The 57671-nt window shown below is 60.8% G+C and carries 55 protein-coding genes and 3 pseudogenes (1 of these 58 running past the window's edge); 33 read left to right on the top strand and 25 right to left on the bottom strand.

Features of this window, described 5'->3' with window-relative positions:
* From AC1D1Z_RS10270 to sdhC, 10 genes are all read right to left on the bottom strand, one after another.
* On the bottom strand, positions 1-228 hold the beginning of the coding sequence (locus AC1D1Z_RS10270) for a DUF1579 family protein (protein WP_131646885.1). 264 nt of this gene lie to the left of the window's left edge; the window shows 228 of its 492 coding nt (coding positions 1-228); the start codon lies at positions 226-228; its stop codon lies beyond the left edge, outside the window.
* Positions 229-236: 8 nt separating this feature from the next.
* A complete protein-coding gene (gene sucC / locus AC1D1Z_RS10265) occupies positions 237-1430 on the bottom strand; it encodes an ADP-forming succinate--CoA ligase subunit beta (protein WP_131646886.1) in 1194 nt (397 codons plus the stop codon).
* A 36-nt stretch (positions 1431-1466) separates the two neighbouring features.
* Positions 1467-2429, bottom strand: a complete 963-nt coding sequence (gene mdh, locus AC1D1Z_RS10260) for a malate dehydrogenase (RefSeq protein WP_018482680.1) — start codon at positions 2427-2429, stop codon at positions 1467-1469.
* Positions 2430-2606: 177 nt separating this feature from the next.
* Entirely contained in the window at positions 2607-3770 is a 1164-nt protein-coding gene (zapE, locus tag AC1D1Z_RS10255) for a cell division protein ZapE (RefSeq protein ID WP_130653210.1), read from the bottom strand.
* A gap of 47 nt (positions 3771-3817) precedes the next feature.
* Complete coding sequence (locus tag AC1D1Z_RS10250; RefSeq protein ID WP_003543526.1) at positions 3818-4333, bottom strand: protease inhibitor Inh/omp19 family protein; 516 nt, start codon at positions 4331-4333, stop codon at positions 3818-3820.
* A gap of 206 nt (positions 4334-4539) precedes the next feature.
* Positions 4540-5289 carry a nucleotidyltransferase domain-containing protein gene (locus AC1D1Z_RS10245; RefSeq protein WP_245515876.1) on the bottom strand — a complete coding sequence of 250 codons (750 nt, stop codon included), beginning with the start codon at positions 5287-5289 and terminating at the stop codon, positions 4540-4542.
* Positions 5290-5294: 5 nt separating this feature from the next.
* Entirely contained in the window at positions 5295-6074 is a 780-nt protein-coding gene (locus AC1D1Z_RS10240) for a succinate dehydrogenase iron-sulfur subunit (protein WP_003567268.1), read from the bottom strand.
* A gap of 18 nt (positions 6075-6092) precedes the next feature.
* The gene (sdhA, locus tag AC1D1Z_RS10235) at positions 6093-7934 is read right to left on the bottom strand and encodes a succinate dehydrogenase flavoprotein subunit (protein WP_447011022.1); all 1842 of its coding nucleotides are present in this window, start codon (positions 7932-7934) and stop codon (positions 6093-6095) included.
* A 6-nt stretch (positions 7935-7940) separates the two neighbouring features.
* Positions 7941-8321, bottom strand: a complete 381-nt coding sequence (gene sdhD / locus AC1D1Z_RS10230) for a succinate dehydrogenase, hydrophobic membrane anchor protein (RefSeq protein ID WP_018448193.1) — start codon at positions 8319-8321, stop codon at positions 7941-7943.
* 10 nt (positions 8322-8331) lie between these two features.
* Entirely contained in the window at positions 8332-8727 is a 396-nt protein-coding gene (sdhC, locus tag AC1D1Z_RS10225) for a succinate dehydrogenase, cytochrome b556 subunit (protein WP_018243894.1), read from the bottom strand.
* A gap of 315 nt (positions 8728-9042) precedes the next feature.
* Between sdhC and AC1D1Z_RS10220 the strand changes: the two genes are divergently transcribed.
* Positions 9043-9537: a hypothetical protein gene (locus AC1D1Z_RS10220; RefSeq protein WP_131646887.1), complete on the top strand. Its 495-nt coding sequence runs from the start codon at positions 9043-9045 to the stop codon at positions 9535-9537.
* Between the two features lie 292 nt (positions 9538-9829).
* On the opposite strand, the gene AC1D1Z_RS10215 is transcribed toward AC1D1Z_RS10220, so the two are convergent.
* From AC1D1Z_RS10215 to AC1D1Z_RS10190, 6 genes are all read right to left on the bottom strand, one after another.
* The gene (locus AC1D1Z_RS10215; protein ID WP_113542464.1) at positions 9830-10183 is read right to left on the bottom strand and encodes a RidA family protein; all 354 of its coding nucleotides are present in this window, start codon (positions 10181-10183) and stop codon (positions 9830-9832) included.
* 175 nt (positions 10184-10358) lie between these two features.
* Positions 10359-11216: a LysR family transcriptional regulator gene (locus tag AC1D1Z_RS10210; RefSeq protein ID WP_032994791.1), complete on the bottom strand. Its 858-nt coding sequence runs from the start codon at positions 11214-11216 to the stop codon at positions 10359-10361.
* Between the two features lie 118 nt (positions 11217-11334).
* Positions 11335-12399, bottom strand: coding sequence for an ABC transporter ATP-binding protein (locus AC1D1Z_RS10205; RefSeq protein WP_131646888.1), 1065 nt, complete (start codon positions 12397-12399; stop codon positions 11335-11337).
* Positions 12400-12409: 10 nt separating this feature from the next.
* Complete coding sequence (locus AC1D1Z_RS10200; RefSeq protein ID WP_112905445.1) at positions 12410-13249, bottom strand: ABC transporter permease; 840 nt, start codon at positions 13247-13249, stop codon at positions 12410-12412.
* The gene (locus AC1D1Z_RS10195) at positions 13246-14130 is read right to left on the bottom strand and encodes an ABC transporter permease (protein WP_131646889.1); all 885 of its coding nucleotides are present in this window, start codon (positions 14128-14130) and stop codon (positions 13246-13248) included. The genes AC1D1Z_RS10200 and AC1D1Z_RS10195 overlap by 4 nt, the downstream gene beginning before the upstream one ends.
* A gap of 91 nt (positions 14131-14221) precedes the next feature.
* Complete coding sequence (locus AC1D1Z_RS10190; RefSeq protein WP_131646890.1) at positions 14222-15298, bottom strand: extracellular solute-binding protein; 1077 nt, start codon at positions 15296-15298, stop codon at positions 14222-14224.
* A gap of 261 nt (positions 15299-15559) precedes the next feature.
* Between AC1D1Z_RS10190 and speB the strand changes: the two genes are divergently transcribed.
* From speB to AC1D1Z_RS10105, 17 genes are all read left to right on the top strand, one after another.
* The gene (gene speB / locus AC1D1Z_RS10185) at positions 15560-16621 is read left to right on the top strand and encodes an agmatinase (protein WP_477850390.1); all 1062 of its coding nucleotides are present in this window, start codon (positions 15560-15562) and stop codon (positions 16619-16621) included.
* Positions 16622-16705: 84 nt separating this feature from the next.
* The gene (locus AC1D1Z_RS10180) at positions 16706-17503 is read left to right on the top strand and encodes a transporter substrate-binding domain-containing protein (RefSeq protein ID WP_131646892.1); all 798 of its coding nucleotides are present in this window, start codon (positions 16706-16708) and stop codon (positions 17501-17503) included.
* 144 nt (positions 17504-17647) lie between these two features.
* The gene (locus tag AC1D1Z_RS10175; RefSeq protein ID WP_026230954.1) at positions 17648-18316 is read left to right on the top strand and encodes an amino acid ABC transporter permease; all 669 of its coding nucleotides are present in this window, start codon (positions 17648-17650) and stop codon (positions 18314-18316) included.
* Positions 18313-18960 carry an amino acid ABC transporter permease gene (locus AC1D1Z_RS10170; RefSeq protein WP_018243905.1) on the top strand — a complete coding sequence of 216 codons (648 nt, stop codon included), beginning with the start codon at positions 18313-18315 and terminating at the stop codon, positions 18958-18960. Before AC1D1Z_RS10175 ends, AC1D1Z_RS10170 begins: the two co-directional genes overlap by 4 nt.
* Before the next feature lie 168 nt (positions 18961-19128).
* Positions 19129-20100: a bifunctional Delta(1)-pyrroline-2-carboxylate/Delta(1)-piperideine-2-carboxylate reductase gene (gene lhpI, locus AC1D1Z_RS10165; protein WP_131646893.1), complete on the top strand. Its 972-nt coding sequence runs from the start codon at positions 19129-19131 to the stop codon at positions 20098-20100.
* A gap of 273 nt (positions 20101-20373) precedes the next feature.
* Entirely contained in the window at positions 20374-22224 is a 1851-nt protein-coding gene (locus tag AC1D1Z_RS10160) for a LysR family transcriptional regulator (protein WP_131646894.1), read from the top strand.
* Positions 22225-22381: 157 nt separating this feature from the next.
* A complete protein-coding gene (locus AC1D1Z_RS10155; RefSeq protein ID WP_131646895.1) occupies positions 22382-23821 on the top strand; it encodes a UbiD family decarboxylase in 1440 nt (479 codons plus the stop codon).
* A complete protein-coding gene (locus AC1D1Z_RS10150) occupies positions 23818-24393 on the top strand; it encodes a UbiX family flavin prenyltransferase (protein ID WP_012759297.1) in 576 nt (191 codons plus the stop codon). Before AC1D1Z_RS10155 ends, AC1D1Z_RS10150 begins: the two co-directional genes overlap by 4 nt.
* Positions 24394-24500: 107 nt before the next feature.
* Positions 24501-26111 carry an ABC transporter substrate-binding protein gene (locus AC1D1Z_RS10145; protein WP_131646896.1) on the top strand — a complete coding sequence of 537 codons (1611 nt, stop codon included), beginning with the start codon at positions 24501-24503 and terminating at the stop codon, positions 26109-26111.
* A gap of 146 nt (positions 26112-26257) precedes the next feature.
* Positions 26258-27196 carry an isocitrate lyase/PEP mutase family protein gene (locus AC1D1Z_RS10140; protein ID WP_131646897.1) on the top strand — a complete coding sequence of 313 codons (939 nt, stop codon included), beginning with the start codon at positions 26258-26260 and terminating at the stop codon, positions 27194-27196.
* Between the two features lie 67 nt (positions 27197-27263).
* Positions 27264-28259, top strand: coding sequence for an ABC transporter permease (locus tag AC1D1Z_RS10135; protein WP_042941350.1), 996 nt, complete (start codon positions 27264-27266; stop codon positions 28257-28259).
* A complete protein-coding gene (locus AC1D1Z_RS10130; RefSeq protein ID WP_112905453.1) occupies positions 28256-29179 on the top strand; it encodes an ABC transporter permease in 924 nt (307 codons plus the stop codon). The genes AC1D1Z_RS10135 and AC1D1Z_RS10130 overlap by 4 nt, the downstream gene beginning before the upstream one ends.
* Before the next feature lies 1 nt (position 29180).
* Positions 29181-30212: an ABC transporter ATP-binding protein gene (locus tag AC1D1Z_RS10125; RefSeq protein WP_047620309.1), complete on the top strand. Its 1032-nt coding sequence runs from the start codon at positions 29181-29183 to the stop codon at positions 30210-30212.
* Positions 30209-31276 (top strand): ABC transporter ATP-binding protein, encoded by a 1068-nt coding sequence (locus AC1D1Z_RS10120; RefSeq protein ID WP_131646898.1) that lies wholly within the window; start codon positions 30209-30211, stop codon positions 31274-31276. Before AC1D1Z_RS10125 ends, AC1D1Z_RS10120 begins: the two co-directional genes overlap by 4 nt.
* Positions 31276-31854 carry a TIGR02444 family protein gene (locus AC1D1Z_RS10115; RefSeq protein WP_131646899.1) on the top strand — a complete coding sequence of 193 codons (579 nt, stop codon included), beginning with the start codon at positions 31276-31278 and terminating at the stop codon, positions 31852-31854. The genes AC1D1Z_RS10120 and AC1D1Z_RS10115 overlap by 1 nt, the downstream gene beginning before the upstream one ends.
* A gap of 197 nt (positions 31855-32051) precedes the next feature.
* Entirely contained in the window at positions 32052-33665 is a 1614-nt protein-coding gene (hutH, locus tag AC1D1Z_RS10110; protein ID WP_130653223.1) for a histidine ammonia-lyase, read from the top strand.
* Between the two features lie 85 nt (positions 33666-33750).
* Positions 33751-34941, top strand: a complete 1191-nt coding sequence (locus AC1D1Z_RS10105; protein ID WP_131646900.1) for an amino acid aminotransferase — start codon at positions 33751-33753, stop codon at positions 34939-34941.
* 180 nt (positions 34942-35121) lie between these two features.
* Here the strand turns inward: AC1D1Z_RS10105 and AC1D1Z_RS10100 are convergent.
* A pseudogene (locus tag AC1D1Z_RS10100) lies at positions 35122-35277 on the bottom strand (IS701 family transposase); the annotation flags it as partial.
* Positions 35278-35396: 119 nt separating this feature from the next.
* Positions 35397-36080 carry a GntR family transcriptional regulator gene (locus AC1D1Z_RS10095; protein ID WP_131646901.1) on the bottom strand — a complete coding sequence of 228 codons (684 nt, stop codon included), beginning with the start codon at positions 36078-36080 and terminating at the stop codon, positions 35397-35399.
* 112 nt (positions 36081-36192) lie between these two features.
* On the opposite strand from AC1D1Z_RS10095, the gene AC1D1Z_RS10090 reads away from it, so the two are divergent.
* The 9 genes and pseudogenes from AC1D1Z_RS10090 to AC1D1Z_RS10050 form a co-directional block, all read left to right on the top strand.
* Positions 36193-36846 carry a GntR family transcriptional regulator gene (locus AC1D1Z_RS10090; RefSeq protein WP_027666894.1) on the top strand — a complete coding sequence of 218 codons (654 nt, stop codon included), beginning with the start codon at positions 36193-36195 and terminating at the stop codon, positions 36844-36846.
* Positions 36847-36960: 114 nt separating this feature from the next.
* Positions 36961-37797, top strand: coding sequence for an ABC transporter substrate-binding protein (locus AC1D1Z_RS10085; protein WP_131646902.1), 837 nt, complete (start codon positions 36961-36963; stop codon positions 37795-37797).
* Between the two features lie 77 nt (positions 37798-37874).
* Positions 37875-38567: an amino acid ABC transporter permease gene (locus AC1D1Z_RS10080; protein ID WP_131646903.1), complete on the top strand. Its 693-nt coding sequence runs from the start codon at positions 37875-37877 to the stop codon at positions 38565-38567.
* A gap of 15 nt (positions 38568-38582) precedes the next feature.
* Entirely contained in the window at positions 38583-39473 is an 891-nt protein-coding gene (gene dapA, locus AC1D1Z_RS10075; RefSeq protein ID WP_130653226.1) for a 4-hydroxy-tetrahydrodipicolinate synthase, read from the top strand.
* A gap of 11 nt (positions 39474-39484) precedes the next feature.
* Positions 39485-42418: an FAD-dependent oxidoreductase gene (locus AC1D1Z_RS10070; RefSeq protein ID WP_425376359.1), complete on the top strand. Its 2934-nt coding sequence runs from the start codon at positions 39485-39487 to the stop codon at positions 42416-42418.
* A complete protein-coding gene (locus AC1D1Z_RS10065) occupies positions 42415-43143 on the top strand; it encodes an amino acid ABC transporter ATP-binding protein (RefSeq protein WP_112905459.1) in 729 nt (242 codons plus the stop codon). Before AC1D1Z_RS10070 ends, AC1D1Z_RS10065 begins: the two co-directional genes overlap by 4 nt.
* A gap of 11 nt (positions 43144-43154) precedes the next feature.
* Complete coding sequence (gene hydA, locus AC1D1Z_RS10060) at positions 43155-44588, top strand: dihydropyrimidinase (protein ID WP_028733534.1); 1434 nt, start codon at positions 43155-43157, stop codon at positions 44586-44588.
* Positions 44585-44998 carry a DUF3830 family protein gene (locus tag AC1D1Z_RS10055; RefSeq protein WP_477850376.1) on the top strand — a complete coding sequence of 138 codons (414 nt, stop codon included), beginning with the start codon at positions 44585-44587 and terminating at the stop codon, positions 44996-44998. The genes hydA and AC1D1Z_RS10055 overlap by 4 nt, the downstream gene beginning before the upstream one ends.
* A gap of 472 nt (positions 44999-45470) precedes the next feature.
* Positions 45471-45677, top strand: a pseudogene (locus AC1D1Z_RS10050) (hypothetical protein); the annotation flags it as partial.
* A 57-nt stretch (positions 45678-45734) separates the two neighbouring features.
* Here AC1D1Z_RS10050 and AC1D1Z_RS10045 read toward each other — a convergent pair.
* From AC1D1Z_RS10045 to tsaD, 6 genes and pseudogenes are all read right to left on the bottom strand, one after another.
* Positions 45735-47413: pseudogene (locus AC1D1Z_RS10045) on the bottom strand (glycoside hydrolase family 3 protein).
* A gap of 81 nt (positions 47414-47494) precedes the next feature.
* Positions 47495-48178, bottom strand: coding sequence for a class I SAM-dependent methyltransferase (locus tag AC1D1Z_RS10040; RefSeq protein ID WP_131646905.1), 684 nt, complete (start codon positions 48176-48178; stop codon positions 47495-47497).
* The gene (locus AC1D1Z_RS10035; protein WP_130653230.1) at positions 48175-48606 is read right to left on the bottom strand and encodes an EVE domain-containing protein; all 432 of its coding nucleotides are present in this window, start codon (positions 48604-48606) and stop codon (positions 48175-48177) included. The genes AC1D1Z_RS10040 and AC1D1Z_RS10035 overlap by 4 nt, the downstream gene beginning before the upstream one ends.
* A gap of 2 nt (positions 48607-48608) precedes the next feature.
* The gene (locus AC1D1Z_RS10030; protein WP_003543605.1) at positions 48609-48902 is read right to left on the bottom strand and encodes a YciI-like protein; all 294 of its coding nucleotides are present in this window, start codon (positions 48900-48902) and stop codon (positions 48609-48611) included.
* Between the two features lie 9 nt (positions 48903-48911).
* Positions 48912-49895: an NAD(P)H-dependent glycerol-3-phosphate dehydrogenase gene (locus AC1D1Z_RS10025; RefSeq protein WP_131646906.1), complete on the bottom strand. Its 984-nt coding sequence runs from the start codon at positions 49893-49895 to the stop codon at positions 48912-48914.
* Positions 49892-51001 carry a tRNA (adenosine(37)-N6)-threonylcarbamoyltransferase complex transferase subunit TsaD gene (tsaD, locus tag AC1D1Z_RS10020; RefSeq protein ID WP_131646907.1) on the bottom strand — a complete coding sequence of 370 codons (1110 nt, stop codon included), beginning with the start codon at positions 50999-51001 and terminating at the stop codon, positions 49892-49894. Before tsaD ends, AC1D1Z_RS10025 begins: the two co-directional genes overlap by 4 nt.
* Positions 51002-51073: 72 nt before the next feature.
* Here tsaD and hemC point away from each other — a divergent pair, with 72 nt between their 5' ends.
* The 6 genes from hemC to AC1D1Z_RS09990 are packed head-to-tail and all read left to right on the top strand — an operon-like array spanning position 51074 to position 56930.
* Complete coding sequence (gene hemC / locus AC1D1Z_RS10015; RefSeq protein ID WP_018448223.1) at positions 51074-52003, top strand: hydroxymethylbilane synthase; 930 nt, start codon at positions 51074-51076, stop codon at positions 52001-52003.
* A 7-nt stretch (positions 52004-52010) separates the two neighbouring features.
* A complete protein-coding gene (locus AC1D1Z_RS10010) occupies positions 52011-52727 on the top strand; it encodes a uroporphyrinogen-III synthase (protein WP_131646908.1) in 717 nt (238 codons plus the stop codon).
* 59 nt (positions 52728-52786) lie between these two features.
* On the top strand, positions 52787-54058 hold the full coding sequence (locus tag AC1D1Z_RS10005; RefSeq protein WP_205929466.1) for a COG4223 family protein: 1272 nt from the start codon (positions 52787-52789) through the stop codon (positions 54056-54058).
* A 4-nt stretch (positions 54059-54062) separates the two neighbouring features.
* Positions 54063-55685, top strand: a complete 1623-nt coding sequence (locus tag AC1D1Z_RS10000; protein WP_131646910.1) for a heme biosynthesis protein HemY — start codon at positions 54063-54065, stop codon at positions 55683-55685.
* Positions 55686-55702: 17 nt separating this feature from the next.
* Complete coding sequence (locus AC1D1Z_RS09995; RefSeq protein ID WP_012759325.1) at positions 55703-56188, top strand: tellurite resistance TerB family protein; 486 nt, start codon at positions 55703-55705, stop codon at positions 56186-56188.
* Positions 56157-56930, top strand: coding sequence for a glutamine amidotransferase (locus AC1D1Z_RS09990; protein ID WP_032980581.1), 774 nt, complete (start codon positions 56157-56159; stop codon positions 56928-56930). The genes AC1D1Z_RS09995 and AC1D1Z_RS09990 overlap by 32 nt, the downstream gene beginning before the upstream one ends.
* Positions 56931-56940: 10 nt before the next feature.
* Here AC1D1Z_RS09990 and AC1D1Z_RS09985 read toward each other — a convergent pair.
* Positions 56941-57671 (bottom strand): MFS transporter (locus AC1D1Z_RS09985; protein ID WP_477850370.1); only part of this gene is annotated, 731 nt, incomplete at its 5' end.

Here is a 57671-nt window from a genome sequence, read left to right as displayed (position 1 = left end):
ATCGAAGCCGAAAACATTTCGCGCCTCGAACGAAACAGCACCATCGCGCGTCTGGCGATAGCGCTGATCGAGGAAGAACCCGCCGAACAATACCTCGCCGGAAAACTCAGCACTGGCCCTGCCTTCACTCGCCCACGCCGACGCCGCGACACGCTCGTCCCCTTCCCACACGCCGGCGAAGGCGTTGAGGCGGAAATGAGCAGCGGAGGGCGTGGACTGGAAGGCCATGATCGTTCTCAGCCGTTGATCGCCGCGACGATCTTCTTGGCAGCATCGTCCAAGTCGTCGGCCGCCGTGATCGCCAGACCCGACTCGTTCAGGATCTTCTTGCCGAGCTCGACATTGGTGCCTTCAAGGCGCACGACGAGCGGAACCTTGAGGCCGACTTCCTTGACCGCGGCAATCACGCCCTCGGCAATGACATCGCACTTCATGATGCCGCCGAAGATGTTGACGAGAATGCCTTCGACCTTGGGGTCTGCGGTAATGATCTTGAAAGCCGCAGCAACCTTCTCCTTGCCGGCGCCGCCGCCGACGTCGCAGAAGTTGGCCGGCTCCTTGCCGTAGAGCTTGATGATGTCCATCGTCGCCATGGCAAGACCAGCACCGTTGACCATGCAGCCAATATTGCCGTCGAGCGCAACATAGGCGAGATCCCACTTCGAGGCCTCGATTTCCTTGGCGTCTTCTTCGGTTTCGTCGCGCAACGTCTTGACATCATCGTGACGGAAAAGGGCGTTGCCGTCGAAAGACATCTTGGCATCGAGGACGCGCAGGTGGCCATCCTTCATGACGATCAGCGGATTGACTTCCAGGAGAGCCATGTCCTTTTCGCCAAAGGCCTTGTAAAGCGCCGGGAAAAGCGACCTGGCATCCTCGGCGGCAGCGCCGTCGAGCTGCAGAGCCTTGGAGATCGCAGCAACGTCGGCAGCCGTCACGCCGGCTTCCGGATCGATGGCGATCGTCTGGATCTTCTCGGGCGTGTCGTGGGCGACGGCCTCGATGTCCATGCCGCCTTCGGTCGATACGACGAAGGCAACGCGGCCAACCGAGCGGTCGACAAGGATCGAGCAATAGAGTTCGCGGGCGATGTCGGCGCCGTCTTCGATGTAAAGGCGGTTGACCTGCTTGCCGGCTTCGCCGGTCTGGGCGGTCACCAGCGTGTTTCCGAGCATTTCCTTGGCGTGGGAAACGACTTCCTCGATCGACTTGGCGAGGCGAACGCCGCCCTTGGCATCAGGCCCGAGCTCCTTGAACTTGCCCTTGCCGCGGCCCCCGGCATGGATCTGGCTCTTGACCACGTAAAGCGGACCGGGAAGCGACTTGGCGGCAGCCTCGGCTTCTTCAACCTTGAGAATAGCCACACCTTCGGCAACCGGCGCGCCATAGCCCTTCAGCAGAGCCTTGGCCTGATATTCATGAATGTTCATGGGTGTATCCCTGTTTCGATTACTTCAGCCCGTCGACTACTTGAGGGCCGGCGCGATGTTGATGCAGGCTTCGCAGAGACCGGCGACGGCGCCGACGGACTTGTCGAAGGCTTCCTTCTCGGTCTTGTTGAGATCGATCTCGATGATGCGCTCAACGCCGCCGGCGCCGATGACGGTGGGAACGCCGACATACATGTCCTTGACGCCGTACTGACCGGTGAGGTGGGCAGCGCAGGGCAGAACACGCTTCTTGTCCTTGAGGTAGGATTCGGCCATCTCGATCGCCGAAGCAGCCGGCGCGTAATAGGCCGAGCCGGTCTTCAACAGGCCGACGATTTCAGCGCCGCCGTCACGGGTGCGCTGAATGATCTCTTCGAGGCGCTCCTTGGTGACCCAGCCCATGGTGACGAGGTCGGTGAGCGGAATGCCGCCGACCGTCGAGTAGCGGGCGAGCGGTACCATCGTGTCGCCGTGGCCGCCGAGAACGAAAGCCGTGACGTCCTGGACGGACACGTTGAATTCCTTGGCGAGGAAGAGGCGGAAGCGCGAGGAGTCGAGAACGCCGGCCATGCCGACGACCTTGTTGGCGGGAAGGCCGGAAAACTTCTGCAGCGCCCAGACCATGGCGTCGAGCGGATTGGTGATGCAGATCACGAAGGCGTTCGGCGCATACTTCTTGATGCCGGCGCCAACCTGCTCCATGACCTTGAGGTTGATCCCGAGAAGATCATCGCGGCTCATGCCGGGCTTGCGGGCGACGCCTGCGGTGACGATGCACACGTCAGCGCCTTCGATCGCGGAATAGTCGCTGGCACCGGTCAGATTGACGTCGAAGCCTTCGACGGGCGACGACTGGGAGATATCGAGTCCTTTGCCCTGGGGAATGCCGTCCGCGATGTCGAAGAGAACGATGTCGCCCAGTTCCTTCAGGCCGGCGAGGTGCGCCAGCGTGCCACCAATCATGCCAGAACCAATGAGTGCGATCTTGTTACGCGCCATTTTCGCTGTTTCCTTTGCGATCAAATTCGTCGAACGGACGCGCAAGGCACCGCCCAATGACGCAATCGCATAGACCCAAAGCCAAAAAATGGCAATTCATTATTTTTGATGCAGCGTTTTCAATCGTTTAGATACAAAAATTCTTACGTAAACGTAAGACATTCTGTCACTGAATTGTTACTCTGCGGCGCGTTTCTCATGGTGCAGCGCAAGATATTCCGCACTGCGCATCTCGAACAGGCGCGATGCCGTGCGGTCGAATTCGAAGCCCTCGGTGCCCCGGCGCTGCAATAGCAGTTCCTCCGGCATGGCCGCCGCGGAAATGTAAAGCCGCACGGCATGATCGTAAAACGTATCGACCAGAATGATGAACCGTTTGATCTGGTTCCGCTTTTCCGGCCCGAGCAACGGAATGTGATCGAGGAAGACCGTATCGAAGCGTTCGGCGATGGCCAGGAAGTCGACCGCCCCGAGCGGTTTGTCGCAAAGATCGGCGAAAGAGAACCGCGCCATGCGGTCGACGGCGAGCGGCACATGGATGTGGCGCCCCTTCATCGGAATATCCTGCGGCTGCGCCTTGCGCCCATGCAGCGCCTGTGTCCAGGACGCGTCCATCGCCATGTCGTTATGCTCGTTGATCGGCACCAGATAGACCGGCTGACTGCTCAGCTTCTCCATCCGGTAGTCGGTCGGCGAATCCAGGGTGACGACATCGACATGCTGCTTGAGCAAGGCGACGAACGGCAGGAAGAGGCCGCGATTGAGGCCATCCGTGTAGAGATTGTCGGGCTCGACGTTCGAGGTCGCGACCAGCACGCATCCGCGCGCGAAGAGCTCGGAAAACAGCCGCGACAGGATCATCGCATCGGCGATGTCGGTGACCGTGAACTCGTCGAAGCAGAGCAGCTCTGCCTCCGCGTAGAGCGCTGCGGCGACCGGCGGCATCGGATCGGCCTGCTTCGTCTCGCCGTTCTTGAGCTTCAGCCGGTGTGCCGCGATGCGGTTGTGCACATCCGCCATGAATTCGTGGAAATGCGCCCGCCGTTTCTTCCTGCACGGCGCCATTGCGAAGAACATGTCCATCAGCATGGTCTTGCCGCGCCCGACGCTGCCGTGGATGTAAAGCCCCTTGATGCCGTCGGCGGACTTCTTCTTGGCGGCAAACAGCCATCCAAGCGCACTCGATTTTGCCGCCGGCCGCCGCTGCTTCAGCCCGGCAAGCACCCGATCGAGGCTCTTTGCCACGTCCAACTGGGCGGAATCAACCTGGAGCGCGCCCGATGCGGTCAGCGCTTTAAGCTGTTCGCAGACGCTGAGCGCATAATCCGGCATTGGTTGCATGAGGGCATATCCGCCTGTCAGTCATCGCAGGAGACCTGCTGGAACATTTAGCGGCTGAGACTAATCGACTGGCCCGTGCTCGTCTGCCCCTCAAAGCGGTTGTCGGCCGTCTTGTAGACGCTGCCGAGCTGGTTGCCGGAGCGGTCCTTGAGCAGCACTTGCTTGCCGGCGACCTCCCAGGAGCCCATCGCCGTCAGCTCGCCGACGCAGCCACGCGTTCCGCCGCGCGAACCGCTGCCGAGATTGGTGAGCGTCAGGAACATGTCGCAACTGCCGTTGACACGCCAGCTTCCGACCATCGATTCCTTGGTAATATCGAGCGCATTTGCTGCCATTGCGCCAGGCTGAGCGCCCGGCATCGGCGCCGTCGTCGTCGGCGCGGCCGGAAACTGCGAGCTGCCGGTCGGCGGAGGAAGCTGCCCACCCTGCACCGAGGGAACCGGCTGCGCCGTCAACGGCGCCGGGCCGGCACTGGCGTTGGAGCTGTAATCATATGCCGTACGCTGACAACCGGCTAGCGACAGAACCACCACCAGACCTGTCATCGCATATCGCAACTGCATCATCATACTCCTGAATTCGGCTATCGCCGTAGAGAAACGGGCGTGAGACAAGTCCGATTATCGTAATTCGATTTGGTTAATCAAGTCGTGCTGCATAAATTGCCCGTGACAACAACTAACCGAAAAACGATACAGTTCAACTGTCCCGCTGCAAAACTTCCTGCACATAGAATTTGTCAGCAAGGTGTTGCGCGCGTTCATCTCTGTCAGGATCCCTGTCGAACTCGCGCAATGTCTCGGAATAGCGCTCCAGTGCACCCTGCAGGAACACTTGCACCAGTGCCGGCGGCAGGCCCACACCCATTTTCGCGCGTCTGCTTCTTGACATGCACGAGATCGAGTATCGCTGCCCGAAGTTCCGGCGCGACGGAGATCGTCTCAAGGCATTCCAGCATATTCATCGGCGGTAGCACGCGATATGAACGCTGTCGCATCCATTCGAGCGCGATGGCCGGACGCAGAGCATAGAGCAGCGTCTTCAGCTTGATCACGTCTTCGCCATGGCTTTGAAAATGCCGCCGCATAAGTCCGACATAATGCGCAGCGACCTTCTCCGGCACCATGACGCGATCAAGAAACGCGCCGAGACGGGAGCGAAAACCAGCTTCCTCTTCGTAGGCGATCGGCGATTTCAGCCATTCTACCACCACGGCGTTTCCCTTGAGCGCAAGCCGCAACGCCTTTCTGAGATCCCAACCGCCGGTATCGATATCGCCAATGATCGGGAACTCGATGACATCGCGCGCCGAAACAAGAGCAAGATGATGCTCGACGGGACGGATGTAGACAAAGCGACAATCATAATCGCTGTCGGGAGATGGAAAGCCCCAGGCGCGGCTACCACTTTCGATCGCAAAACCGATGCGGATGCCCTGTTCGCGCACAGAGGCAAGCCGCGACCTGATCTCTGTGACGGCTTCGGGATCGAAGCCGTCGATTCCGCCATCGGCATGCACGCTGATCAAACCCGGCGCTCGACCATCATCTTCTTGATTTCGGCGATCGCCTTGGCCGGGTTGAGGCCCTTCGGGCAGGTCTGCGCACAGTTCATGATCGTGTGGCAGCGATAGAGGCGGAATGGATCCTCGAGATTGTCGAGGCGCTCGCCGGTCGCCTCGTCTCTGGAATCGATCAGCCAGCGATAGGCCTGCAGCAGAACGGCCGGACCGAGATAGCGGTCGCCGTTCCACCAGTAGCTCGGACAGGAGGTCGAGCAGCAGGCGCAGAGGATGCATTCATAGAGGCCGTCCAGCTTCTGCCGGTCCTCATGGCTCTGCTTCCATTCCTTGGCCGGCGCCGGCGACACTGTCTTCAGCCATGGCTCGATCGAACGATGCTGGGCATAGAAGTTGGTGAGGTCCGGAACCAGATCCTTGACGACGGGCAGATGCGGCAGCGGATAGATCTTCACCGCGCCCTTGATATCGTCGAGGCCCTTGGTGCAAGCGAGCGTATTCGTGCCGTCGATATTCATCGCGCAGGAGCCGCAGATGCCCTCGCGACAGGAACGGCGCAGCGTCAGCGTCGGGTCGATCTTGTTCTTGATGTAGAGAAGACCGTCGAGCACCATCGGCCCGCAATCGTCGACATCGATGTAGAAGGTGTCGATCGACGGGTTCTGACCGTCATCCGGGCTCCAGCGGTAGACGCGGAATTCGCGGGTGTTCTTGGCACCCGCCGGCTTCGGCCAGACCTTGCCTTCGCGCATCTGAGAATTCTTGGGGAGAGCGAGTTCAACCATGTCCGGTTCCTCTTGAGATCAGTACACGCGAGCCTTCGGCTCGATCTTGTGCGGATCGATGCCTTCGGCGATCAGCTCGGTGTGGACCGGCCGGTAGTCGAGTTTCACGTCGCCTGCTTCGTTCACCCAGGCGAGTGTGTGCTTGCGCCAGTTGACGTCGTCGCGGCCCGCGAATGCACCCTCGGCATAGTCTTCCCGAGCATGCGAACCGCGGCTCTCCTTGCGGGCCTCGGCGCCATAGATCGTCGTGATGGCGTTAGCCATCAGGTTCTGCAACTCCAACGTCTCGACCAGATCCGAGTTCCAGATCATCGAGCGGTCGGTGACCTTGATGTCCTTCATCTCGCCCCAGATTGCCGAGATGCGCTGGCAACCGGATTCCAGCGATTCCTGCGTGCGGAAGACGGCAGCGTCTTCCTGCATGGCGCGCTGCATCTTCTCGCGCAGTTCCGCCGTCGGCGTGCCGCCGCTGGCATGACGCAGACCGTCGAAGCGGTCCATGATCTTGTCGCAGGCTGCGACGTTGAGATGCGGGATCGGCGCTGCGCGGTCGATGACCTCGCCGGCACGGATCGCAGCGGCGCGGCCGAAGACCACCAGGTCGATCAGCGAGTTGGAGCCGAGACGGTTGGCGCCGTGCACCGAGGCACAGCCGGCTTCACCCACAGCCATCAGGCCGGGGATGATCCGTTCCGGATTGGCACTGTCGGCGTTCAGCACTTCGCCCCAATAATTCGTCGGTATGCCGCCCATATTATAGTGAACGGTCGGCAGAACCGGGATTGGCTCGCGCGTGACGTCGACGCCCGCGAAGATCTTGGCGCTCTCGGAAATCCCCGGCAGGCGCTCATGCAGAACGGCCGGATCGAGGTGGTCGAGATGCAGGAAGATGTGGTCCTTGTTCTTGCCGACACCGCGGCCTTCACGGATCTCCAGCGTCATGCAGCGCGAAACGACGTCGCGCGAGGCAAGGTCCTTGGCCGAAGGCGCGTAACGCTCCATGAAGCGCTCGCCCTCGGAGTTGACCAGGTAACCGCCTTCGCCGCGCGCGCCTTCGGTGATCAGACAGCCCGAACCGTAGATGCCGGTCGGGTGAAACTGGACGAATTCCATGTCCTGCAGCGGCAGGCCGGCACGCGCCACCATGCCGCCGCCGTCACCGGTGCAGGTATGGGCCGACGTTGCCGAGAAATAGGCGCGGCCGTAGCCGCCAGTCGCCAGCACCACCATCTTGGCGGCGAAGCGATGGATGGTGCCGTCATCGAGGCACCAGGCGACGACGCCGGTGCAGCGGCTGCCGTCTTCCGACATGATCAGGTCGAGCGCGAAGTACTCGATGAAGAATTCGGCATTGTTGCGCAGCGACTGGCCGTAGAGCGTATGCAGAATGGCGTGGCCGGTACGGTCGGCAACGGCGCAGGTGCGCTGTACCGGCGGGCCTTCACCGTAATTCTGCATGTGGCCGCCGAACGGGCGCTGATAGATCTTGCCTTCCTCGTTGCGCGAGAACGGCACGCCATAATGCTCGAGCTCATAGACCGCCTTCGGCGCTTCCATGGTGAGATACTGCATGGCGTCGACGTCGCCGAGCCAGTCGGAACCCTTGACGGTATCGTAGAGGTGCCACTGCCAGCTATCCGGCGTCATGTTGCGCAGCGAGGCGGCGATGCCGCCCTGGGCCGCGACCGTATGCGAGCGGGTCGGAAACACCTTGGTGATGCAGGCCGTGCGGAAACCCTGCTCGGCCATGCCGAGCGTGGCGCGCAGCCCGGCGCCGCCGGCGCCGACGACGATCACGTCGTAGGAGTGATCGACATACTTGTAGGCCTTGCCATTCTGGGCGGGTGAAGTCGGTGCCATATCAGCTTATCCTACGAATGCGATTTTCAGAATGGCGAAGAGACAGAGGCCGGCGATCAGGATCGCAAAAAACGTGTTCAGCATCAGGAGAACGATCTTGCCGAACTCGCCATGCACGTAATCCTCGATGATGACCTGCATGCCGAGCTTCATATGAATGACGCCCGAGATCACCATCAGCCCCATGACGACCGCGACGAAGGGGTTCGACAAGGCGCGAACCACATCCGCATACGGCGCGCCGGCATAGGCGAGCATGAATATGACGAAGAACAGGATGAGCGGAACATTGGCGACGGCCGTCAGCCGCTGACGCCAGAAATGGTCCGTGCCGTCCTTGGCGGAGCCGAGCCCGCGAACCTTGCCGAGGGGGGTGCGCATATCCATGAGAGGACCTTCAGAAGCGAATGAGGAAGCCGATCACCCAGACCAGCACGGTCAGACAGAGCGACCCGATGATGTTGGCGATGGCGAGCTTGGTCGAGAACTCTTTCCCGAAGCCATAGCCGAGATCCCACATGAAGTGGCGGAAGCCGCCGAGCATGTGGTGCAGCAGCGCCCATGTATAGCCGAGAAGCACGAGCTTGCCGAGAAGGCTGCCGAGCACCCAATTGGCCCAGTCATAGGAGCCCTGGCCGCTTGCCGCCGCGATCAGCCACCAGGCGACGAGCACCGTGCCGACATAGAGCGCGCCACCGGTAATGCGGTGAACGATGGACATGACCATGGTGGGAATAGGCTTGTAGATTTGCAGATGCGGCGATAGGGGCCGGTTATTTGTCACGTTCGCCATCAGAACCTCGCGGCGGCTTCTCTGCGCTCCCGGATTTCGGAGCATGCTCAGTCAACCACACGAATGACAAAATTCTCTGTGTGCGTTGCATCAATTGCGACGTTTAATCACCGGGAACGCCGACGACAAGCACAATCGCTGTCTGCTTTTAATTTAATCGATTCGCGTTACCGGGAAGTTCGCAGGCTAAAGAAACTGGTCTTTTCCGCTCAAATTTTGTGCCGGTTGTCCGACCTGAATGGACAAGCGTCGGCTTTTGGCGCAATCTGGCGTTAACGATTTGTTAGGGATCGGAATTCCGGAGGCCGGCCACCCATGTTTCGCAGTCTGTCCGCAGTCGCCCTGATTACCTTGTCCGCGCTTGCTGCACTTCCCGCCGAAGCCGGCGACCGCCGCAACGATCATCGCTTTCCCGGCCATCGTCACGCTTTCCACGGCGGATTACTCCTCGGCGAACGTATCGGCTGGCGCGATCGCGGCATCCGTTTCGACAACGCCTATCGAAACCGGAACCGCAAAGAACGGATGCCGTTCCTGAAACAGTTTTCATCGCCGGCGACCAATCGCGTCGCCCGCAACAATCTCATCGTCGTCGTACCCCAGGCGCAGGGTGGTGGTGGCGGCGACACTTATGCCGGCTCTTCCTACGTCTATCAGGCTGATGGCGGAACCTATGTCGGCGGCGACGGCTATGGCTTCTATCCCCCCGCACGGCCTGAGCAACTGGCCCCGAAGGCGAAGGTCATCGATATTGCCGTTCAAGACGATCCCTGCGCCTACGAGGCCAATGTCTGCGTCATCCGGCCTTAGAGCATGATGCCGAAAGTGCGGAATCCTGTAGCAAATTCCGAGGCCGCTCTTCGCCTACCTTACCGGTTACATCATCCCTTGATCACAAAGAGCAATTCCAGGAAAAGTGCGAAGCGGTTTTCCGTCCGGAATTGCGTAAAAACAAAAGCCAGAGCGGTCCTGCGCTTCCGTTAAAAGCTGTACCGCTCTAGCAAGACATAGCCCTCTTCGACGAAATGTAGACCGTCCTGCTTCAAGCACTTCCGGGTCCGGCTTTGCTGACAAGAGTGTGAAGATGACGAATACAGGCGGTTCAAATTTGCCCGGCCTCACTCTTTCGCGACGCGGCTACGTCAATACGGATGGCGCACATCGGCGGGAGATTCTTGTCCTCAAACGTTGCCCGCCGTGGCGTTCCGCTATCCGGGATCCAAGCATCCCAGGCTCTGTTCATTTCCTCGAAAGAGGCAAGGTCCCTAAGCCAAATGTTGACGAGAATGATCTCTGACTTGTCGGTACCTTCGCGCAGCAGCATGTCATTGATGCGCTCCAGTATTTCGTTGGTTTGTGCCGTCACGCTCGCTCCCCTCGTGAGGTTTGCGACCTGGCCGGGCAGATAGGCGGCATCTGCGAGGAGAGTTTCGTCAACTTTGGCTTGCCCCATCATCGTATTCGCAGACTTCCATGAATGCTTGAAATTGGGTCGTCGACCCTTCATCCGATCACTGTGGGGCTTCGATCGCCACTTCGGTAGGGGGAATTAAATTGACCCGATATAATGGAAGCTGAACGCTCCCAGAGCCTTTCCCGGTCAGAATGCTGCAAGCTGACCAAGAAAGGCTCTAGCTCGACAATATGGCCGTATGCCGCGAAATGAAGTCCACAAGATAGCGCGCACCTTCGGCCGTCTCGGATTGAGCATACAGACCGATTTCGATGCGCACCGGACCGGGCAGGTCCGCCGATCTGTCAAGTGTCCGGCAGCCCTCCGGTTTCGTGTTGAGCATCATTGGCGCGATACCGATACCAACGCGAACCGCGGTCGCCATGGCCACCAGCGTCGATGCGACGCACGCCGTCTTCCACTTGACGTTCCGCTGGGACAGGGCGGCAAGCGTCGGGAGCGTCCAGGGACACTCCTCCTCGAACATAATGATGGGAAGCGGCTTTTCCGCATCCGCCACGAAGTCGGATCTGACCGTCCACATCAAATATTCGGTCCAGATCAGGGTCGGTTTTCGCGCGAGGCAGGTGATGTCGCAAACCACGAGATCCAGCTTCCCGTCTTCAAACAGGCTGGCGAGGCGGCGATTCGGCTCGACAATGATGTCGATATCGACCTTCGGGTTCTGCGCCCTAAAGTCACTAAGAATGTCGATCAGGTGGCCGGCTGCGAAGTCCTCAACGACGCCGAGGCGAATGCGGTCCTCGATCATCTTGCCTGTCAGCCTTTTCTCGACCTCGTCGCTGAGGGCGACCATTTCGCGGGCATAAGCCAGCATGATCTGCCCATGGCTCGTGAGCTCAAGGCCTTTTGACGAACGCGAAAACAGCGTAACGCCGACAAGCTCCTCCAGCTTGCGGATCTGCATGCTCACAGCCGCCTGCGTTCTGTTCAGCTTGACAGCTGCTCCATTGACGGTGCCGATCTCCGCGACGGTCAGAAATGCACGAAGCAGATAGGAATCAAGATCAAGCATCAGGAGCGCATTCCAAAGTTTGGGGCGCTCGAGTGCTGAGGGCCTCTCCGCCTATAAGCGGATATTGGACGAACCATGTCCTTCCGACAACTGGTGACCCTTAGTCGGGAATGCCAGCTTATCGCGCGAAGAGAACGCATGCCTCGGGCGGAATGGAAGCGCTGATCTCCTGCCCGCGAGCAAAGGCGATGTCTGGACGGTTCGGGCAAGCCGAGATTAAGCGGTCGCCACTGACGAGGTCCAGAACGATATGCCTGAAGGCACCGAGTGTCACAACGTCGGCAACGCGTCCGGGCATGGCCCCGGCACCCGGAGCGCCGGACGATATCTCGACGCTTTCCGGCCTCACGCAAATCTCGGCGGCACCTGAAAGGCTTCCCGTGGACGCGACCGGAAACTCCCAGCCGGATTCGGAGCGAAATTTGCCGGCCGTTCCGCCCGCGGCCGAAATCGAGCCATGAATCCAATTCGTCCGCCCCATGAAATCCGCGACGAAACGCGAGTCTGGACGCCAATACACATCATCTGGCCTGCCGGATTGCATGATGGCTCCACGGTTCATCACGAATATGCGCTCTCCCAGGCTCATCGCCTCCTCCTGGTCGTGGGTTACCACGATCGCGGTCGAGCCGACCGCGACGAGCACATCCTTCAATTCGGTGCGCAGCTCATGTCGAAGTTTGGCGTCGAGGGCCGACAGGGGCTCATCCAGAAGAACAAGGCTCGGATGGGTGGCGAGCGCCCGCGCAAGGGCAACACGCTGCTGCTGRCCACCGCTCAACTGGTGCGGCCGCCGCTGTCCGAAACCGACAAGCCGGACGAGCTCAAGCATCTCGGCAATGCGGCGAGGTATTTGCCCCGACGGATGGTTGCGATGGCGAAGCCCGTAGCCGATGTTCTGTTCGACGGTCATATGCGGGAAAAGAGCGTAGTGCTGGAACAGCAGCCCGACATTGCGCTCATAGGGTTTCAATCCGGCCATCGGCTCGCCGTCGATCAGGATCGAGCCTTTGTCGGGCCGCTCGAATCCGGCGATGAGCCGAAGAATGGTGGTCTTGCCGCAGCCGCTCGGTCCAAGCAGTGCGATTGTTTCACCTGAGTTCACCGAGAAGGAGATATTACCGAGGGCGACCGTTTCGCCGAAGCGCTTGCTGACCCCTTGAAATTCCACGGCAGAAATCATCGTATTGTCCTCATGAACGAAACAAACCCTGACCGACGACAGTGTCGAAGCCGACGACACGGTCCAGCACAACGATCAGCAACGCGGTGACGGCAATCAGGACCACGGCCGCCGCAGCGATCGTCAGATCGAAAGCCGCGCGCATGTTGCTGACCAGCGTAACAGGCAAGGTCGTTGCCGACGGATCGCTCAGAAAGAGACTGATCGATACGTCATCTATCGAAATTGCGAAGGCGAAGATCGCGCCGGTGACGACGCCGGTCCGCATGAGCGGTAGGGTAATGGTCCAGAAGGCCTGGCGCTCGGTGGCGCCGAGAACCATTGCGGCTTCCGTCAATCGTTGGTCGCTGCCAAGAAGGCTGGCGAGGCTGGTCCTTATGCAATAGGGCAACGTCACGATCACGTGGCCGAGGAGCAGTCGCGCCATACCATTTGTGATACCGGCCTTGGAAAGGAAAAGCAGCAGACCGAATCCAATGACGACCGGCGGAACAATGAGTGGCGAGAGAAAGGCCGAAGTCAGCGCTGCCTTTCCTGGAAAATTGCCACGGGCAAGGCCAACGGCCGCCGCCGTTCCGATCGTGACGGACAGAACCGTCGTGAGTACCGCCAAGATGAGGCTGGTGCGTAGGCTGGTAAGGATATCCGCCTGAGAGACGAGCCGTTCGAACCAGTGAAGCGACAAGGCAGGTGGCGGCAGTGGACCGAGGTAGGTCCTGGCGTCGAAAGCCATAAGGCATGTTATCACCAACGGGATGGCGAGGAACGCCAATCCAAGGCCGATGACACCGTAGGCGAGGGAAACGGCGATCCGGTCCCCGGTTCGCGCTGCAAGAGATTGTCTGCTCATCGGGAAACCTTCCAGGCCTGCGCAAACGTTATGACAGCGACGACCGCCAAGGCCGCGGCAAGCATGACGAGCGAGATCGCCGCGCCGCTCGGATAGTTGGCGATATCGCTGAACCGGGTGTAGATGACGTTCGATATGAAAAGCACCCGGCCCCTCCCGAGCACCATGGGAATGACGAAGGCGCTGATCGCGAAAGTCAGCGAGACAAGCGTGCTTGAAATCAGAGCCGGGAAGCTCAGGGGAAGCGTGATCGACAAATGGGCTTTCCATCCCGGCGCGCCGAGCGACTGGGCTGCATCGAGCAGACGCGGATCGATCGATTGCATCGCGCCAATCAGCGTTAGCGTTGCGACCGGTATGATCGAGTGGACCAGGCCCGCAGTAACGACGATATTGATATATTCGCGGCTGTTGGGCGAAAGGCCAAGTGCCAAGAGGAGGGGTCGGAAGATGCCGACCGACCCGAAGGTCAGTTCGATCGCGTATGTCTTGATCAGGACGCTGGATAGAACAAGCGTAATCAAAAAACCGAGGGTGAGCGCGCGCATCCGCGGGGAAATGCGCCGCACGATAAAGTAGGCCAGCGGGAATGCCACAAGCTGGCCGATGATTGCGGCAACTCCACCGATCCAGAAGGTCGTCAGCAGGACACTCGCAAACGCCTGGTTTGCAAGCTCGTAATAGTTTTGGACCGTTGCCGCGGCATTTTCAACGGAACCGACGCGCCCCGGCGTAAACTCCTTCAAGCTTTCGATTGCCAGATTGATTAATGGTGACAGAAAACCGAATGCGAACACCAGGAGGGCTGGCCCGAGCGTCAGGGCCGCATCTCGGCGATCTGGTATCGAAATGGCAACGGGTTGCCGCCTTACTTTGGTCATGGTGGAACAGCCTTTTCCTCGCCCTTACGGACATGAGAAAGGGAGGTCATCGAAGCACGCTGGCGCCTTCGATAACCTACCGCGAGGTGCCTTAGAGCAACGGGGCGATGTCCTGTTCCCAGCGCTTGGACCAGGCATCCTGCTGTTCGAGAACGACATTGTAGTCCGGCACATAGACGAAGCTCGAAAACTCGTCCGAAGTGAAGGACAGATGCTTCAGATTGTCGGGCGTGACCGCCTTGCTGTTCAACGGCGCTTCGCCAGCCACCTTGGCGTAGAGCGAGTTCATGTCCGGGCTGATTGCGAAGTTGACGAAATCGAGCGTCGCCTTGGTGTTCGGTCTATTCTTCAGTAAGCCGAAACCGCTCTGGTAGAGGAAGGCCTTGAAGTTACTGTCCTTGGTGAAACGAGTAACCGGGAAGTTCTTCGCCACGGCCGCCCAGCCGGGCTCAGCGAAGAAGCCGACGGAGGTCTCACCCGACGTCAGCGAATTGGTGAAATCGATATCGGTGATGGCGACGCGGCCGATATTGCCGGATTTCGCCAATTCCGTCATGAGCTTCCATCCAGGTTCCATATTCGTTTCACTGCCGCCAGCGTGAAGGGCGAGCGCGACAATCTGGAGCATCATGCTCTGTGTCGGGCCTGGCCAGCAGATCGCACCCTTAAGATCGGGGCTGAGCAGATCATCGATGGTCTTCACAGCGATAGGGGCCGTGTCGGTTCGCGCACCGAAATACATGCCGCCAACTGCGCGTGGGACCGCTTTGATATTGCCCTTGCCGTCACGAATGATGATTTTCTCGGGAATATTCGCAAGGTTGGGAACATCGGCAGGATTGATGGTCTCGAGCCAATCCTCCTTCACCATGCTGTTGAATGAGCCTTCCCAGCCAGCGACGTAGTCGTAGTCGACATTCGGCCAGACTGCCTTGATCTTTGGCAGGATAGCGCCCGCGCCGCCCTGATGAAGAACCCAGTTGAATGTCGCCGCATTCTGGTCGGCGGCAATCTGCTTCATGGCTTCGACGACCTCGCCGCCCCATTCGACGGCGGTGAGATTGCCGCTGCCGGCTGCGGCGGATCTCGCAAACCCGGTCAGCGTGCCGGCAACCCCCGCGGCAGCGGCGGATCCGAGGAAGCGGCGGCGTGTCATATCGTGCAACATGGTAGGTTCCCTTTGTTGTCGGCCCTCTGCCGGACCGTTCGCATCGGAGACTGCTTGGAGGTTACCAACCGCGGTAGTGGGAAAATTCTCGCCGGGTTATAAAGTTTTCTGAACGTCCGGATGAACGCACTACCCGCTTCGCGGAGCCTCGGCAGGCCTGGTCTATCAAGAATCGTTATATCCCCTCTCGAATTTTCGCGGTTCCAAGAGAAGCGGGCGGCGCCGATGATGATGGCAGCATCAATACCGCGGGAGCCTGCCTTGACCATTGACCGGGATTTTCTGGAAGACTTGAGAAAGCGCTTCGGCAGCGCTGCAGGCGGGGAGATGGAAGATCCGCACTTCCGCGCCGTGGCGGCGAGCGTATTCAAGGACGGCGACAGCCGCAAATGGCCCTTCGCCGATCCTGCGACCTTTCTGGACGCCCGTTTCATCGAGAACGGCTTGCGCCCCGAGGTGCTTGAGGCGCTTGACGTGGCCCTGATCGGCGTGCCGATGGATCTCGGCGTCACCAATCGTGCCGGCGCGCGGCTGGGGCCGCGGGCCGTCCGAGCTGTCGAGCGTGTGGGCCCCTACGAACAKGTTCTGCGTGTCGCGCCGATGGGAGGGCTAAAGGTCGCCGACGTCGGCGACGTGCCGATGCGCAGCCGGTTCGGCTTGGCCGAGTGCCATGCCGACATCGAGGCCTGCTACCGGATGATCGCGGCAACCGGGGTTATCCCGCTGTCGGTCGGCGGCGACCATTCGATCTCCGGCGCCATTCTCAAGGGCCTGGCGGCCAGTCAGCCGGTAGGCATGATCCACATCGACGCTCACTGCGACACCGCTGGTCCCTATGAGGGCTCCAAGTTCCACCACGGCGCGCCCTTCCGCGAGGCGGTTCTGGCGGGCGTGCTCGATCCGAAGCGTACGATCCAGATCGGCATCCGCGGCGGCGGCGAATATCTCTGGGAGTTCTCCTTTGCCTCCGGCATGACCGTCATCCACGCCGAAGAGGTGGCGGAGATGGGCCTCAAGGCTGTGATCGCAAAGGCTCTGGAGGTTGTCGGCGCCGGTCCGACCTATCTCAGTTTCGACGTGGACAGCCTCGATCCGGCCTTCGCTCCGGGAACCGGCACGCCAGAAGTCGGCGGGCTTCAGCCGAGGGAGGTCCTGACCCTGCTGCGCGGCTTCAAGGGCATCAACCTCGTCGGCGGCGACGTCGTGGAAATCGCGCCGCAATACGACAATACCACCAACACCGCACAGATCGCCGCGCAGGTCCTGTTCGAACTCCTGTGCCTCGCGATGTTCAGTCCCGCGGTCAGGACAAACGTGACCTGAGAACCAGCTCCACAACGGCAGCGTGCCTCGTGCCCGCTGCCATCCATCACCTGTCGCACAACACGTCTCAAAAAGGGGAACGACATGACTGCTCTTATGAAATTGCGCTACACCGCCACCGCGGCAATTGCCGTGTTCGGCATCCTGGCAGGAGCCGCACAGGCCGACGAACTTGCCGATATCAAGGCCGCAGGCGAGATCAACATCGGCATCTTCTCCGATTTCCCACCCTTCTCTTCGGCAAGCGCCGATATGAGCATCAAGGGCTATGACGTCGACGTCGCCCAGAAGATCGCCGACGGGCTCGGCGTGAAACTCAATCTGGTTAGCGTTACCGGCCAGAACAGGATCGCCTACCTGAACGACGACCGCGTCGACCTGCTGATGAGCGTCGGCTATTCGAAGGAGCGCGCCGAGGTTATCGATTATGCCGCCCCGTACGCCCCCTACTACATCGCCGTCATCGGTCCGGCAGCCCTGAAGGTGAGCGGCAAGGAAGACCTCGCCGACAAGACCGTTGCCGTCAATCGTGGGACGCTCGAAGACACGTCGCTGACGGCAGCTGCGCCCGGATCGGCTGCGATCCAGCGTTTCGAGAACTACAATTCGGTCATCCAGGCCTTCATATCCGGCCAGACCCAGTTGATGGTGGTCGGCAACGATGTCGGTGCGCAGGTTCTGGCACGACAGGACGAACTGAAGCCGGAGCAGAAGTTCCAGCTCCTCAGCTCCCCCTCGCACATCGCGCTCCGCAAGGGCGAGGAAGGCCTGAAGAAGGCTGTCAATGACGGCGTCGCCGCAATGATCGCCGATGGTTCGCTCGACGCAAGCTCGAAGAGCTGGCTGAAAGCGCCGCTCAACCCTGAAAACCTGAAGGACTGACGGAGACGGCCTCCCACTCACCAGAGCATGATGCCGAAAACTGTAAGCGATTCCGGTGGCATCATGCTCCCATTCTTTGGTTGAGAGGCGGATCGAGATTTCGGGCCGACCCGGCCCAGATCATCCGGCTCCAAAGGACAAACGATGAGATACAGCCTCGATTTCAACTGGCTTTGGGACGGAATGGGAGCTCTGGCTTATGGCGCAGGCACGACGCTTGCACTGACGGCCTCTACATCGGTCCTCGGGATCGTTCTCAGCGTTCTCGGCGCGGCCGCGCGCCGGGGACCTTATCCATGGTTGCGCAAGATCGTCGGCCTGTATGTGGAAATCATGCGCAATACGCCATTCCTGGTGCAGCTGTTCTTCATCTTCTTTGGCTTGCCTAGCCTCGGCATTCGCCTCGATCCGATCTCTGCCGCAGTCCTTGCCATGACCCTCAATATGGCGGCCTACACGATCGAGGTGGTCGGGGCCGGGCTCGATGCCATACCGAGAGGCCAGAAGGAGGCGGCGCAGGCACTCGGCCTCAGGCCCCGGCTGGTGTTCTTCAAAATCATTCTGCCGCAAGCGATCGCCATCATTTTCCCGGCGCTGACGAGCCAGGTCATCATCATGATGCTGGAATCGGCGGTGGTTTCGCAAATATCCGTCCGCGAGCTGGCGCAGGAGGCCGATCTGCTTCAGTCGCGCACCTTCCGCTCCTTCGAGACCTATCTGGTGGCGACGTTGATCTACCTTTCGATGTCCGCCGCACTTCGCCGGCTCCTTTTCGCCGGGAAACGCCGTTTTCTGGGAGCCGGTCTGGCATGATTGAGTTCACCTTCTGGGACATTTTGCGCAATCTTGTCTTCGCGACACGCTGGACCCTTATGCTTTCGCTCGCAGCCTTTGCCGGCGGCGCCATCGTTGGCCTGGCGATCCTGTCTGCACGGATATCGAAAACGCGCTGGCCGCGCAGCTTCGCGTCCGGCTACATTGCCCTGTTTCAGGGAACGCCACTCCTCATGCAGCTTTTTTTGATGTTCTTCGGCCTGCCGATGCTCGGTTTCCGGATCGAGTCATGGACCGCCGCCGTCTGCGGCCTGACGTTCTATGCCAGCGCTTATCTTGCGGAAATCTGGCGGAGCGGCGTCGAGGCGGTGCCGCGCGGGCAATGGGACGCTGCAGCCAGCCTGGGCTTGCATCGTCTTCTCGAACTTCGGCTTGTCATCCTGCCGCAGGCTTTCCGGATCACGCGCGCGCCGACTGTCGGGTTCTTGGTCCAGTTGATCAAGAGCACCGCACTGGCCTCGATCCTCGGCTTCGAAGAACTATTGAAAACCGCGAACGCCATCAACAACGCGACCTTCGAACCTTTCAAGGTCTACGGTCTCGTCGCGGTGATCTTCTTCGCCCTGTGCTATCCGCTTACGCAATACGCCAGAATTCTGGAGAAGAAAGCGGCGTTTGGCTGAGCGGTGCCGAGTTGCTCCGCATTCCGATCGCAACGGAGTGTCCAAAGGGCCGATGCCGGTTGAAAAGCTAGTGCGCCGCGCAGCGGCGACGCGGCTCAGGCGCTGCCCCCTTCAATCACACAGAACTCGCTTTATCCAGCAGTCAGAACTTCCTGAGAGATCGCTTCAATGACAGACACACAAATCCGTATTCTCGATGCCCGGGCAACGGGCGAGCTCCTACCTTTCGGCGCGCTGGTCGCGACCCTGCGGCAAGCATTTGCCGAAGGCTGTGTTGTGCCGGTACGGCATCATCACACGATCGCCAATAGCGGCGAACCTGATGCGACCCTGCTTCTGATGCCTGCCTGGCATGAAACGCACCGGTCGGAGCGCTACCTTGGCATCAAGATCGTCACCGTCTTTCCCGGCAACACGGTACGCGGCATTCCAGGTTTGACATCGACTTACATGCTCTATGATGGCCGGACCGGGATGCAGCTTGCGCTCCTTGACGGAAACACGGTCACCGCGCGCCGCACGGTAGCGGCATCGGCCCTTGCCGCGGACTATCTTGCCCGAAAAGACGCCCGCCGCCTGCTGGTGATCGGCGCAGGCCGCGTCGCGAGCCTCATACCCGATGCCTACCGCGCCGTCCGGCCGATCGCGCATGTGGATATCTGGGATATCGATCCCGCCAATGCGGAACGGCTGGCGCAGAGCCTCCGGCAACAGGGGCTCCAGGCCACCGCCGTCACGGATCTGGAAGCCGCGGCGCGGCAAGCCGATATCGTCAGCGCGGCGACGCTGGCGACAGCACCGCTTATCCGGGGCGAATGGCTACGGCCGGGCACCCATGTCGATCTGATCGGCGGCTTCACCCCGGCGATGCGCGAGGCGGATGACGAGGCGCTTCGGCGCTCCTCGGTCTATATCGACACTCACGAGGCCCTTCACGAAGCGGGCGATCTGGTTCAGCCGATCAGAGCCGGCGTCATTGCTGCAGATGCGGTGCGTGCGACACTTGACCAGCTGTGTCGCCGGGATGTTCCAGCGCGGACGTCCAACGATGAGATCACTCTCTACAAGGCAGTCGGAACGGCGTTGGCTGATCTTGCCGCCGCGACGATGGTGTATGAAGCCGCTTTGATCGCCGGCTGACGTCTTCTGGTCCGGGCGATTGCAAATGACGGAACGGAAGATTCTCGATTTCTAAGAAGGACTGATCACCCTCAATATGCGGGCTCCCGGTTTCGACGCTCTCGGCCTGTCCAGGCATTCCATCGCCAGTGCTGCACCCGACCAATGTCCGAGGCCGACCATGTCGGTTCGGTGGGCTCGGGAAGCAATGGGCCGGCGCTGATATTCGTGCGGCATAACGCTTTGTGTGCCATAGTCGGGTGAGCCCCTTGTGCAATCCGATATAGACCCGCAGTGATTACAAATCCGCCGCGCATCGAAATCCAGCAACTGGCCCATTTCGTGCTGGCCTGTCAGAGCCCGACGCTGGCGGAGACCGCGCGCGAGCTTGGGATTGCTCCTTCGGCGCTGACATCCAGTCTGCGTACTTTGGAAAATGAACTTCAACTCAAGCTCTTCATTCGCAAAAGCGGTCACCTCAGTCCTTTACCGGCAGCCTTCTGGCTGTTTCAGCAGGCAACGGCCATCCTGCATCGCGAAAGGTTCGTGCGTCGGATGCGGAATGGGGACACGGACCATCGTCGCATCGATATTCGTCTCGATCTCAGTTTCTCCATCGGCCGGTTTTCGAAGGCGATCGGACGTACCGTCGAAGATATGGAACGCGAGCGGCCCGACCTGCTGATCGACGTGATGTTTGCAGACCAGCGAGGAAAATCCCTTGTTGACGACGAGGCTGCGGACATCCCGGGCAACGCGGGTTCGGTGGAAATCGAAGTCGGCTATATGACCGGCGTGCCATCTGCGAACCTGCCTGCGATGACGCCCTTTTACGATGAGGTCTGGTTTTCTGTCGGAGCGGCGGAGGCCGCGGTTGATCTTCGCTCCCCCAATCAGAAATTTGTCGTTTTGAAAATGCGTCAGGTACTTCGCGATGCCGTTATCCGATATGCGGACGAGCATGGCATCCGCGACCGCATAATCCTGATGGATGAGGAGCCGGCAGACCTTCACCGGCTGCTCAACGAGTTTCCGCAGATGCGGTTCCTGATGCCGCGCAGTATGGTCGCCGACCGGCTCGGACTTGCGCGCCTGCATCTGGAGCCCCTCGATCCGCCTTTGTCGAGCACCTTGGGCGTGCGCGCAAACGGGCCGGATCAGGAGGTCGTGTCCGCCATGCTTTGTAGCCTCAAGAAAAATCTGGAGGCAATGGAGGCCAATATCGTCTTTCGACCGCAGTTGACGGCACGTCAATTGCACTACTTCAACCTTGCGCATCTCAGCGGAGGTATTTCGGCGGCGGCGCGCGCGGCGCATGTCACGCAACCGTCCGTTTCGATCCAGATTCAGAAAATCGAGGCAGTTGTCGGGCAACCTCTGTTCGAACGGCGGCGCAACGGTGCCGAGAGCACGAAGGCCGGCAAGGCATTGCTTCCCTTCACCCTGGAGATCGAAGAGCGCATCGATAGCCTCCTTCGGGCCAGTCTGGATATTGCCGCCCACACACAGGCGACCATCTCGATCGGCATGCTGCCGAGTTCGGGGCATGATAGCGTCATGACGGACAAGGTGGCGCAGGCACTGACGGCAACCCGCCTTGGCCATCCCGAATACCGGCTGAGAATCATCGAAGGTTCCAACGCTGTGCTTCACGATCAGGTGCGCGCGGGAGAGCTCAATCTGGCCATTGTCGGTGCCGTCCAGACGCAGATGACCCGGATCCATCTCGGACCGAGCGAGCGCCTCTCGGTCGTTGCCAATCCGGCCTTGAACCTTGCCGGCCGAACGGAAATTCCACTGGCCGAAGTTTGCGGATTTCCGCTGGTTCTCGGAATCAAGCATCTCAGTATCCATCAGGCGTTCATGGCAGCCGCCAGTGCGCGGCATCTGCGTGTCGAGCCGGTCATGGACGTCGGTTCTCTGCCATTGGCCATCGCCATGGTCCGCCGTTTGCCGGTCTGTACGGTCCTGCCGGTGTCCTCGGTCCAGCAGGATATCGGCAGCGGGCGCCTCACCGCGGCGCCGATTACGGAAGACGTGATCGCCGGAAACCTCTCAGTGATTTTCTCCGGCGAAAGGACGCTGTCCGAGGCCGAACGGACGATGATCCAGTCACTCGTTGCCGTCTTCGGCCGACAGGCGTGATCTAAAAAACATATCGTGCCGAATCGTGCTCATGCGCGGAGCATTCTGATTTTCCTATCCCCCAATTCGTGATTTTCGAGCTACCCAGTCTCCGGCCTGCGGCTGATACTTGCCGCATCACAACAGCCCTCGGAAATGACTTTCACAGGATTACCGGATGAATGATCACCCTGATCCGCTTGAAAACGCGGCAATGACATCCGGGGCGGCCAGCGCAATGCCACGCAGCGAAAGCGATCAGTCGTGTCGAGGCATTCTTCAGGAACTCGACCGACGCGGTCGGCTGCTGGTGATTTCGGAGGAAGTCGACCCGATCCACGACGTATCGGCCATTCTTTCCATCGTCGATGAAAAGGCGGCGGTACGGTTCGACCGCATCAAGGGTCACGACATGCCGATCTTCGGCAACATCCTGTCGGATCTTGATCGTGTCGCCCTGGCGCTTGATGTCGCGAAAAGCGATATCCAGCAGAAGCTGCTATCCTCGATCGCGTCTCCGGTGCCGCCAGTCTTCGTGGACGATGCGCCGGTACAGCAACAGCTCTTCCAGGACGACATCCTGACCCGGCTTCCAGTCCCGACGTTCTTTTCCAAGGAGACCGGTCCCTACATTACTGCGGGTCTGATCGTGGCGCGCGACCCTGAAACAGGCTTGGGCAACGCGTCCTATGCCCGCATCAAGGTGCTTGGTCCGAACGAAGCGATGATCGGAATTGCACCGAACCATCATCTCGCCATCATGGCTCGCAAGGCAGGCGCCAAAGGCGAGCCGCTGCCCTTCGCCGTCGTCCTCGGCGCGCATCCGGCCATTCAGCTTGCCGCCTGCTTCTATCTGGGGCTCGGTGACGATGAAATGCACTGCGCCGGATCGTTGCTCGGCGAGCCGGTGCGGCTTGTCCGCTGCAAGTCGATCGATCTTGCGGTGCCTGCAGAGGCGGAGATCGTGCTCGAAGGTCATATTCATATCGACGAGCCGATCCTCGAGGGATTGGTCTCCGAATATCACGGCATGTACGAGGATTACGGCTCCGGGGTGCGCGTCAGATTTGAATGCATGACTTGCCGCTCCGACGCGATGTTGCAGGTGATCGAGCCCGGTTACCACATGGAGCACCTCTATCTCGGCGCGGTGCCGATCGCTGCCAGCCTCAAGGCAGTCATCCGGCGGTCCGTTCTCAATGTCGGCGAAGTTGCCGTCACCGCGTCAGGCAGCGGACGGAACAACGTGGTCGTGCAGATCGATGCGCCCCGCCCGGGACAGGCACGCCGCATCATGTCGATCTGCTGGGGTGCGGTCAGCATCGTCAAGAACATCACCATCGTCGACAGCGATGTCGACCCCTGGGATCTCGGTGCCGTCGAATTGGCAAAGATGACGCGCATGCGCGCGGAGCGCGACATTCTCATCGTCACGGACCTTCCGGCAGACCGGTCCGAGCCTCAGGAAGACGGCGGCGTGATCGCCAAGGTCGGTTACGACGCCACGATGAAGGCGGGCGATCGGAAGGAAGGGTTCGACAAGGCGCTTCCGCCGCTGGAATCCTACGAGCGGATGCGCCAGCTGCTGTTGCGCGTCAAGCCGGAGATGCTGATTTGAGGCGATTGATCATCGGCATATCAGGGGCTTCCGGTGCAATCTACGGACTGCGTGCGCTGGAGATGCTGCGGGATTTCGACGATGTCGAAACGCATCTCGTCATATCGCCCGCGGCGATCCGCACGGCACTGGCCGAAGGGACGGGAAAGACTGCGGACGAAATCCGTGGCCTCGCCGACCGGGTCTACAGCCACGGGGATATCGGCGCCTCGATCGCCTCCGGCTCCTTCCGCTGCGACGGCATGCTGGTTGCGCCATGCTCGATCAAGACGCTGAGCGGGATCGCGCATTGTTATGCGGACGATCTGATCGTGCGCGCCGCCGATGTCTGCCTGAAGGAACGCCGCCGGCTGGTGCTGATGGTGCGGGAAACGCCGTTGCATGCGGGCCATATCGCGCTGATGGACCAGGCGACACGCAACGGCGCCGTCATCATGCCACCGGTGCCGAGCTTTTACACGCTGCCGAAATCAATCGCCGAAATGGTCGACCAGACCGTGGGGCGTGCGCTGGATCAATTCGGGCTTCATCATCCGACGGTCCGGCGCTGGACGGAGGATCATAACGACTGAGCCATGAAGAGCAGCGCTGAAAGCTGCCGGGCCATGATGTCAACCGCATGCAAAACAACGACGCACAATCACTCCCCCAGGGGAACTCAAAAAAAGGAGATAGAGTGATGTTGTCAGACAATCGTTCCAGAAGGCTGCAGAGCCTGTTCATGCGTGGCGCCGCCGCCTTGCTGTTGTCGCTGACGACGGCGGCACCCGTGATGCTCGCCGCATCTTACGCGATCGCGCAGACTGAAAAGCCCGTCAGCGGCGGCACGATGACCATTATCAACGGTTCGGACATCAAGAGCTGGGATCCGGCGATCACCGCCGGCACCTATCCCGGCGGTCCGATGGATGTGCTCGACGCCGTCTACGGCTTCATCGTCTACGTCAACGATAAGGGCGTCGTGACCGGTGGCATGGCCGAAAGCCTGACCAGCACCGACGCGGTGACCTGGACCTTGAAGCTTCGCAAGGACATGAAGTTCACGGACGGTGCGCCCTATGACGCGGAAGCCGTCAAATACAATTGGGACCGCGCCGCCGATCCGGCCACGCTTTCGCCGGCGCAGCCGTTCATCTCTTCCTGGAACAAGGCGATCACCGTCGTCGATCCACAGACGCTGACGATCAAGCTGTCGTCCCCGAACGCCAATTTCGCAGCGCAGATCGCCGAATTATGCCCCTTCATCGCCTCGCCGGCAGCATTGAAGGCCGCCAAGGAAAAGACCGATATCAAGCCGGTGGGCGCCGGCGCCTTTACGCTGACCGAATGGAACCAGGGCATATCGATGACCATGGCCCGCAATCCCGGTTATTGGGATCAGCCGCGCCCCTATCTGGATACGATCAAGTTCGCCATCATTCCCGAAACCAACAGCCGCATCGCCACCGTCGTGCAGGGCGGCGCAACGATGATGGCCGGTTATCCCTATCAGTTCGGCTCGAACGCAACGGCGCCGGGGGTTGCGACCCGCGAGATCCCGATCCGCGGCATCAACCGCGCCTATCTCAACCAGGCCAAGGGCATCTTCACCGATGTTCGCGCCCGCGAGGCCTTCTATTCCGCCATCGACCGCGCGCGGCTGATGCAGGCCTTCACGCAGATGCCCGGATACAAGGCACCCAGCAATTACTTTGGAGAGAATTCGCCCTATTTCGACAGCGTTTCATCGTTGCCCGCCTATGATCCGAAGAAGGCGCAGGAACTGTTCGATGCTCTGAAGGCGGACGGCAAGCCATTCTCGATCAAGATTGTCACCTATACCAACTCGGACCTGAAGCGTCTTGCCGCCTACATCCAGCAGGTGCTGACCGGCTATGAGGGCGCCTCGGCTGAGATCGTCGAAGTCGACCAGGCCTCGCTGATCCAGCGATGCAAGACGCAGCTCGATTTCGACATCTGCGTCGAGGGCGGGGTACTGGTGTCGAACGGTGCCGAGCCGAACATTTCCAACCTGCTGAGCTCCGGCGGTGCTTTCAACTGGGGACAGTACAAAAGTGCCGAGATGGATGCTGCACTGAAGGAGGCCAGCTCCACTCTCGATCCGGCCGCTGTCAAAGCCGCCTATGTCAAGGTTCAGAAGCTCGTTGCAACCGAGATGCCGCTCTACATCTTCGGGGAACAGACGCGCTCGCTGCTGCTGCGCGACAATACCGGCGGCGTCGTTCCCTCGAATGGCGGCATCCTGCAAAAGCAGTTCCTCTACGTTTGCACGGATACCTGCCAGAAATAGAGGACTCCAGATCACGATGCACAAGCTCGTCCGGAAGATCCGGGCGGGCTGGGAAGGGGCCGGTCGTTGGGCTGGACGACCGTACACGCCAGAGACGTTAAGACGATGGAATGAGCCCTGCGACGCGGGGCGATCGGAAAAGGTGGATGACGATGATCGGCAATCGCAAGAAGGTGAAGTTTCGGGACCTGGTTTCCCGCAAGCAGGTGTTCACGCCCTGCGTCTGGGATTGCTACTCCGCCAAGGCGGCGGAAATGGCCGGCTTCGAGGCGATCCTGCTCAGCGGCGCATCGCTGGGATTCAGCATGTCCGGCGTGCCGGATCTCGGCCTGCACAATCAGGAGGAACTGGTCTACGCGACCGACCGCATCGCCGACTATTCGCCTTTGCCACTGGTCATCGATGCCGATGACGGCTTCGGCGATGTCGTCCAGACCTTCCGCACCTGTTATCGTCTCGCCAAAGCCGGTGCCGGAGCGATCCTGATCGAGGATACGCCCAATGAACGCGGCTATGCGCGGTTCGGCCGCGCCATGGAGGCGGCGACGCTGGCCGGCAAGGTCGATGGCAACGTGCCGCATGAGGTCGTCTCGCAGGAGCTGTGGCTCGCCAAGATCAAGGCCTCGATCGAAGCCTGCGAAGGCACCGATTGCGTGGTTATCGCACGCACCGAATCCAAGCTCGAGAAAGGGCTGGACGTCGCTATCGAACGCTGCGTGCGCGCCGCAGCACTCGGTGCTGAAATGACCTATGTGCATGGGCTGCGCACGTTGGAGGAATGTCAGAAGGTGGCAAAGGAATTGCCCGGCTGGAAGATGTTCGGCGATGTCGCGACAGTCAACGGCGTGCCCTTCGTGCGGCTCGAGGAAATCGAGGCGCTCGGCTTCAACCTGGTGACCATGCATTATCTCGAGAAGGGATCGATGTATGGCATGATGGATTACGGGCGGCATGTCTTCAACGACCGCAGCACGCGTTACGCCGACGAGCACAGCATGGGCGGCATGACGCCTGCCGAGCAGAAGGCCGCGCTGGAGCGGGACAGCGGCTGGCTCGATGCCGAGGACAGATGGAAGGCACTCTGATCCCGGAGACCGGCCGCTCTGCCGTCTCGTTTTGCGAAATCCGGATGCCGGTCCAGTCCGGCATTGGATGTTCCACCTGACAATCGGAGTCCGATCGTTGCGAATTGCCAAGCTCTCCTATCTGAAAGCGGTCGGCGTCCGGCTTCTGGCCGGCATTCCGGTCTTCCTGCTGGTGACGTTCTCGGCGACGGCGCTGTCGAGCCTGATGCCGGGGTCGGCGGCGCAGCTGATCCTTGGAGAGAACGCGACGCAGGCGCAGATCGATGCGCTGAACAGCCGTTACGGCTACGATCTGCCGGTCTGGGAACGTTATCTCGGCTGGCTCGGACGGCTTCTTCAGGGAGATCTCGGGCAGACCATGTTCAGCCAGCAGTCCGTGGCAAAACTCCTGGTCGACCGGGCGGCAGTGACGTTCGAGATTGCGCTGCTTGCCATGTTCGTCTCGCTCCTGATCGGCGTGCCGCTCGCCATGTATACCGCCAGCCGGCCGGGCGGTATCGTCGATACGGTGCTGCGGGCGGTGTCCTCGGTCATGCTGTCGATCCCGACCTTCGTCATCGTGGTTCTGCTCGGCTTCGTCTTCGCAATCGTGCTGCGCTGGCTGCCGGCGACCGGCTGGGTTTCCTTCAGCGACGATCCGATCGGCAATCTCTACTACGTCGCCTTGCCGGTGATGTGCCTCAGCGTGCACCAGGCAGCCTATTTCTACAGGGTGAGCCGCAGCGAATTCGTTGCGGTCCTCCAGGAGGATTATGTCCTCGTTGCCAGGGCCAAGGGCCTGCCGACGCGCTATATCCTGATGCGCCACGTGCTGCGTCCGGCCTCTCCCCAGGTGCTGACGGTGATGGGCCTGTCGATGACCTATCTGCTCGGCGGTTCCTTCATCGTCGAGAGCTATTTCGCGGTGCCCGGCATCGGCTGGACCGTTCTCAATGCGGTGAGCAGCCACGACCTGCCCGTCATGCAGGCCATCCTGTCGCTGACGGTGGTGATCTTCGTCGTCATCTTCATCCTGGTCGATCTCGGTTATGCGCTTATCGATCCGCGGGTGGACGTGTCATGAGCCGCCTTGAACCAACACAAACGGACCTCGTGCCCGGCGAAGCGGTCGCGTTGTCGGAGACGTTGAATGCCGCGATGCCGAAGACCGCGCGCTTCCGCATGCCGAGCGGCCATCCGATGGAATGGTTCGCCTTCGTGTTCCTGGCGGTTCTCATCGTCTCCTCGGTTTTCGTGGAGTTCATTCCGGGTCTCGTCCGGGCAAGCTTCCCCTATGGCGATTTCTCGCAAGGTCCGGAATGGAGCCTGAACGGCCTGTTCGGAACCGATGCGCTCGGGCGCAGCATCCTGTCCCGCGTGCTCTACGGCGCGCGAACGACGCTCGCCATCGTCTCGGTCGCGACGCTGATCTCGCTGGTGATCGGCATGATCCTCGGAATGCTGGCCGGCTTCTATCGCGGCCCGGTCGAGCGGATCGTCGATCTCTATGCCAATTCCATGGCGTCGCTTCCGCCGATCCTCGTCATCCTGGCGCTGATATCGGTGACCGGAAATTCGGTTTTCACGATGATGCTGGCGCTTGGCCTGCTCGATATCGGAACCTATGCACGCATCGCCAAAGGCGGCGTGATTGCCCAGAACGACCGTGACTACGTGTTGGCGGCACGCGCCATGGGCGCGTCGGACATGCGGCTTCTGCTGCGCGAGATCCTGCCCAATCTCGTTCCGGCGCTGACGGCCATCGTTCCGCCGCTGATGGCGGGGCTGATCATCACGGAGGGATCGCTGAGCTTTCTCGGTTACGGCATTCCGGCGCCGGCGCCGAGCTGGGGCGGGATGATCGCCAGCTCGACCGACCTGCTCAGCCGCTTTCCACTGCTGATCTTCGGACCGATCGTCGCCATCGTGCTGACGGTCTATTCGCTCAATACGGTCGGGGATTGTCTGGCCCGTCGCATGAACCATCGCGGCAGGGAACTCTGATATGAATGAGGCAGCGAACACTACCCCGGTCCTCGATTGTCACGAGCTCTCCTGTCATTTCAGGTCGCCGTTCGGGCCGATCCGCGTGCTGCACGACGTGAGCTTCAGCATCCCGCCGCGCACGACGCTCGGCATCGTCGGAGAATCCGGAGCGGGCAAATCCATGCTGGTCAAGACGATCATGGGGATTGCGCCGGAGGGCATGAAAACCAGCGGCCGCATCCTTGCCGACGGGATCGATCTGTCGACGCTCAACGAGGCGAAACGCCGTGCCCTTCTCGGTCGCAAGTTCGGGATGGTTTTCCAGAATCCGATGACATCCCTTAACCCGTTCGTGCGGGTGGGGCGGCAGATCGAAGAGGCGAGCCGCTTCCATTTGCGGCTTGGAAAAGCGCAGGCGAAGGCGCTTGCGATCGAACTGCTGGCAAGCGTCGGCATTCCCGATGCCGCGGAATGTTACGGGCATTATCCGCATCAGTTTTCGGGCGGCATGAAGCAGCGGATCATGATCGCCACGGCACTTGCCTGCCAGCCGGATCTCTTGATCGCCGACGAGGCGACGACTGCGCTCGACGTCACGGTTCAGAAGGAAATTCTCGATCTGCTGCAGGTTATCCAGCAGCAGCGGCAGATGTCGATGATCCTGGTGACGCACAATCTGGGCATCGTCGCCGGACGCACCGACGACATCCTCGTGCTCTATGGCGGGCATGTCGTGGAATACGGCCCGACGAACACCGTCTTTTCCCATCCGCGCCACCGCTATACCGAGGCTCTGCTTTCGGCGATGCCGCGCATGGACCAGCCGGCTCATACGAAACTGCACACGATCCCTGGCCGTCCGCCTGATCTTGCCAACCCCGCGCCCGGATGCCCGTTTGCACCGCGCTGTCCAGCCGCCGAGGCCCGCTGCCATGCCTCGATGCCGCCGATGACGACCAGTGCGGACGGCAAGCATCGCTTCGCCTGCTATGTGCCTGTTCAAACCGGCGATGCAGCCGACACCGCGGTCGAAAGGAGGGCATTGTCATGAATGACGAGGCTTCCGGCCAGGCCATCGATGCAGGTGCCGCAACGCATGCCTTCGATGCTTTCCTGCGCGACGACGCGCTTTTGAAAGTTCGCAATCTCTCGGTCAGATACCGGCGCGGCGGCAAGATCTTTGTTGCGGTCGACGGCGTCTCCTTCGACGTGGCTGCTGGGGAAACGCTCGGTCTCGTCGGAGAGTCCGGCAGCGGCAAGACGACCATCGGCCGTGCCCTTCTGAAGCTTCTGCCGAAGGCGGACACRCGTGTCGACGGCCACGTCGAATATGACGGCCTGAATGTTGCCGACCTGTCGGCTTCCGATCTTCGCGCCATCCGCAGCAAACTGCAGATGATCTTCCAGGACCCGATTTCTTCCTTCAATCCGCGCCGCAAGGTGCAGGATATCGTCGGAGAAGGCCTCGAGATCCAGGGCATCCGCAAAGCGGAAAGGCTGGAAAGGGTCGATCGTGCGCTCAACGATGTCGGCATGAGCCGGACGATGGTGGAGGGCCGCAGGCCGCATCAGTTTTCCGGCGGCCAGTGCCAACGCATTGCGATCGCGCGGGCGCTTGCCGTTGGGCCGGAGTTGATCGTTTGTGACGAGCCGGTTGCATCTCTCGACGTTTCGGTGCAGGCGCATGTGATCAATCTTCTGCAGGATATCCGCCAGAAGCGAAACCTGGCGCTGATCTTCATTTCCCACGATCTCGCCGTCGTGCGCAATGTCAGCGACAGAGTCGCCGTCCTCTACATGGGCAAGATCGTCGAGATCGGAACCGGCGATGCCATCTATCAGCGTCCGGCGCATCCTTATACCCGCATGCTGCTGGAAGCAGTCCCGGTTCCCGATGCCAGCCGGAAGATCGTGCCGAGCGCAACGCCGACGCAGGCCTTGTCGCGCAGCGCGCCGCCATCCGGATGCCGGTTCCGCAGGCGTTGCCCACGCGCTCAGGCGGTCTGTGCTGCGCAGGAACCGAAGCTTGCGGCGATGCCCTACGGCCAATTCGCAGCCTGCCATTTCCCTCACGACGAACCGGCGCCCGGAATGAAGACGGCGGAACAAGCGTGATGGAAAAAGCCCCTGATGCATTCGAAGAAAAAACCGCGGCAAGCGGCAACGCGCGCTCAGAACAGGATACCGGAGCTGCGAGGCGCGCTGCTTTCTGTGCCAATGTATTCGATGCCATGGTCCGGCTCTACAGTGAGCCCGGCATCGCGTCCTTGTGCCTCGAAGCCCAGACACGTCATGCGGTGGACGTGCCGTCACTGCTGTTCTTCGCTCTTGCGGATAGTGACGGACACGGCGCCGATGACTGCGAGATGCGGCGGCTTCTGGACCGTGCCGGCGAATGGCGCTCGCTTTTCGTCCTGCCGTTGCGACATCTTCGGCTAACCCTGCGTCAAGGCCGCAGGAACACGGCAGAGATTGAATTTTACGAGCAGATCAAGGCAGCGGAGCTGGAGGCGGAACGGTTGCAGGTCCGGCGTCTGGCCGACGATTTTCTCCCGCTCGAAGGGCCGGGCGGGCTGGCAGCCCGTTATCTCGAAACGATTGCCATGCCGGAACCCAAGGCAGGGGCGTTGATCGGGCGGCTTCAAGACGCCACCAAAGCCGTGTGCCACGGCTTTCCCCGTCACGCGCACTGAGGGTCTGAAGACATCATGAGCGATTTCGGCGCCGTCATGACAGGAACCATCGTCACCGAAGAAGGTGTCGCGGAAAACTACGTCGCCGTCACTGGTGGCATTACCGCTGCGATGGAGACAGGCCGCGCTCCCGGCGCGCGACGTGTTCGATTTCGGCACTTACTTTCTCACACCCATCGAGCTTCAAGGACATCGAGATGAACGCCATAATTTTAGACGGTGACAGCCTGACGATCAAAGATACCGTTCGTATCGCGCGCCAGGGCGCCAAGGTAGCGCTCGCCGATGCAGCGCGCGCCGAAATCATCAAGGTGAGAAACTATATCGAGGAAAACTGGCTGACCGAAAACGCGCCGCCAACCTACGGCTTCAACACCGGCGTCGGCAAGCTCAAGGATTATGCCATCAACCAGGCCGATAACGATCGCTTCCAGCGCAATATCGTGCTCTCGCATTGCTCCGGCATCGGAGAACCGGCGTCGGAAGAAATCGTCCGCGCCATGATGGCCGTCCGTATCAACGCCTTCTGCCTCGGTGTTTCCGGTCTGCGGATCGAGGTGGTCGATCGTCTCGTTGAGATGTTGAACCGCGGGGTTCACCCTGTGGTGCCGATCCAGGGGTCGGTCGGCGCGTCTGGCGATCTGGCGCCGCTCGCACACATGGTTTCGGTGCTGATCGGCTATGAGGAGGCGGAAGCCTATTACCAGGGCGAACGAATGCCAGCGCCGCAGGCTCTGGAAAAAGCCGGCATCTCGCCAATTGCTTTCGATCTCAAGGCGAAGGACTGCCTTGCCCTCATCAATGGCAACAGCCTCTGCGCGGCCATGGCGGTTCTCAACCTTCATGACGCCGAGATGCTGATGAAGACAGCCGATGCGGCCGGCGCGCTCAGTCTGGAGGCGATCCGCGGCGAGCAGGCAGCGTTCGATCCCCGCATTCATCTCGTGCGCAAGCAGCCCGGGCAGATCGCGACTGCGGAAAATATCCGTCGCATTATCGAGGGTAGCCGCCGCACGACCGAGGCGGCGCGAGCGGTACGCCTCGAGGACGATATCCTGCATCCGAAACACACCGCCCGGGTCCAGGATCAGTATTCCTTCCGTTGCCTGCCGCAGGTGCATGGAAGCTGCCGCGACCAGTTGGAGCACGCCAAGGAACTGATCACGCGCGAGCTCAACGCCGCGACCGACAATCCGCTCGTCTTCTGGAACGAACTCGGCGCGCTGGAATTCCTGTCCGGCGGCAACTTTCATTGCGAACCCATCGCTTTCGCCATGGACATCCTGACGATCGCTTTGGTGGAAATCGGCAATATTTCCGAGCGACGCCTGTTCTCGCTCTGCGACACGACATTGAACTACGGCCTGCCGCCGAACCTTGCCGGCAAGCCAATCGGCCTGAATTACGGCTATGGCATCATCTCGACGGCTGCGGCGTCCGTCGCATCGGAAAACAAGACGCTGGCTTTCCCCGCCGTTGCCGATACCATCCCGACCAAGAGCAGCCAGGAAGATCATGTTTCGATGGCGACATGGGCATGCCGCAAGACGCGTCAGGTGGTCGACAACATGCCGAAGATCCTTGGTGTCGAATGCTTGCTTGCGGCCCGCGCCATCTTCCTGACCGAAGAGGCACTCGGCGGCTACAAGCTCGGAACCGGCAGCCAGGCGCTCTATGATGCGCTTTGCGAGGCGATCCCGTTCCAGCAGGAGGACAGCTACATGCCCAAGCAGACCACACCGGCTCTCGAAATCGTGCGGTCCGGCGCATTTCTGGAGGCCATCGAGAACAAGATCGGCGCGCTGAAATAGGCGGGCCGGCTGATTTGGGCTGCGGCCGCATCATGAAGCGCCGGCGTTTCATCGCCGCCGGCAATTCCCCTGACCGGAGAGAACAATGTTCGACGACCTGACAATGCCGCCAGCCGACAAGATCCTGTCGTTGATACCGATTTTCCGGCAGGATAGTCGTCCGAACAAGATCGATCTCGGCGTCGGGGTCTACCGGGACGCCTCCGGTACGACGCCGATTCCGCGAGCGGTGAGGGAGGCAGAAAAGCGAATCCATACCGCGCAGACGACCAAGGCCTATGTCGGCCCGGCCGGAGATCCTGTTTTCTGCGATCTCATCGGCAGGCTTGTCTTCGGCGAGGCCGCGCCGTGGGAGCGAATTCGCGGTATCCAGACGCCGGGCGGAGCGGGCGCCTTGACGGTGCTCGCCGGCCTGATCTGCCTGGCGCGCCCGGGTGCTGCGGTCCATGTGCCCGACCCGACCTGGGTGAACCATGTGTCGATCCTCGAAGACAACGGGCTTCGGATTGTCATTTACCCGTACCTCGATAACCGAACAGGCGAGGTGGATTTCGACGCCCTGCTCGATCATTTCTCACGGTCGAAGCGGGGCGACATCGTGTTGCTGCACGGCTGCTGCCACAATCCGACAGGCGCGGACCCCAGCCGTTCGCAATGGCAGGCACTGGCAGCCATCATCGCCGAACGCGGTCTCGTTCCGCTGGTCGATATCGCTTATCAGGGGTTTGGCGACGGTCTCGAGGATGACGCCTTCGTCGTGCGGCTRCTCGCTGGCATGGTTCCGGAAATGCTCGTCTCCGCGTCATGCTCGAAGAATTTCGGAATCTATCGCGAGCGTACAGGTGCTGCATTCATTCTCGCCGCCAACGCGGATCGGGCGGATGCAACCAAGGCGCAACTCACGGTGCGAGCCCGTATCGTCTATTCGATGCCGCCGGATCATGGCGCGGCTATCGTTCGCACCGTCCTGGAAGACCCGGCACTTTCGGCCGACTGGCGCGCCGAACTGGACGGTATGCGCTCCAACATTCTGTCGCTGCGCCAGGGGCTTGCTGCCTCGTTCCGGCGTTTCACCAATGGCAGCGACTACGATTTCCTCGCCAAGAACAAAGGCATGTTTTCGCTGATCGGTCTGACACCCGGGGAAGCTGAGATGCTGCGCGAGCGCCACGCCATCTATATCGTTGAGGACGGACGCATCAATGTCGCCGGGTTGCAGGCCAGCCAGATCGACACCTTTGCGGAAGCCGTTCTGGCAGTTCGCGGAATCAGCTGATCAGCACCCGTTTGAGGCGTTAACAGGGAGTTCGGTATCTACGCAGTGTGAAACAGCAAACAAGAATCCTCCTGCAGCCAACGTCGAACTTTGCAACGGGGCCAGACTGTGGCCGTTTTGACGTTTGGGTAAAGGCTGTGACCTGCCTTGTGCCGGAAATTATCTGGGCGGATGGCGTTGAATAGCCTGCTGCCACCACGGGCCGGTGTCGCCCGCCGCCTCCGCCCGCATCCGACCCGTCTTGCGCCGCTCTTCTCCCCGCAAACCGTCCAGAAATTGCCCAGCCGAATTTGCCACGCGCTCTTGCCTGAACAGTGGCCGCATTCGCGCTTTCACATCTCGTCACGAAGACGCCCAAAGCTCAAGTGTCGCCTCAATCGATACACTTGTCATCCATGACCTCCGAATCATGGAGACCTATGGCTTCAGGTGACAAACAAAATGCAGCTGTAATGCTAGAGGTCAGCGACTTGTAGATGCATTCGGGTAAATGCGATTAAGCTTTCGATGTGGTGGGCGACAGCTCGGCGAGTTTCCTCGACGTCGCCCCGGTCGATCGCCTCGATGATAACGAGGTGTTCCGTGGAGTCCGGCTTCAGGCGATCTTTCAGGCGGTCGATTTCGAAGAGACGCGTGGTCGCCCGAAGCTCCCGCAATACCTTGGCCATTACCGCGTTGCCGCAATGATCGATGATCATATTATGGAGATTGTCGTCGGAGAACCAGTGCGCGTCCGTGTGATACGCCGTCGCGCCCAGAAGGTCGTGGATTTCCTGCCGGACGCTCATCAAAAGTCGTCGCGGAATAGCGTTGATCGACAGTACGGCTGCGTCAGGTTCGATCAACAACCTCAGTTTCAAGCTTTGAAGATACTCGCCGACATCCACCTGTCGCACGACGTAGTTTCGGCCATCGCCCTTGCGAACCAGACCTTCGCCCTCCAACCTCTGCAGCGCTTCCCGCAGCGGCGTCCTCGAAATCCCGAGTGTTTCGGCAAGCCTTGCCTCAACGATGACATGCCCGCCTTTCAGCCGGCGATGCCGGATCATGTCGGACACGGCCTTGTAGGTCAGCGATGCAAGATTATGCTGCCCTTTCTCCGCAATTTTCCGACCCGGGGCCTCTAGGGCGTCTGTCACCGTTTGCCATTTCCTTGTTCTTTAAGGCGTTGGCCGCTCGACGCGGCATCGTGCTTTCCTTACGCGATCACTTGTTACATATGATAGCCGATTTGGAAAAGGACTGGAACGAGTGCAGATGGACGATGGTCTGAATGAAGTTGGCGACTCCAGCCTTGCTGACGAAACCTACCGTTCCCTGCTGGCCGATATTCTATCAGCCAGGCTCGCCGGGGGGTCGGTCGTCCAGCAACGCCGCCTGGCGACCAAACATGCTGTTTCGCGTTCTCCCATGCGCCACGCGCTGGGACGTCTCGAAGGAGAGGGACTACTTGTCAGAAACGAAAAAGGCGTTCTCTCGGTCAGGGTCATCAGTCTCAAGGACTACCTTGACAGTCTCACCATGAGGATGCTGCTCGAACCAACTGCCGCCGCGCTCGCCAGCCCCCATGTTTCGCGACTTGAACTGGACCCTTTGACAAGGATGCTTGACGAGATCGAGGCCGACCCCGAACCTGACCCTGAGGTGGTCTGGGCGTTTGACGACGCGCTTCACAACTATATCGCAAGCGAGAGCCGCAACCCCTTTATGGCAACCACGATCGGGGAGATGCGACGCTACACAACGATCTTCGAGCGACAGCTGCCTGTCGTGCGCGCGAAGCCGGGCGTGCGGGAACATCGAGCGATCCTGCTTGCCTTGGCCGCCAATGACGCCGAGGCGGCTCGCCGAGCCATGACCGATCATCTCGAAGTCGTCCGCCAGGGCGTCCTTGCGAACTACTGAATCGATGAATTGAGAATGCACTTGCATCGACGGTGAACTTTTGTATAAAAGTGGGATCCCACTTGAATGCAGGGTCGGGATCCACGATAAAGAACCGAACTCCAGAGGCTCTCCATGCTCCGTTCACACTTCTCCCACAGCGTTCTTGCCGCGTCCTTCCTGTCGATCACAGCGTCTTTTGCCTTCGCTCAATCCTGCGAACCCAAAGTGGCGGCAGGCGAGTTGATCAAGCCCGGCACGCTCGTCATGTCGACCAATCCAACGCTTCCTCCGCTCCAGTTCATCGACTCCACCGGCGATCTGAAGGGCATGCGCATCGACCTCGGCAAAGAGATCGCCAAGCGCCTTTGCCTTGAACCCGAATATGTCCGGATCGAATTCTCCGCGATGGTTCCGGGCCTGCAGGCTGGCCGTTGGGACATGATCAATACAGGCATTTTCTTCACCGAAGAGCGCGCCAAGATCATGCAGATGATCCCCTATGAAGATCAGGCCATCAGCGTCTCCGTGGCACCAGATTCGAAGAAAAACGTCGCCGCAAAAGATGATCTGGCCGGCATGACGATCGGTGTCGAAATCGGTGGTTTCGAGGAAACAAAGACACGCCTTCTCGACAAGGAACTGCGTGACGCGGGCAAAGAAGGCTTGACCATCCAGACGTTCGATAATTTCGCCCTCGCCTACCAGGCTCTGCGGGCAGGCCAGGTGCAGGGTGTCGTGTCGATCGACGCCGTCGCCAAGGAGTACGATTCTCGCGGGGACTTCAAACGGGCAATCAGCGGCCTCTACCCCGCTCCGGTCTCCGTCGCATTCAAAAGCCCGGCTTTGGCTGATGCCGTGTCTGCGACGTTGAAAGACATGAAGGCGGATGGATCGCTGAAGGCGCTCTTTGACAAATACGGTCTGCCGATGGTCGCGGGTGACTATTCGGTCAAGGGCCCCGGTCGCTGAACTGATTTCAAAGATCGTTTAGAGATGAGGCGGGGCGCGACCACGTCGCGCCAAACCTCTTGCAGAAAGTCGTCTTCATGTCGCTTTGGAACTGGTCTGGCTTTTTCGGTTATCTGTTCAACCCCTTTATACTTGGCGGGGTGTTCACGACYGTTTGGCTCACCGTCGTCTCGTTGATTGCGGGGCTTATTCTAGGCTTTGCTCTTGCATTGATGCGGCGATCGTCGCGGCGGGTGCCAACCTACCTTGCCAAGGCGTATATCTGGCTTTTTCGCGGCACGCCGCTTCTTGTACAGTTGATTGCGATCTACACGGCGCTTCCGCTGTTCGGCATCAAATTCACCGTCATAGAGGCAGCGTTGCTCGGATTGGCTCTCAACGAGGCGGCTTATCTCGCGGAGATCATTCGTGCCGGAATCGAAGCCGTGCCGGAAGGCCAGACCAGGGCAGCACGCGCGCTCGGCATGACTGAGCGTCAGATCATGCGCTACATCGTGATGCCGCAAGCCTTCAAAGTTATCGTTCCGCCTCTCGGCAATTCGGTGAACGGTCTCTTGAAAACGACCTCTGTCACCTCCGTCATCTCGGTCGAAGAACTCCTTCGCCGGACCCAGGTTCTCATCCAGGAGCGGTTCATGGTGCTCGAACTGTTTGCGGTCGCGGCGATTTATTACCTCCTCCTCACAACACTCTGGGACTTCTTCCAGAGCCATATCGAAAAGCGTCTCGGTCAAGCCGGATCTCGGCTTTCCATGAACGAGAAGCGCTAGAACCAGGATTTTCAAATGCAGAAGACGTTCCGCGGTGTCTACACCGTGATGATTACTCCGTTGGATGCCAGCGGCGCGGTCGATCTGAAGGGGCTGGCTGCCTTTACCGACTGGCAGGTCAAAGAAGGTATCCATGGTCTTATCCCTCTTGGATCGACAGGTGAGTTTCTGTCACTCAGCGAGGAAGAGCGCGATGGTGTGGCGAGGACCGTCATCGAAACTGTCGCGGGACGAGTGCCTGTTTTGATCGGCACGGGAGCGGAAGATACGCGGGAGTCCATTCGCCTTAGCGTCAAGGCCGAGGCAATGGGGGCTGACGGCGTCATGATTATTCCGCCGTTCTATTCCACCCCAACGGATGACGAACTCGTTCACCACTACAAGAGCATTGCGTCTGCCGTGGCCATCCCGATTATGGTCTACAACAATCCCGCGACCGCAAACGTCGATCTGACGCCGGAGTTGGTCAAGCGCATCGCCGAAATCGACGGCTGCGACTATATCAAGGAGTCCACCCTCGAAGTGACGCGCGTGCGCGATATCATCCGACTGGCCGGCGACGATATGACTGTGTTCGGGGGCATACTCGGGTTCGAGTCTTTCGTTATGGGTGCGCAGGGTTGGGTGGCAGTGGCTTCAAATGTTGCGCCAGGACCGATGGCGCAGATCTTCGAACTTGTCGCAAATGAGAAAAAGTTCGATGAGGCAAGAGAGCTTTACCTCAAATGGCTGCCTGTCATTCAGGCGGTCGGGGGCCAGGCCTATGTCGCAGGAACGAAGTCACTGCTGACCCACATGGGATTTGGCGCAGGCCTGCCGCGTCCGCCGCGCCTGCCGTTGCCGCCCGCGCAGGATGCCGCCATGAAGAGGCTGGTGGCCGATTTCGGTCTGACGTTCAGCGTCTGAGGAATTCCATCATGCCCGTCGCTTCCATAAACCAGAGTTTGAGACCCGACGATGCGCGGGTCAGGCTCTCGGTCGACGGTCTGCAGATATTTGCCGAAAAGGGCATGTCTGTTGCCGCCGCCATCGAAGCGACGGGGCGGCATGAATTTTCCCGAGGCATCAAGGGCGAGGGCCGTGGCCTCTTCTGCGGAATGGGTGTCTGTCACGACTGTCTCGTGACGATCGACGGAAAAGTCAGCCAGCGGGCCTGCATGACCATTGTCGACGATGACATGCAAGTTCTGCGCCCTGCTACGCGGCCAGATCTTGCCACTGGTCAGATTGCCGATCTCTGCAGTGTGCCGCATTCCTTGACGACAAGGACGATGGACGTTCTCATTGTCGGAGCGGGGCCCGCGGGGCTTGCCGCCGCGGAGGTCCTTGCTGCGGCCGGCGCCAAGGTGACTGTCATTGATGAACGGCCGTCTGCCGGCGGGCAGTATTTCAAACAACCCTCGACACGGAGCGCCGCCGAGCGATTGAGTGGCGACGAGCAGTCGTTATCCGGCGCAGCGCTTATAGGGCAAGTGCGCGATCACGGCGTGACATTTCTAACCGCTTCAGTGGTGTGGGGTGCCGCATGTGACGACGACGGTTCGCTTATTATCGCCTGCTATGGGTGCGGCCATGCGTTTTACTGCAAGCCGAAAATACTCATCATCGCGACGGGGGCCTACGAACGCCCAACGCCGGTCAGGGGTTGGACACTTCCTGGTGCGATGACAACAGGGGCCGCCCAGACGTTGCTGAGGAGCTATGGAACCGTTCCCGGCCGAAGGATCATTGTCGCCGGAAACGGCCCTTTGAATATGCAGGTCGCCAACGAACTTCGAAAGGCAGGAGCCTCCATAGTCGCTTTGCTGGAAGCAGCACCACCACCGTGGTCTCGGCCGGTGGCAGCCCTCGGCCTTCTGACAACGGATCCCGCTCTCGCCCGTCACGGATTGCGCCAGATATCGACGCTTAGATCCGCGGGCGTCAAGATAGGCTGGAATAGCGTACTCACCTCGATCAACGGCTCGCAGCGTGTGGAGAGCGTCACGTTCGCCGGACCAGGCGGCGAGACCAATCTCGATGCTGACACGGTCCTTATCGGCGGCAATTTCGCATCCTCCAATGAGCTGTCCCGGCTACTCGGGTGCGGCCATGAGGTCGTCGTCGGCGATCTGCGGGCAGTGCGGGATCTCGACGGTCAGACAACGCTTGCAAACGTGCATATTGTTGGTGAAGCGGCGCGTTTCGGCGGCGCGCATGTTGCGATGGCAGAAGGACAGATCGCCGCCGCGGCGATTGCGCGAAAACTGGGCCTCCTTGTCCAAACCGACGAAAGCGTGGTGAAAAGACTTGCCCGCCATAGACGGTTTCAAGAAGCCCTTTGGCAGGTCTTTGCGCCGAAGGACGATGCAAAGACAAAGACGGCAATTCTGCCAGATGATGCATTGATCTGCCGTTGCGAAGGCGTGACTTACGGTGTCTTGAGGACGCTCAGCGCAGATAGTGCGCAGGACGTTTCGACATTGAAGCGCCTGTCGCGTGCAGGCATGGGGCGGTGTCAGAGCCGCTACTGCGGCAAAGCGATCGCTGACGTCGCGAAGCAACGGCACCTCACTGGCGAAACGAGCGGTTTTCTGGCTCCGCAAATGCCACTTCGACCTATCCCGCTGGCGGCGCTTGCGGTCGAAAAGCCGGAATGGGGCGGCCACAAGCGCGCACTTTTGCCGGAAAAACCCGCATTGGCGAATCCTCAAGCTTTGCCGGTGGCGGAAACGTCCACGCTGGTCATCGGCGCAGGCATTGCAGGCCTTTCGACGGCGCTCTTCCTTGCCAGGGAAGGCGAGGACGTTGTGGTGGTCGAGCGCGCTTTTGCGAACTCGCTGGCGTCTGGAGGGAATGCAGGAAGCCTTCATGCCCAGCTGCTTTCCTTCGACCACGGCACCCGTGCCGAAGGTGGCGGCGGAGCGGCCGCACAAACACTTCCCCTCCAGCGCGATTCAATCGCTCTTTGGGCGGCGCTGCAAAGCGAACTCGGACAGGATTTCGAGATGAAGGTCACAGGCGGCCTCATGGTGGCCGAAACCGATGACCACATGCGTTTTCTGGCGGAAAAGGTCGGGGTGGAGTGCGCGGCCGGGATCGATTGCCACTTGATCGGGCAAGAGGAACTGCGCTCCCTGGAGCCTGCTCTGTCTTCCCACTTTGTCGGCGCTGCCTATTGTTCCCAGGAGGGGAAGATCAACCCTCTCGTCGCGACGCAATATATATTGGAGGCGGCACGGCGAGACGGCGCTCAACTCTTCGAAAATTGTGAGGTCACCGGAATAAGGACCTCGGACGACGGGTTCGAGGTCAAGACATCGAGGGGCATGTTGCGGGCAAAACGGATCGTCAATGCAGCCGGAGCCTTCGCTTCAAGGATCGGCGCGATGCTCGGTGTCGATGTGCCGGTATTCGGTGCTCCGCTGCAGATGGTGGTTACCGAGGCCGCAGCACCTTTGATCTCGTGTCTCGTCGCCCATGCCGACCGCCATTTGACACTCAAGCAGGCGGCAAACGGGAACTTCATCATCGGCGGCGGCTGGACCGCAGGCCTCGATCCCGTCCATCAACATCCACGCCCGCTACTGTCGAGTCTTGAGGGGAACCTTTGGGTTGCCCAGCACGTCGTTCCCGCTCTGCGCAAACTTCACGTCATCCGAAGCTGGGCGGCGATGAACATCAACATCGACGGTGCGCCGATCCTCGGCGAACATCCGTCAATGCCCGGGTTTTTCAACGCCGTCACTTCAAACGGCTATACGCTCGGCCCGATCGTCGGCCAGTTAACATCTCGGCTCGTTCTCGGTCGCGAGACCGATAGAGCCTTGCAACCCTTTTCCATCGCGCGTTTCCAGAAAGGCCGGGCATGATTGAGATCACTGGCGTTACCAAATATTACGGTCAGTTCGCTGTCCTTAAGAACTGCTCGGTGAACGTCGAGCGCGGTGAGGTCGTGGTTGTCTGCGGCCCCTCGGGGTCGGGCAAATCGACATTGATCAAATGCGTCAACGGGCTCGAGCAGTTTCAGGAAGGTTCGATCCGGGTGCATGGTATCGAAGTCGGCGACCCGAAGACCGACCTGCCGAACCTTCGCACACGGGTAGGCATGGTCTTCCAGAATTTCGAATTGTTTCCACATCTGACGATCATCGACAATATCATGCTGGCGCAGAAGATTGTCATTGGCCGCAGCGACACGGCAGCCCATGCGAAGGCCATGGCGCTTCTTGATCGCGTCGGGCTGACGGACCACGCGAAAAAATATCCAAGCCAACTCTCCGGCGGGCAGCAGCAGCGCGTGGCGATCGCACGGGCGCTCGCGATGGATCCGCTCGCCATGCTCTTCGACGAGCCGACGTCCGCGCTTGATCCAGAGATGATTTCCGAAGTGCTCGACGTCATGACCGGATTGGCAAAGGACGGCATGACGATGATGGTCGTCACCCATGAGATGGGATTTGCCCGCCGGGTGGCGACACGCGTGATTTTCATCGATCAGGGCGAGATCGTCGAGGATCGTCCGAGCGAGGAGTTTTTCGCGGGAAAACACAACCCGCGAACCGAAGCTTTCCTTGGCAAAATCCTGCAACACTGAAGGTCAGGCTTGTGAGCGACTACGATCTCATCATTCAGAACGGCACGGTGGCGACTGCTGCGGATGTTTTCCAGGCGGATATCGGCATTAAAGACGGTAAGATTGTCCAGATCGGGCAGAGCCTGTCGGGTGCTGCGCGCACGATCGACGCCTCGGGCAAATATGTCCTTCCAGGCGGCATCGACAGCCATGTCCATATCTCCCAGCCTTCGGGCGAAGGGATCGAGATGGCGGACGACTTCGAGAGCGGAACGCTGTCGGCGGTGTTCGGCGGCAATACGACCATCATGCCGTTCTGCCTTCAGGAAAAGGGCAAATCGCTGCGAGAGGTGCTAACGGCCTATCATGCGCTCGCAGAGGGCCAGTGTTATACCGACGTCAGTTTTCATCTGATCATATCCGACCCGAGCGACGCCGTGCTGGGCCAGGAATTGCCAGCGCTTGTGACCGACGGCTATCCGTCGCTGAAGGTCTTCATGACCTATGAGAGCCTGCGCCTCGATGACGCGCAGATCCTGAAGACGCTCGATGTCGCGCGACGGACAGGCGCCACCGTCATGGTCCATTGTGAAAACGAGGACGCAATCAGGTTCCTGATCGAAAAACACGAGCTGGCCGGAGACGTTGCCCCACGCGCTCATGCCTCCACCCGTCCGGTCGCTGTCGAACGTGAAGCCACGCACCGCGCCCTGACGCTCGCCGAAATCGTAGACGTTCCTGTTGTCATTGTGCATGTCTCGAACGGCGAGGCGATGGAAGAGATCGCTCGCGCAAGGACGAGAGGCGTCAAGGTCGTCGGGGAAACCTGCCCGCAATATCTGACGCTCACCGCCAAGGACCTCGACGGCATGGATTGGGAGGGCGCGAAACTTGTCTGCTCTCCGCCGCCGCGGGATGAAGATGCCCAGAAAGAATGCTGGCGCGGCATCGAGACCGGGGCATTCGAACTCTTTTCATCTGATCATTGTCCATTCCGCTACGACGACCAGCACGGAAAGCTTAATCCCAAAGGCCGCACGAATTTCAGGCACATTCCCAATGGCATTCCAGGCATCGAAACCCGCCTTCCCATCCTATTTTCGCAAGGGTTCATGGCCGGACGCATCGATCTGCCGCGCTTTGTCGCCCTGACATCAACGAACCATGCAAAGACCTATGGCCTCTATCCACAAAAGGGAACGATTGCCGTGGGGGCGGATGCGGACATCGCGATCTGGGATCCAGCCATCCAGCGGACCATCCGTCATGCGGAACTGCATGATGGCGCAGACTATTCGCCCTACGAGGGGATCGAGATCACCGGCTGGCCGATAACGACAATTGTCGCTGGAAAGCCTGTCGTCGAAAACGGCGTCCTGGTGGGTACCAAGGGCCACGGGCAATATCGGAAAGCCGCGGCGAGACAAATCAAAAAGCAGTCAAATCTAACAAGAGCGACATCATGAAACTGAAAATCACAGCAGGCCMATTCATCTTCGACGCTGTCCTGGAAACTGCCAGAGCGCCCAAAACCTGTGAAGCATTCATCAAGCAGATGCCGTTCGATGGTAAAATCGTGCACGTTCGCTGGTCTGGCGAGGGCGTTTGGATCCCGCTTGGCGACCATGATTTCGGCGTCGGTTATGAGAACCATACAAGCCATCCGGCCCCCGGTCATATCATCCTCTACCCGGGAGGCATCAGCGAAACGGAAATCCTGCTTGCCTACGGAGGCGTCGATTTTTCATCGAAAATGGGCCAACTGGCTGGCAATCATTTCATCACAATCACATCCAATCTCGACCAACTCGCCGAAATAGGCCGCCTCACGCTGTGGGAAGGCGCGCAATCCATTCGATTTGAGGCCGTATGCTAAAGCATGTCGCGCAAAACTGTGCAGCGGTTTTGCGACAGCGACATGCGTAAAAACAAAGACCTAAAGCGCCACGAGCGAATCTGAAAGATCGCGACGCGCTTTAGGCGCAATAGCGCGAGGCGACAGGGTTGACGCCGGCGTGCCAGCATCGCCTAACGCAGCGGTTGGCACGTTTCCTGCATTCTAGTTTTCGAGATTTTCTTCGAGATTTCCAATGGTGGACGAGGCCCGAAATGTCTTTTGATTTTGACTTCGAACTTGCGAAAAGAGCGGCGCAAGAACTGCCTCCGTCGCAGAAGCAGCCCAAAACGCGTAAGATGTCTCTTCTGCAGAGGCTCATGGCTTCGCCGCCAATTCCTCCTCGCCCGTCTCTCAGCATTCTGCGCCCATATAGAGGTGGTGATGCGCAATGACGCTGTGATACCCCTGTCGAGCAGGTAAGGCGGTGCTGTGCCGACGGCTCTATTCCCGTCGAGGCGGCGTCATTTCTACGGATGCGGTGCGTGCGACACTTGACGAACTGTGTCGCCGGGATAGTCCAGCGCGGACGTCCAACGACGAGATCACTCTCTACAAGGCAGTCGGAACGGCGTTGGCCGATCTTGCCGCCGCGACGATGGTATATGAAGCCGCCTTTGATCGCCGGCTGACGACTTGTGGTCCGGGCGATCGCGAATGATCGGAACGCGCCTGTTGCCCCGTTCCAATAGGCCGGCAGCCTCTGCTCCCAACGACTTCAATAGCGCGCATCTTCAAGGCCACAGAAAGGGTCTACCGGGTTGGTGCCGAGGAAGGGCTTGCGACCGAGCATACAATCAACGACGGCTTCCTGGACGCTGTCCATGGTGGAGTACGCATTGATATAGGCCGGTACGCGCGGCGCATCGTAAAGGTGATAGGGATGCCCAAATGAGATCATTACGGAGGGAATATTCGTCCACGGTCGGTACATGGCCTTGAAAAGGCCCCCACCACCCATCCTATGCCAGTCGACGAATATCCGGCCTCGTACGAGCAGCGACTCATCGCCTAGCGCGTAGACGACGAGGTCGAAGTCGTCGGGGGTCGGCACGATGTCCGATCGGTCGATCGTGACTTCGAAACCTTCCTTCCGCAACAGCTCGGGTAGCAAGAATTTCAGTGGCTGCGGCATGAGCGGATGAATGATGCCGCCGTCGACCAGCAGCACACGCTTTGTCTTCGCCGGATCGAGCGGAAAGATACCATTGACGTCCTTCACAAGCGTGGGCGAGCGGCCGATGCATTCCCTTGATGCAGCGACATTGTCTGGATGCGCAAGCAGCTGGCGCGCTTCAGCGGCATCGGGGAGGACATCTGACGGTTGAAAAAGCTTGAGATGCGCCTTGAGCGCCAGCACGCGAAGAACCGCTTCTTCAAGTCGCTCCGGAGTAATTCGCCCATCTTCGACGGCAGCCTTGACCGCCGCCATATCCTCCTCAGGTTCATCGCTGAAGAGGATCATGTCGCAGCCATTTGCGATGATATCAGGCAGCGTATCGAGGTGGTGGCCCCAGGCGGACAGCCCTCCCATGGGTGTCGCGTCAGAGACGATGATACCATTGAAGCCGAGTTCGTCGCGGAGAAGATCAACGTTCAGCAACCGAGAAACCGAGGCCGGTCGGAAAGCTTCAAGCCCGGCATCTGGTATCTTCGATCGAACATAGGCCGGAAGGGAAATGTGCCCACTCATTATTGCCAACAAGCCTTCGGTGATCAGCGTTCTATAAAGCCGACCGAAGGTTTCCTTCCACTCGTCCATGGAAAGCGGGTTGGTGGTCGTAACGAGGTGCTGATCGCGGTCGTCATATCCCTCGCCCGGCCAGTGCTTTGCGGTGGCGGCAACTCCATGTCGTTGGAGACCGTGAACATGGGCAACCGCGTGCCGCTCAATCTTGTTGACATCGGAGCCGTATGACCGTGTACCGACAATCGGTGATCGGAACGCGGTATTTATGTCGATGACTGGCGTGAAGGACCAGCGCACCCCCATCGCGCGGCCCTCGCGTGCCAAAATTTCTGAACTTTTCTCGRTCGCCTGAACGTCGTCGACGGCGGCAAGGCCAAGTTGGCCCAGCACCGGAGTGCCGAAAGCGAAGGAATGACGGCTGCCTTCGAGGTCTGCGCTGATGATGGGCGGGACTTTGCTCTTGGCCACGAGGTCAGAGATGACCCGCCGCTCGAACTCGAGGTCAGCCGTGAAGAAGCGGGTTACGCCGCCCGGCCTTAGTGAAGCAATGCGTTTGAAATCCTCCTCATCCGTCCCGATCATGATCAAGGTGAAGAGTTGGCCGATCTTGTCATCAAGATCGAGCGAGACATAGGTGTCGTGGAGCCAGGAATCGCAGCGTCGTCGAGGTTGAACGGCGCTTTGCGAAGCTCGTCGTAGATCGTCATAAGTTCCCCCCGTTGATCAACGCTCTGCGGATAGCCCGTGTGAATATGCACGCTATCCCGTCATAAGCCAGTTCGGTGATGTCAGGTTAAGTTCGTCGGGAACATTTTGGATATCTCGTGCCGAGCGAATCGCCACACCGTCGTCTTCTTGATTTCGCTGTCCTCCAGCGCCCGCGTTACCGGCACCTCATAAACCGCGCAGAATTCCAGTCGCTCTCTCGGCAGGTAACTGCGTCCGGGATCGCCGACCAGCACCCACTTGCCGTCGGCTGCCAGCTTCGCGAACCAGGGAACGAGCGCATCTGCGAAAGCGCGGTCGTAGAAGACGTCGCCGGCAAGCACGATATCAGCATCGACGGCCTGTCCGATCAGATCGGCGCCGGTAAATCCGAGTGAAACGCGATTGGCCTCGGCATTCAGCCGGACTGCCGTCTCCGCCCAGGGATCGATATCGGCGGCGATGACCTCCCGGGCACCGGCCATCACAGCCGCAATGCCGACCAGGCCCGAACCGCTGGCGAAATCCAGCACGCGCTTGCCGCGCACCGTTTCGGGATGATCGAGAATGTAGCGCGCCAGTCCCTGGCCGCCCGCCCAGGCAAAAGCCCAGAAGGGCGGCGGCAGGCCGATCGCTTCCAACTCCTCCTCCGTCTTCAGCCAGAGCTCATGCGCCTCGCTTGCCTGATAGAGCGAAATCTCCGGCACATGCGGCGGCGGCATCAGGCTGGTATTGGCGCGGATGAAGGCTTGCGGATCAGTCTTCAACGCGGCGGATTGTCCAGTCCGCCCATGCGGCAGACTTCGAGATATTCTTCCTCGGTGACCGGCTGCACCGAAAGCCGCATCGAGGTGACGAGCGCCATCTTGGCGAGCTTCTCGCTCGCCTTGACATCCTTCAGCGTCACCGGCTTCGGCACGTCCATGATGGCGCGGATATCGACGCAATCCCACTTCGGATCGCCCTTGGCGGAAGAATCGGGATGCGACAGGGCGCAGACTTCGACGATGCCGACGATCTCCAGCCCGTCATTGGAATGATAGAAGAACCCTTTGTCGCCGATCTGCATCGCCCGCATATTGTTGCGCGCCAGATAGTTGCGGACGCCGGTCCATTCCGTGCCCTTTTCGCCGGCAGCCTTCTGCTGCTCCCAGGACCAGGAAGCGGGTTCGGATTTATAGAGCCAGTGCGCCATGCTCACGCCTCCGGTTTGTTGAAGACCCAGTTGTAGGCCTTGACGTCGACGCTTTCGAATAGTCCGGCCTTGGCATAGGGATCGGCATCGGCAAGCGCTCGCGCCGCCTCTTTCGATTCCGCTTCGACGATGATCAGGCTGCCACAGGGCTTGCCGTCATCATCGAGAAACGGGCCGGCGATCTTCAGCGTGCCCTCGGCGTTCAGCTTGTTCAGATGCTCGATATGCGTCGGACGCGTATCCATGCGCACGTTCAGATGTCCCGGTTTGTCCTTGCAGAGAAGGGCGAAAAGCATGTCTGTCTCCTATTCGGTGGTGATCGGACGCGTCATCAGCTGCTCTATCGCCTCTGATATATCGAGCCTGCCGTCGATGATGGCTGAAACGGCATCGGTGATCGGCATGCTGACCTTCAATTCCGCCGCAAGCCGCGAGGCGACGGAGGCGGCAAACGCGCCTTCCACCAGCGCACCATGCAGGGGATCGGTCTTGTCGCCGCGCCCGAGCGCTATGCCGAAGCGCAGATTTCGCGATTGATGACTTGTCGCCGTCAGCACCAGATCGCCGAGGCCGGAAAGCCCGCGTACCGTATCCGCCTGCCCGCCCTTGGCGACGACGAAACGCGACATTTCCGCAAGCCCGCGCGCAATCAGCGCCGCACGCGCGGAATCGCCGATGCCGCGGCCTTCGACGATGCCGCAGGCGATCGCCAGCACATTCTTCAGCGCGCCGCCAAGCTGCACGCCGATCCGGTCGTTGGAGGCGTAGAGCCGAAAGGTTCGACCTGATATGGCCTGAGCGAGCCGCTCCGCGGTCTCCATGTCGGCTGCCGCGATCGCCATCGCCGTCGGCAAGCCCTTGGCAATATCGGCGGCAAACCCCGGACCGGAGAGCACGGCGATCGGATGGTCCGGCAGTTCCCGCTCCAGCATGTCGGTCAGTAGATTGCCCGTCGTCCGTTCGATACCCTTGGCACAGGTAACGACGACAGCATCCTTGGAAAGATAAGGTCCATATTGCCGCGCCGCATCGGCCTGCGCCTGCGACGGCATCGCAAAAAGCACGATGGAAGCGCCGGCGACCGCATCCGCCTCGGCGGAAAATTCCAGTGTATCGGGCAGAAGAATGCCGGGCAGCACCGCATCATGCAGCCGCTCGGCCTTCAGATCGGCAATTAGTGACGGATCGCGCCCGACGAGCGTCACGGCGCTGCGGCCGGCAAGCGCGATGACGGCGGCAAGCGCCGTGCCGAAAGCCCCCGATCCAACGACGGCGATGTTTTCGCTCATGCCTTGGCCCCTCGTTTTCCGAAGCCGATCAGCGTTTCCGCATTGGAATCGAGCGGCCAGCGCGAACGCGGCTGCACGTCGAGCGCATCCGGCGCGGCACCGGTCGCCATCCGTTCCAGTCCTGCCCAGGCGATCATCACGGCATTATCGGTGCAGAGGTGCAGCGGTGGCGCGACGAAGCGGAAGCCGTTCTTGTCGCACAGCGCCTGCAGCGTGCCGCGCAGTTCGAGATTGGCGGCGACACCGCCGGCAACGACCAGCGCCGGCTTTTCGCCAGTAGCAGAGAATGTCGTCGGAAATTCCGTCTTGAACCGCTGCAGGCCACGGCCGATACGGTCCTTCAGCGTCCGCGAAACCGCCTTCTGGAACGAGGCGCAGATATCCGCTACGTCCTGATCGCTGAGCGGCGCGATATCCTGCGCCGCCTGCCGCACCGCTGTCTTCAGGCCGGAGAAGGAGAAATCGAGCCGTGCCTCGCCGACCAGCGGCCGCGGAAAGTCGAACCGATCGGGATTGCCGTCCCGCGCCATCCGCTCCACCGCCGGTCCGCCGGGATAGGGCAGGCCGAGCAACTTTGCCGTCTTGTCGAAGGCTTCGCCGAGCGCATCGTCGATCGTCGTGCCCCAGCGCTCATACTGTCCGACGCCGCGCACCAGGATGAGCTGGGTATGGCCGCCGGAGACGAGCAGCATCAGATAGGGAAAGGACAGCCCGTCCGTCAGCCGCGCCGTCAGCGCATGGCCTTCGAGATGGTTGACCGCATAGAGCGGCTTGCCGGCGGCTCTGGCGATCGCCTTGCCGGTCATCAACCCCACGAGCAACCCGCCGATCAGCCCCGGCCCCGACGTGGCGGCGATGGCGTCGACATCGTTGAGCGACACATTGGCGCGCTTCAGCGCCTCCTCGATCAGCTCGTCCAGCGCCTCGACATGGGCGCGTGCGGCGATCTCTGGCACCACGCCGCCATAGGCGCTATGCTCGTCGAGCTGGGAAAGCACGACATCCGACAGCACGTGGGAATGCCCCTCAGCATCGCGCTCGACGACCGCGGCGGCGGTCTCGTCGCAGCTCGTTTCGATGCCAAGGATGCGTAGAAAGGGAACCATGAAGCCTGTTCGTTGATTGCGATGGGATGGAAACCCGTTTACGAGAACTCCGGTAACAACGGAATAGAGCGGATGCAAACAAAACCTTTCCGGATCGGCACGCGAGGCAGCCCGCTGGCGCTTGCCCAGGCGCATGAGGCTCGCGACAGGCTGATGGCGGCGCATCATCTGCCCGAGGAAATGTTCGAGATCGTCGTGCTGACGACCAAGGGCGACCGCATCACCGACCGGTCGCTGGCCGAGATCGGCGGCAAGGGCCTGTTCACCGAGGAGCTTGAACAGAAGCTTACCGCCGGCGAGCTCGATTTCGCCGTGCATTCCGCCAAGGACATGGCGACGAAGCTGCCCGAGGGGCTTTATCTCTCCGCCTATCTGCCGCGTGAAGATATCCGCGACGCCGTCATCGGCCGCACCGCGCGCAAACTGATCGACCTGCCGCATGGCGCCACCGTCGGTTCCTCATCGCTGCGCCGCCAGGCACTGATCCGCCGCATGCGGCCCGACATCAACGTCATCACCTTCCGCGGCCTCGTCGAAACCCGCCTGCGCAAGCTCGAAGCGGGCGAGGTCGATGCGACCCTGCTGGCGCTTGCCGGCCTGAAACGCCTCGGCAAGGTCGACGTGCTGACCGATATCCTCGACCCCGACACCTTCCCGCCGGCCCCGGCGCAGGGCGCGATCTGCATCGAAAGCCGCATCGGCGATGCCAGGGTCGACGATCTGCTGGCGCCGGTCAACGATGGCCCGACCTTCGACACCGTCTCCTGCGAACGCGCCTTCCTTGCGGCACTCGACGGCTCCTGCCGCACGCCGATCGGCGGTTATGCCGTCTGCGAAGGCGACCTGATCCGGTTCTCCGGCCTCATCATCACGCCCGACGGCCGCAGCCAGCATGCGGTGACGACCGATGGCCACCGCCGCGATGCGGCAGCGCTCGGCACCCGCGCCGGCCAGGACGTGCGTGCAAGGGCCGGCAGCGCCTTTTTCGACGACTGGCACTGAACCGGCCATGCGTGTGCTCGTCACCCGCCCCGCGCATTCGGCGACGAGAACCGCACAACGTTTGCGCGATATGGGCCACGAGCCCCTGCTGCTGCCGCTGCGTCAGCCGCTGCACGACAGCGCCGCCGCCCTAGCCGCGCTTGCAACCACCAGCGGCGCAATCGCCGTGACCAGCGCCGAAGCCATCAGGGTCCTCTCCGCTCTCGGGGAGCAACTTCGCCCGCATCTTGCCCGCCCGCTTTTTGCGGTGGGCGAAACGACGGCCGAAGAAGCGCGCAGCCTCGGCTTCCGATCGGTCGCCTCATCCCAGGGCAACGGCCGCGATCTCGCCGATCTCATCGCGGCGGAGAAACCGGGCACGCTGCTCTACCTCGCTGGCACCCCGCGCGCCGAGACTTTGGAAGGAAGATTGCGCGAGCTCGGCATCCATTTTTCCGTCGCCGAATGTTACCGCATGCAGCCGGCCGTCCCCGATCCCGCCGAGATCGACGCGATCTTCGCTAACGGTTACCCGGACGCCATCCTCTTCTATTCCCGCCAGACGGCCGTGGATTTCTTTCGCATGCCGGAATTCCTATCAGCCGGGCCGGAACACAGCGGAATCCGCCTTCTCTGCCTCAGCGAAGCGGTGGCGCAAGCCATCCCGACGGCTCTAAAAAAAAGCGTCGAGATTTCACCGATGGCGGATGAGAAAAGTCTTCTGTCGCTGCTTCGAAGGCTCTAACCGCCCAAATTTGATCTAACCTCTTCCCTTAACTGGCATCACTGTCTAGTTTCGTTGCAATGCAGAATAAAGAGGACCTCATGGTATCGGGAAACCCGCCACGCCATTCGAAGAGCGCCGACGAGCCGGTCACGATCGACCTCGATGCACAGGAATTCGCCGCTGCAGCCGATACCGAAAAACCGGTAGACAATGAAACTGCCGACGCCGACAGCCCCGCTGCCGCCGATGTCGGCCTGCCGCCCGAAACCGAGACTGCGTCGCATGCCGAAGATGAAGAGAAGCCTGTGATGGACGCGCCGGAGGAGGAACCGGCAGCTCCAGAACCCTCCTTCACCCCTCCTCCCGAACAGCCTGCGCCGAAGAGCGCCGGCACCTCGGGTCTCATTGCCGCCGGCATTTTCGGCGGCCTCGTGGCGCTGCTTGGCGCCGGCGCTATCCAGTATGCCGGCTACCTCCCAGGCTCCTCCGCGCCGCAGACGACCTCGCCGGAAACGGCCGATCTTGCCGGCGAGATCGACGGCCTGAAACAAGCCGTCGCCAACCTTGCCGCCAATCCGGCGAGCGCTGATAATGGTGAGCTTGAGAAGCGCGTCGCTGCGCTGGAAACAGCTGCGAAGGCCCCCGTCGCAACCTCACCGGCCGATTCTGTTAACGTCGAGGCACTCAACCAGAAGATTGCGGAGCTGACCGGTCAGGTCGACCATCTGCGCTCGACGCTTGCCCAGTCATCCGAGCAGCAGACGACGAATGGCGCCGATATCGCCAAGCGCCTCGAAGAGGCCGAAAAGAAGCTGAACGAGCCGCGCGAGGATGTCGCCGTTGCCCGGGCAATCGCCGCTGCCGCCCTGAAGGCGGCGATCGATCGAGGTGGTCCTTTCCTGGCCGAACTCGACACCTTCGCCGGCGTCGCACCCGACGATCCTGCTGTCGCCGACCTCAGAGCCTTTGCCGAGACCGGCATTCCCTCACGCGCCGAGCTGGTGGGCGAGGTTCCCGATGTCGCCACCGCGATCGTCGAAGCCGTCAACCAGCCGGATCCGAACCAGAGCTGGTCGGACCGGTTGATGTCGAGCGCCAAATCGCTGGTGAGCGTCCGTCCCGTCGGCAATATCGAGGGCGAAAGCGTCGAAGCCATCGCCGCCCGCATGGAGGACAAGGTGAAAAGCGGCGACCTGCCCGGCGCATCCGCCGAATGGAACAATCTGCCGGCCCTCGGCAAGCAGGCGTCCACCGCCTTCAAGCAATCGCTCGAAGCGCGCATCCGCGTCGAGGAACTGGTCGGCGGGGCGCTGTCGAAAGCGGTTTCCGGCACCGGCAAGGAAGGATGAGACCATGCTGATCCGCCTTGTCGTCTTCGCCCTCTTCGTGCTGCTTCTCGCCTATGGCTTCTCCTGGCTCGCCGATCGTCCCGGTGACCTCTCGCTGATCTGGGAGGGCCAGATCTACCAGACGAGGCTGATCGTCGCCGCCAGCGCGATCATCGCCCTCATCGCCGCCGTGATGATCGCCTGGTGGTTCGTCCGTCTCATCTGGACCTCACCGTATTCGGTGACGCGTTATTTCCGCGCCCGCAAGCGGGACCGCGGTTATCAGGCACTGTCGACCGGCCTCATCGCCGCCGGCGCCGGCAATGCGTTGCTTGCCCGCAAGATGGCCGCCCGCTCGCGTGGCCTCATCCGCGCCGATCAGGAACCACTGATCAACCTGCTCGAGGCCCAGGCCGCCCTGATCGAAGGCCGCCATGATGAGGCGCGCGCCAAGTTCGAGGCCATGGCCAACGATCCAGAGACGCGCGAACTCGGCCTGCGCGGCCTCTATCTCGAAGCCCGCCGTCTCGGGGCCAACGAGGCCGCCCGCCAATATGCCGAAAAGGCTGCCGACAACGCGCCATATCTGCCCTGGGCCGCACAGGCGACCCTCGAATATCGCAGCCAGGCCGGCCGCTGGGATGATGCGATCCGCCTGCTCGAACAGCAAAAGGCCGCCCGCGTCGTCGAAAAGGCCGAAGCCAACCGTTTGCACGCCGTCCTCCTGACCGCGCGCGCCGCCGAGAAGCTGGAAAGCAACCCGACAGGTGCCCGCGACGACGCGCTGCAGGCGCTGAAGCTTGCCGCCGATTTCATTCCGGCCGCCCTCATTGCCGCAAAGGCGCTGTTTCGCGAGGGCGGCGTGCGCAAGGCCGCCTCGATCCTCGAACAGGCCTGGAAATCGGCGCCGCATCCTGAGATCGGCCAAGCCTATGTCCGGGCCCGCAGCGGCGATTCCACGCTCGACCGGCTGAAGCGTGCCGAACGGCTGGAAGGGCAGCGCCCGAACAACGTCGAATCCCTTCTCGTCGTCGCCCAGGCAGCCCTCGACGCGCAGGAATTCGCCAAGGCTCGCGCCAAGGCGGAAGCAGCGGCCCGCATGCAGCCGCGTGAAGCCGCCTACCTGCTGTTGGCCGACATCGAAGAAGCCGAGACCGGAGACCAGGGTCGCGTGCGCCATTGGCTGGCCCAGGCGCTCAAGGCGCCGCGCGATCCGGCCTGGGTGGCAGACGGCTTCGTGTCCGACAAATGGCTGCCGGTATCGCCCGTGACCGGCCGTCTCGACGCCTTCGAATGGAAGGCGCCCTTCGGCCAGATCGAGGGTCCGCTCGAGGACGGTTCGGCACCGGCCTCGATCGAAACGGCTTTGAAGACACTGCCGCCGCTGCGTGACGTCAGGCCGGAAAGCCCGGTTAACGACCATCGCATCATTGAGCTGGAACGCGCCGCGACGATTGCCGAGGCTGTGCGCCCCACGCCGGCCCCGGCACCGACATCGGCAAAACCGAAACCCGCCGAACCAGCCGCGGGCGATAAAACGCCCGCGCCGAGCGAGGCAAAACCTTTCTTTGGCGGACTGCCGGATGATCCCGGCGTTCGCGATCCCAGGGTGGAACCGGAACCCAAGACACGGCTCCGCCTTTTCTGAAATGGAACGAAAACCGCATGTTCGAACGCTTTCAGGCATTCTTCCAGAATCTCACCGCCGACCACCCGAAGAAAGGTTTTGCCCCTGATGATCCCCGCATCGCAGTGGCAGCGCTGTGCATGCAGGTCATGGAGGCCGACGGTCAGATCAAAGCCAGCGAGAAGAAGCGGCTGCGCAAGCTCCTGAAGGAGCAGTATGCACTCGACGGCAAGCAGCTCGATGCTCTGATAGCCGCCGGCCTTGAGGCCGAAAGCTCCGCCGTCGACTATTATCGCTTCACCGCCGACCTGAAACGTCATCTCAATACCGAGCAACGCCTCGAACTGATCGGCGTCCTCTGGGACATCGTCTATGCCGATGGCGAACGCAGCGAGATGGAAGACCATGTGATCTGGCGTATCGCCGATCTGCTCGGCGTCTCCTCGCGCGAGCGCATCCAGAAGCGGCAGGAGGCCGCCGCCAGGGTGACGGATGTCCAGGTTGCGCAAGATGATACCGACTGAGCAAAACCAGAACCGCGACGGGCGCCCGATCCTCATCGTCCTGCATCAGGAGCGGTCGAGCCCCGGCCGCGTCGGCCAATTGCTGGTCGAAAAGGGCTACCGCCTCGATATCCGTCGCCCGGTTCTGGGCCAGCCGCTTCCGACAACACTGAAAGACCATGCCGGCGCCGTCGTCTTCGGCGGGCCGATGAGCGCCAATGATCCCGATGACTTCATCAAGAAGGAAATCGACTGGATCGACGTTCCCCTGCGGGAAAAACGCCCCTACCTCGGTATCTGCCTCGGCGCGCAGATGCTGGTGCATCATCTCGGCGGCAAGGTGCAGTCGAATGCCGACGGCTCGACCGAGATCGGCTGGTATCCGCTGCACCCGACCGAGAAGGGCCGCCTGCTGATGCACTGGCCGAGAATGGTCTATCATTTCCACCGCGAGGGCTTCGAGCTGCCGCGCGGCGCCGACCTGCTGGCCGAAGGCGATGCCTATCCGAACCAGGCCTTCCGCTACGACGGCAATGCCTGGGGCCTGCAGTTCCACGCCGAACTGACCCGGGTGATGATGCATCGCTGGGTCGTGCATGGCGCCCATCGCTTCATCCTGCCGAATGCCCAGCAGGGCCGCGAACATCTCGAAGGCCGCATGCTGTTCGACGCGCCGCTGAAAGCCTGGTTGACCGAATTTCTCGACATCGTCTTCGAGGGAAAGACGGCGAAGGCGACGTCCTCTATCGCCATCCGCGCATAGTCGATTCCGACTATGGAGTGGGCGCGTCCAGCGTATCGATCCTGCGCAGCTTGGGGAAACTCGAAGCCCAGATCGCCGCCACGACAAGCGTTCCGATCCCGCCGATGACGACCGCCGGCACCGCGCCGAAGATCGCCGCCATCGTACCCGCCCTGAATTCGCCAAGCTCGTTCGAAGCGCCGACGAAAACCATGTTGACCGCATTGACGCGGCCGCGCAGCTGATCCGGCGTCCAGAGCGCAATCAGGCTCTCGCGGACATAGACCGACACCATGTCGGCCGCCCCCATCAGCGCCAGCGCCGCGATCGAGACTTCGGTGTTGGTCGATATGCCGAAGATGATCGTTCCGACGCCGAACAGGGCGACGCCGATGAACATGTAGATGCCGGCGCGATGTTTGAGCGGATAGGCGGCAAGCAAGACTGCCATGACGATGGCGCCAAGGCCGGGTGCGGCGCGCAGCAGTCCGAGACCCCACGGCCCGAGAGTGAGGATATCGCGTGCAAAAATCGGCATCAGTGCCGTCGCGCCGCCGAGCAGCACAGCGAAGAGATCGAGCGAGATCGCGCCGAGCACTACCTTTTCGGCGCGAATGAAACTGAAGCCGCCAAGGATCATCGCCCAGCTCTTGGTCTCGCCGGTCGTCTTCTGCACCGGTTTCGGGATCATGTAGAGAAGGGCGGCACCGAGCACGGAAAAGATCACTGCCACCGTATAGGCAGTCGGCGCACTGACACCAG

The sequence above is a fragment of the Rhizobium sp. P1_E1 genome, assembly GCF_056406015.1.
The sequence above is the reverse complement of the archived record's forward strand: the minus strand, read 5'-3'. Positions and strand labels throughout refer to the sequence as shown.

Excerpts from the sequence above, each read along its gene's own strand:
- AC1D1Z_RS10215 (WP_113542464.1), bottom strand. The coding sequence starts at position 10,183 with ATGATGGGGCAAGCCAAAGTTGACGAAACTCTCCTCGCAGATGCCGCC.
- zapE (WP_130653210.1), bottom strand. The coding sequence starts at position 3,770 with ATGCAACCAATGCCGGATTATGCGCTCAGCGTCTGCGAACAGCTTAAA.
- AC1D1Z_RS10125 (WP_047620309.1), top strand. The coding sequence starts at position 29,181 with ATGAATGAGGCAGCGAACACTACCCCGGTCCTCGATTGTCACGAGCTC.
- mdh (WP_018482680.1), bottom strand. The coding sequence starts at position 2,429 with ATGGCGCGTAACAAGATCGCACTCATTGGTTCTGGCATGATTGGTGGC.
- AC1D1Z_RS10250 (WP_003543526.1), bottom strand. The coding sequence starts at position 4,333 with ATGCAGTTGCGATATGCGATGACAGGTCTGGTGGTGGTTCTGTCGCTA.
- AC1D1Z_RS10190 (WP_131646890.1), bottom strand. The coding sequence starts at position 15,298 with ATGTTGCACGATATGACACGCCGCCGCTTCCTCGGATCCGCCGCTGCC.
- AC1D1Z_RS10220 (WP_131646887.1), top strand. The coding sequence starts at position 9,043 with ATGTTTCGCAGTCTGTCCGCAGTCGCCCTGATTACCTTGTCCGCGCTT.
- AC1D1Z_RS10180 (WP_131646892.1), top strand. The coding sequence starts at position 16,706 with ATGACTGCTCTTATGAAATTGCGCTACACCGCCACCGCGGCAATTGCC.
- AC1D1Z_RS10085 (WP_131646902.1), top strand. The coding sequence starts at position 36,961 with ATGCTCCGTTCACACTTCTCCCACAGCGTTCTTGCCGCGTCCTTCCTG.
- AC1D1Z_RS10210 (WP_032994791.1), bottom strand. The coding sequence starts at position 11,216 with ATGCTTGATCTTGATTCCTATCTGCTTCGTGCATTTCTGACCGTCGCG.
- AC1D1Z_RS10115 (WP_131646899.1), top strand. The coding sequence starts at position 31,276 with ATGGAAAAAGCCCCTGATGCATTCGAAGAAAAAACCGCGGCAAGCGGC.
- AC1D1Z_RS10065 (WP_112905459.1), top strand. The coding sequence starts at position 42,415 with ATGATTGAGATCACTGGCGTTACCAAATATTACGGTCAGTTCGCTGTC.
- AC1D1Z_RS10175 (WP_026230954.1), top strand. The coding sequence starts at position 17,648 with ATGAGATACAGCCTCGATTTCAACTGGCTTTGGGACGGAATGGGAGCT.
- AC1D1Z_RS10025 (WP_131646906.1), bottom strand. The coding sequence starts at position 49,895 with ATGAGCGAAAACATCGCCGTCGTTGGATCGGGGGCTTTCGGCACGGCG.
- AC1D1Z_RS10145 (WP_131646896.1), top strand. The coding sequence starts at position 24,501 with ATGTTGTCAGACAATCGTTCCAGAAGGCTGCAGAGCCTGTTCATGCGT.
- AC1D1Z_RS10170 (WP_018243905.1), top strand. The coding sequence starts at position 18,313 with ATGATTGAGTTCACCTTCTGGGACATTTTGCGCAATCTTGTCTTCGCG.
- sucC (WP_131646886.1), bottom strand. The coding sequence starts at position 1,430 with ATGAACATTCATGAATATCAGGCCAAGGCTCTGCTGAAGGGCTATGGC.
- sdhA (WP_447011022.1), bottom strand. The coding sequence starts at position 7,934 with ATGGCACCGACTTCACCCGCCCAGAATGGCAAGGCCTACAAGTATGTC.
- AC1D1Z_RS10030 (WP_003543605.1), bottom strand. The coding sequence starts at position 48,902 with ATGCTTTTCGCCCTTCTCTGCAAGGACAAACCGGGACATCTGAACGTG.
- AC1D1Z_RS10010 (WP_131646908.1), top strand. The coding sequence starts at position 52,011 with ATGCGTGTGCTCGTCACCCGCCCCGCGCATTCGGCGACGAGAACCGCA.
- AC1D1Z_RS10070 (WP_425376359.1), top strand. The coding sequence starts at position 39,485 with ATGCCCGTCGCTTCCATAAACCAGAGTTTGAGACCCGACGATGCGCGG.
- AC1D1Z_RS10155 (WP_131646895.1), top strand. The coding sequence starts at position 22,382 with ATGAATGATCACCCTGATCCGCTTGAAAACGCGGCAATGACATCCGGG.
- tsaD (WP_131646907.1), bottom strand. The coding sequence starts at position 51,001 with ATGGTTCCCTTTCTACGCATCCTTGGCATCGAAACGAGCTGCGACGAG.
- hutH (WP_130653223.1), top strand. The coding sequence starts at position 32,052 with ATGAACGCCATAATTTTAGACGGTGACAGCCTGACGATCAAAGATACC.
- AC1D1Z_RS09995 (WP_012759325.1), top strand. The coding sequence starts at position 55,703 with ATGTTCGAACGCTTTCAGGCATTCTTCCAGAATCTCACCGCCGACCAC.
- AC1D1Z_RS10200 (WP_112905445.1), bottom strand. The coding sequence starts at position 13,249 with ATGAGCAGACAATCTCTTGCAGCGCGAACCGGGGACCGGATCGCCGTT.
- AC1D1Z_RS10135 (WP_042941350.1), top strand. The coding sequence starts at position 27,264 with ATGTTCCACCTGACAATCGGAGTCCGATCGTTGCGAATTGCCAAGCTC.
- AC1D1Z_RS09990 (WP_032980581.1), top strand. The coding sequence starts at position 56,157 with ATGTCCAGGTTGCGCAAGATGATACCGACTGAGCAAAACCAGAACCGC.
- AC1D1Z_RS10140 (WP_131646897.1), top strand. The coding sequence starts at position 26,258 with ATGACGATGATCGGCAATCGCAAGAAGGTGAAGTTTCGGGACCTGGTT.
- lhpI (WP_131646893.1), top strand. The coding sequence starts at position 19,129 with ATGACAGACACACAAATCCGTATTCTCGATGCCCGGGCAACGGGCGAG.
- AC1D1Z_RS10035 (WP_130653230.1), bottom strand. The coding sequence starts at position 48,606 with ATGGCGCACTGGCTCTATAAATCCGAACCCGCTTCCTGGTCCTGGGAG.
- hemC (WP_018448223.1), top strand. The coding sequence starts at position 51,074 with ATGCAAACAAAACCTTTCCGGATCGGCACGCGAGGCAGCCCGCTGGCG.
- AC1D1Z_RS10005 (WP_205929466.1), top strand. The coding sequence starts at position 52,787 with ATGCAGAATAAAGAGGACCTCATGGTATCGGGAAACCCGCCACGCCAT.
- AC1D1Z_RS10000 (WP_131646910.1), top strand. The coding sequence starts at position 54,063 with ATGCTGATCCGCCTTGTCGTCTTCGCCCTCTTCGTGCTGCTTCTCGCC.
- sdhC (WP_018243894.1), bottom strand. The coding sequence starts at position 8,727 with ATGGCGAACGTGACAAATAACCGGCCCCTATCGCCGCATCTGCAAATC.
- AC1D1Z_RS10240 (WP_003567268.1), bottom strand. The coding sequence starts at position 6,074 with ATGGTTGAACTCGCTCTCCCCAAGAATTCTCAGATGCGCGAAGGCAAG.
- sdhD (WP_018448193.1), bottom strand. The coding sequence starts at position 8,321 with ATGGATATGCGCACCCCCCTCGGCAAGGTTCGCGGGCTCGGCTCCGCC.
- dapA (WP_130653226.1), top strand. The coding sequence starts at position 38,583 with ATGCAGAAGACGTTCCGCGGTGTCTACACCGTGATGATTACTCCGTTG.
- AC1D1Z_RS10130 (WP_112905453.1), top strand. The coding sequence starts at position 28,256 with ATGAGCCGCCTTGAACCAACACAAACGGACCTCGTGCCCGGCGAAGCG.
- AC1D1Z_RS10195 (WP_131646889.1), bottom strand. The coding sequence starts at position 14,130 with ATGACCAAAGTAAGGCGGCAACCCGTTGCCATTTCGATACCAGATCGC.